Origin of the sequence: Desulforhopalus vacuolatus (assembly GCF_016918505.1) — a bacterium.
In the GTDB taxonomy this organism is placed as follows: domain Bacteria; phylum Desulfobacterota; class Desulfobulbia; order Desulfobulbales; family Desulfocapsaceae; genus Desulforhopalus; species Desulforhopalus vacuolatus.
In genome coordinates this window covers 1-57671 of the sequence record NZ_JAFFPZ010000011.1, presented here as the reverse complement: position 1 = coordinate 57671, position 57671 = coordinate 1, and the positions used below count along the sequence as shown (strand labels likewise).

General features: G+C 47.9%; 56 protein-coding genes and 3 pseudogenes (1 of these 59 running past the window's edge). 33 read left to right on the top strand and 26 right to left on the bottom strand.

The features are described 5' to 3' along the window. Nucleotides 1–112: the final stretch of a carboxy-S-adenosyl-L-methionine synthase CmoA gene (gene cmoA, locus JWG39_RS08840; protein ID WP_205219029.1), read on the top strand. Its footprint begins 626 nt before the window's first position; only the last 112 of its 738 coding nucleotides appear in the window; its start codon lies off the left edge, out of view; the stop codon is at nucleotides 110–112. A 237-nt stretch (nucleotides 113–349) separates the two neighbouring features. Continuing rightward, the gene (locus JWG39_RS08835; RefSeq protein WP_205219028.1) at nucleotides 350–685 is read left to right on the top strand and encodes a hypothetical protein; all 336 of its coding nucleotides are present in this window, start codon (nucleotides 350–352) and stop codon (nucleotides 683–685) included. 117 nt (nucleotides 686–802) lie between these two features. On the opposite strand, the gene JWG39_RS08830 is transcribed toward JWG39_RS08835, so the two are convergent. From JWG39_RS08830 to JWG39_RS08810, 5 genes are read right to left on the bottom strand one after another with little or no spacing between them, the layout of a single operon-like run. After that, the gene (locus tag JWG39_RS08830) at nucleotides 803–1318 is read right to left on the bottom strand and encodes a hydrogenase maturation protease (protein WP_205219027.1); all 516 of its coding nucleotides are present in this window, start codon (nucleotides 1316–1318) and stop codon (nucleotides 803–805) included. After that, entirely contained in the window at nucleotides 1318–3018 is a 1701-nt protein-coding gene (gene hybC, locus JWG39_RS08825; RefSeq protein ID WP_205219026.1) for a hydrogenase 2 large subunit, read from the bottom strand. Before hybC ends, JWG39_RS08830 begins: the two co-directional genes overlap by 1 nt. Continuing rightward, the gene (hybB, locus tag JWG39_RS08820; protein ID WP_369130601.1) at nucleotides 3015–4223 is read right to left on the bottom strand and encodes a Ni/Fe-hydrogenase cytochrome b subunit; all 1209 of its coding nucleotides are present in this window, start codon (nucleotides 4221–4223) and stop codon (nucleotides 3015–3017) included. Before hybB ends, hybC begins: the two co-directional genes overlap by 4 nt. Further along, complete coding sequence (gene hybA, locus JWG39_RS08815) at nucleotides 4216–5226, bottom strand: hydrogenase 2 operon protein HybA (RefSeq protein WP_205219024.1); 1011 nt, start codon at nucleotides 5224–5226, stop codon at nucleotides 4216–4218. The genes hybB and hybA overlap by 8 nt, the downstream gene beginning before the upstream one ends. Nucleotide 5227: 1 nt before the next feature. Next, entirely contained in the window at nucleotides 5228–6340 is a 1113-nt protein-coding gene (locus JWG39_RS08810; protein ID WP_275888985.1) for a hydrogenase small subunit, read from the bottom strand. A gap of 1088 nt (nucleotides 6341–7428) precedes the next feature. On the opposite strand from JWG39_RS08810, the gene cmoB reads away from it, so the two are divergent. The 5 genes from cmoB (at nucleotide 7429) to JWG39_RS08785 (ending at nucleotide 11741) form a co-directional block, all read left to right on the top strand. Beyond that, nucleotides 7429–8385 (top strand): tRNA 5-methoxyuridine(34)/uridine 5-oxyacetic acid(34) synthase CmoB, encoded by a 957-nt coding sequence (cmoB, locus tag JWG39_RS08805; protein ID WP_205219022.1) that lies wholly within the window; start codon nucleotides 7429–7431, stop codon nucleotides 8383–8385. A 118-nt stretch (nucleotides 8386–8503) separates the two neighbouring features. Further along, nucleotides 8504–9055, top strand: a complete 552-nt coding sequence (locus JWG39_RS08800; RefSeq protein WP_205219021.1) for a hypothetical protein — start codon at nucleotides 8504–8506, stop codon at nucleotides 9053–9055. Between the two features lie 47 nt (nucleotides 9056–9102). Beyond that, nucleotides 9103–9426 carry a hypothetical protein gene (locus JWG39_RS08795; RefSeq protein WP_205219020.1) on the top strand — a complete coding sequence of 108 codons (324 nt, stop codon included), beginning with the start codon at nucleotides 9103–9105 and terminating at the stop codon, nucleotides 9424–9426. Next, nucleotides 9407–10387: a lipoate--protein ligase gene (gene lplA, locus JWG39_RS08790; protein WP_205219019.1), complete on the top strand. Its 981-nt coding sequence runs from the start codon at nucleotides 9407–9409 to the stop codon at nucleotides 10385–10387. Before JWG39_RS08795 ends, lplA begins: the two co-directional genes overlap by 20 nt. 406 nt (nucleotides 10388–10793) lie before the next feature. Then, complete coding sequence (locus JWG39_RS08785; protein ID WP_205219018.1) at nucleotides 10794–11741, top strand: NAD(P)-dependent oxidoreductase; 948 nt, start codon at nucleotides 10794–10796, stop codon at nucleotides 11739–11741. A gap of 102 nt (nucleotides 11742–11843) precedes the next feature. Here JWG39_RS08785 and JWG39_RS08780 read toward each other — a convergent pair whose 3' ends face one another. Then, a complete protein-coding gene (locus JWG39_RS08780) occupies nucleotides 11844–12413 on the bottom strand; it encodes a TetR/AcrR family transcriptional regulator (RefSeq protein WP_205219017.1) in 570 nt (189 codons plus the stop codon). 134 nt (nucleotides 12414–12547) lie between these two features. On the opposite strand from JWG39_RS08780, the gene JWG39_RS16770 reads away from it, so the two are divergent. From JWG39_RS16770 to JWG39_RS08770, 3 genes are all read left to right on the top strand, one after another. Then, nucleotides 12548–12676: a hypothetical protein gene (locus JWG39_RS16770; protein WP_275888984.1), complete on the top strand. Its 129-nt coding sequence runs from the start codon at nucleotides 12548–12550 to the stop codon at nucleotides 12674–12676. Nucleotides 12677–12986: 310 nt separating this feature from the next. Next, on the top strand, nucleotides 12987–13343 hold the full coding sequence (locus tag JWG39_RS08775; RefSeq protein ID WP_205219016.1) for a helix-turn-helix domain-containing protein: 357 nt from the start codon (nucleotides 12987–12989) through the stop codon (nucleotides 13341–13343). Between the two features lie 277 nt (nucleotides 13344–13620). After that, nucleotides 13621–14487, top strand: a complete 867-nt coding sequence (locus JWG39_RS08770; RefSeq protein WP_205219015.1) for a YitT family protein — start codon at nucleotides 13621–13623, stop codon at nucleotides 14485–14487. Between the two features lie 629 nt (nucleotides 14488–15116). Here the strand turns inward: JWG39_RS08770 and JWG39_RS17045 are convergent. Further along, nucleotides 15117–15380 carry a phage integrase N-terminal SAM-like domain-containing protein gene (locus JWG39_RS17045; protein ID WP_205219014.1) on the bottom strand — a complete coding sequence of 88 codons (264 nt, stop codon included), beginning with the start codon at nucleotides 15378–15380 and terminating at the stop codon, nucleotides 15117–15119. 680 nt (nucleotides 15381–16060) lie between these two features. On the opposite strand from JWG39_RS17045, the gene JWG39_RS08760 reads away from it, so the two are divergent. Next, nucleotides 16061–16540, top strand: a complete 480-nt coding sequence (locus JWG39_RS08760) for a hypothetical protein (protein WP_205219013.1) — start codon at nucleotides 16061–16063, stop codon at nucleotides 16538–16540. Here JWG39_RS08760 and JWG39_RS08755 read toward each other — a convergent pair. Together JWG39_RS08755 and JWG39_RS16935 are read right to left on the bottom strand one after the other, a co-directional pair. Next, nucleotides 16533–17006, bottom strand: a pseudogene (locus JWG39_RS08755) (IS30 family transposase); the annotation flags it as partial. The gene JWG39_RS08760 and the pseudogene JWG39_RS08755 sit on opposite strands and share 8 nt — an antisense overlap. A gap of 72 nt (nucleotides 17007–17078) precedes the next feature. Continuing rightward, nucleotides 17079–17180, bottom strand: a pseudogene (locus tag JWG39_RS16935) (helix-turn-helix domain-containing protein); the annotation flags it as partial. A gap of 1038 nt (nucleotides 17181–18218) precedes the next feature. Between JWG39_RS16935 and JWG39_RS08750 the strand changes: the two are divergent. Together JWG39_RS08750 and JWG39_RS08745 are read left to right on the top strand one after the other, a co-directional pair. Next, nucleotides 18219–18620, top strand: a complete 402-nt coding sequence (locus JWG39_RS08750; RefSeq protein WP_205219012.1) for an OadG family protein — start codon at nucleotides 18219–18221, stop codon at nucleotides 18618–18620. Nucleotides 18621–18662: 42 nt separating this feature from the next. Next, complete coding sequence (locus tag JWG39_RS08745; protein WP_205219011.1) at nucleotides 18663–19799, top strand: sodium ion-translocating decarboxylase subunit beta; 1137 nt, start codon at nucleotides 18663–18665, stop codon at nucleotides 19797–19799. 262 nt (nucleotides 19800–20061) lie between these two features. Here JWG39_RS08745 and JWG39_RS08740 read toward each other — a convergent pair whose 3' ends face one another. The 5 genes from JWG39_RS08740 to argJ all read right to left on the bottom strand — a co-directional run bounded on the left by JWG39_RS08740 (nucleotide 20062) and on the right by argJ (nucleotide 25038). Further along, nucleotides 20062–20496, bottom strand: a complete 435-nt coding sequence (locus tag JWG39_RS08740; RefSeq protein WP_205219010.1) for a DUF4177 domain-containing protein — start codon at nucleotides 20494–20496, stop codon at nucleotides 20062–20064. 11 nt (nucleotides 20497–20507) lie between these two features. Next, nucleotides 20508–22199, bottom strand: coding sequence for an MORN repeat-containing protein (locus JWG39_RS08735; RefSeq protein ID WP_205219009.1), 1692 nt, complete (start codon nucleotides 22197–22199; stop codon nucleotides 20508–20510). Nucleotides 22200–22219: 20 nt separating this feature from the next. Continuing rightward, entirely contained in the window at nucleotides 22220–23176 is a 957-nt protein-coding gene (locus JWG39_RS08730; protein WP_205219008.1) for a nucleoside recognition domain-containing protein, read from the bottom strand. Nucleotides 23177–23345: 169 nt separating this feature from the next. Beyond that, nucleotides 23346–23843: a SixA phosphatase family protein gene (locus tag JWG39_RS08725; protein ID WP_205219007.1), complete on the bottom strand. Its 498-nt coding sequence runs from the start codon at nucleotides 23841–23843 to the stop codon at nucleotides 23346–23348. 7 nt (nucleotides 23844–23850) lie between these two features. Further along, a complete protein-coding gene (gene argJ, locus JWG39_RS08720) occupies nucleotides 23851–25038 on the bottom strand; it encodes a bifunctional glutamate N-acetyltransferase/amino-acid acetyltransferase ArgJ (RefSeq protein WP_205219006.1) in 1188 nt (395 codons plus the stop codon). Between the two features lie 250 nt (nucleotides 25039–25288). On the opposite strand from argJ, the gene cls reads away from it, so the two are divergent. The 5 genes from cls (at nucleotide 25289) to JWG39_RS08695 (ending at nucleotide 29297) form a co-directional block, all read left to right on the top strand. After that, nucleotides 25289–26797 (top strand): cardiolipin synthase, encoded by a 1509-nt coding sequence (cls, locus tag JWG39_RS08715; RefSeq protein ID WP_205219005.1) that lies wholly within the window; start codon nucleotides 25289–25291, stop codon nucleotides 26795–26797. An 18-nt stretch (nucleotides 26798–26815) separates the two neighbouring features. Beyond that, entirely contained in the window at nucleotides 26816–27541 is a 726-nt protein-coding gene (locus JWG39_RS08710) for a metallophosphoesterase family protein (RefSeq protein WP_205219004.1), read from the top strand. A gap of 358 nt (nucleotides 27542–27899) precedes the next feature. Beyond that, a complete protein-coding gene (locus JWG39_RS08705) occupies nucleotides 27900–28754 on the top strand; it encodes a peptidoglycan-binding protein (protein WP_205219003.1) in 855 nt (284 codons plus the stop codon). 11 nt (nucleotides 28755–28765) lie between these two features. Then, the gene (locus tag JWG39_RS08700) at nucleotides 28766–28999 is read left to right on the top strand and encodes a hypothetical protein (RefSeq protein ID WP_205219002.1); all 234 of its coding nucleotides are present in this window, start codon (nucleotides 28766–28768) and stop codon (nucleotides 28997–28999) included. Next, on the top strand, nucleotides 28947–29297 hold the full coding sequence (locus JWG39_RS08695) for a tetratricopeptide repeat protein (RefSeq protein ID WP_205219001.1): 351 nt from the start codon (nucleotides 28947–28949) through the stop codon (nucleotides 29295–29297). Before JWG39_RS08700 ends, JWG39_RS08695 begins: the two co-directional genes overlap by 53 nt. On the opposite strand, the gene JWG39_RS17040 is transcribed toward JWG39_RS08695, so the two are convergent. Continuing rightward, nucleotides 29194–29754, bottom strand: coding sequence for a PDDEXK nuclease domain-containing protein (locus JWG39_RS17040; RefSeq protein ID WP_369130597.1), 561 nt, complete (start codon nucleotides 29752–29754; stop codon nucleotides 29194–29196). The two genes, JWG39_RS08695 and JWG39_RS17040, sit on opposite strands and share 104 nt — an antisense overlap. 238 nt (nucleotides 29755–29992) lie before the next feature. On the opposite strand from JWG39_RS17040, the gene JWG39_RS08685 reads away from it, so the two are divergent. Then, on the top strand, nucleotides 29993–30931 hold the full coding sequence (locus JWG39_RS08685) for an Lrp/AsnC family transcriptional regulator (RefSeq protein ID WP_205218999.1): 939 nt from the start codon (nucleotides 29993–29995) through the stop codon (nucleotides 30929–30931). A 177-nt stretch (nucleotides 30932–31108) separates the two neighbouring features. Here the strand turns inward: JWG39_RS08685 and secA are convergent, their stop codons facing one another. From secA to JWG39_RS08660, 5 genes are all read right to left on the bottom strand, one after another. After that, on the bottom strand, nucleotides 31109–33664 hold the full coding sequence (gene secA / locus JWG39_RS08680; RefSeq protein WP_240192058.1) for a preprotein translocase subunit SecA: 2556 nt from the start codon (nucleotides 33662–33664) through the stop codon (nucleotides 31109–31111). Between the two features lie 195 nt (nucleotides 33665–33859). Then, on the bottom strand, nucleotides 33860–34150 hold the full coding sequence (locus tag JWG39_RS08675; RefSeq protein WP_205218998.1) for a hypothetical protein: 291 nt from the start codon (nucleotides 34148–34150) through the stop codon (nucleotides 33860–33862). Nucleotides 34151–34157: 7 nt separating this feature from the next. After that, complete coding sequence (gene argS / locus JWG39_RS08670) at nucleotides 34158–35825, bottom strand: arginine--tRNA ligase (protein ID WP_205218997.1); 1668 nt, start codon at nucleotides 35823–35825, stop codon at nucleotides 34158–34160. A 111-nt stretch (nucleotides 35826–35936) separates the two neighbouring features. Continuing rightward, on the bottom strand, nucleotides 35937–37043 hold the full coding sequence (gene alr / locus JWG39_RS08665; protein WP_205218996.1) for an alanine racemase: 1107 nt from the start codon (nucleotides 37041–37043) through the stop codon (nucleotides 35937–35939). Beyond that, complete coding sequence (locus JWG39_RS08660) at nucleotides 37040–37477, bottom strand: hypothetical protein (protein ID WP_205218995.1); 438 nt, start codon at nucleotides 37475–37477, stop codon at nucleotides 37040–37042. The genes alr and JWG39_RS08660 overlap by 4 nt, the downstream gene beginning before the upstream one ends. A gap of 581 nt (nucleotides 37478–38058) precedes the next feature. Here JWG39_RS08660 and JWG39_RS08655 point away from each other — a divergent pair. The 3 genes from JWG39_RS08655 to JWG39_RS08645 all read left to right on the top strand — a co-directional run bounded on the left by JWG39_RS08655 (nucleotide 38059) and on the right by JWG39_RS08645 (nucleotide 40712). Beyond that, a complete protein-coding gene (locus JWG39_RS08655) occupies nucleotides 38059–39342 on the top strand; it encodes a double-cubane-cluster-containing anaerobic reductase (RefSeq protein ID WP_205218994.1) in 1284 nt (427 codons plus the stop codon). After that, nucleotides 39339–40106, top strand: a complete 768-nt coding sequence (locus tag JWG39_RS08650) for an acyl-CoA dehydratase activase (RefSeq protein ID WP_205218993.1) — start codon at nucleotides 39339–39341, stop codon at nucleotides 40104–40106. Before JWG39_RS08655 ends, JWG39_RS08650 begins: the two co-directional genes overlap by 4 nt. A gap of 246 nt (nucleotides 40107–40352) precedes the next feature. Further along, nucleotides 40353–40712 (top strand): hypothetical protein, encoded by a 360-nt coding sequence (locus tag JWG39_RS08645; protein ID WP_205218992.1) that lies wholly within the window; start codon nucleotides 40353–40355, stop codon nucleotides 40710–40712. Nucleotides 40713–40784: 72 nt separating this feature from the next. Here the strand turns inward: JWG39_RS08645 and JWG39_RS08640 are convergent, their stop codons facing one another. The 5 genes from JWG39_RS08640 to JWG39_RS08620 form a co-directional block, all read right to left on the bottom strand. Continuing rightward, nucleotides 40785–42188, bottom strand: coding sequence for a cobyrinic acid a,c-diamide synthase CobB (locus JWG39_RS08640; protein ID WP_205218991.1), 1404 nt, complete (start codon nucleotides 42186–42188; stop codon nucleotides 40785–40787). Next, nucleotides 42188–42865, bottom strand: a complete 678-nt coding sequence (locus tag JWG39_RS08635; RefSeq protein WP_205218990.1) for a lysophospholipid acyltransferase family protein — start codon at nucleotides 42863–42865, stop codon at nucleotides 42188–42190. Before JWG39_RS08635 ends, JWG39_RS08640 begins: the two co-directional genes overlap by 1 nt. Next, nucleotides 42862–44904, bottom strand: coding sequence for an excinuclease ABC subunit UvrB (uvrB, locus tag JWG39_RS08630; RefSeq protein ID WP_205218989.1), 2043 nt, complete (start codon nucleotides 44902–44904; stop codon nucleotides 42862–42864). Before uvrB ends, JWG39_RS08635 begins: the two co-directional genes overlap by 4 nt. 5 nt (nucleotides 44905–44909) lie before the next feature. After that, complete coding sequence (locus JWG39_RS08625) at nucleotides 44910–45173, bottom strand: ferredoxin (RefSeq protein WP_205218988.1); 264 nt, start codon at nucleotides 45171–45173, stop codon at nucleotides 44910–44912. A gap of 499 nt (nucleotides 45174–45672) precedes the next feature. Further along, nucleotides 45673–46116: a phage integrase N-terminal SAM-like domain-containing protein gene (locus tag JWG39_RS08620; protein WP_338032195.1), complete on the bottom strand. Its 444-nt coding sequence runs from the start codon at nucleotides 46114–46116 to the stop codon at nucleotides 45673–45675. A gap of 215 nt (nucleotides 46117–46331) precedes the next feature. On the opposite strand from JWG39_RS08620, the gene JWG39_RS08615 reads away from it, so the two are divergent. Then, nucleotides 46332–46655 carry a hypothetical protein gene (locus JWG39_RS08615; RefSeq protein WP_205218987.1) on the top strand — a complete coding sequence of 108 codons (324 nt, stop codon included), beginning with the start codon at nucleotides 46332–46334 and terminating at the stop codon, nucleotides 46653–46655. Between the two features lie 321 nt (nucleotides 46656–46976). Continuing rightward, nucleotides 46977–47759 carry a hypothetical protein gene (locus tag JWG39_RS08610; protein ID WP_205218986.1) on the top strand — a complete coding sequence of 261 codons (783 nt, stop codon included), beginning with the start codon at nucleotides 46977–46979 and terminating at the stop codon, nucleotides 47757–47759. A gap of 287 nt (nucleotides 47760–48046) precedes the next feature. Here the strand turns inward: JWG39_RS08610 and JWG39_RS08605 are convergent. After that, nucleotides 48047–48775 (bottom strand): annotated as a pseudogene (locus JWG39_RS08605) (IS91 family transposase); the annotation flags it as partial. 101 nt (nucleotides 48776–48876) lie between these two features. Between JWG39_RS08605 and JWG39_RS08600 the strand changes: the two are divergent. The 9 genes from JWG39_RS08600 (at nucleotide 48877) to JWG39_RS08560 (ending at nucleotide 57410) form a co-directional block, all read left to right on the top strand. Further along, nucleotides 48877–50247, top strand: coding sequence for a transposase (locus JWG39_RS08600; RefSeq protein ID WP_205218985.1), 1371 nt, complete (start codon nucleotides 48877–48879; stop codon nucleotides 50245–50247). A gap of 307 nt (nucleotides 50248–50554) precedes the next feature. Beyond that, the gene (locus JWG39_RS08595; protein WP_205218984.1) at nucleotides 50555–50869 is read left to right on the top strand and encodes a CU044_2847 family protein; all 315 of its coding nucleotides are present in this window, start codon (nucleotides 50555–50557) and stop codon (nucleotides 50867–50869) included. 1 nt (nucleotide 50870) lies between these two features. Further along, nucleotides 50871–51776 carry a S1 family peptidase gene (locus JWG39_RS08590; protein ID WP_205218983.1) on the top strand — a complete coding sequence of 302 codons (906 nt, stop codon included), beginning with the start codon at nucleotides 50871–50873 and terminating at the stop codon, nucleotides 51774–51776. 76 nt (nucleotides 51777–51852) lie between these two features. Further along, the gene (locus JWG39_RS08585) at nucleotides 51853–53433 is read left to right on the top strand and encodes a hypothetical protein (protein WP_205218982.1); all 1581 of its coding nucleotides are present in this window, start codon (nucleotides 51853–51855) and stop codon (nucleotides 53431–53433) included. A 261-nt stretch (nucleotides 53434–53694) separates the two neighbouring features. Next, nucleotides 53695–53904, top strand: coding sequence for a hypothetical protein (locus JWG39_RS08580; RefSeq protein WP_205218981.1), 210 nt, complete (start codon nucleotides 53695–53697; stop codon nucleotides 53902–53904). Nucleotides 53905–54426: 522 nt separating this feature from the next. Then, complete coding sequence (locus JWG39_RS08575; RefSeq protein ID WP_205218980.1) at nucleotides 54427–54705, top strand: type II toxin-antitoxin system RelE/ParE family toxin; 279 nt, start codon at nucleotides 54427–54429, stop codon at nucleotides 54703–54705. After that, the gene (locus JWG39_RS08570) at nucleotides 54705–54995 is read left to right on the top strand and encodes a HigA family addiction module antitoxin (RefSeq protein ID WP_205218979.1); all 291 of its coding nucleotides are present in this window, start codon (nucleotides 54705–54707) and stop codon (nucleotides 54993–54995) included. Before JWG39_RS08575 ends, JWG39_RS08570 begins: the two co-directional genes overlap by 1 nt. 175 nt (nucleotides 54996–55170) lie before the next feature. Further along, nucleotides 55171–55488 (top strand): hypothetical protein, encoded by a 318-nt coding sequence (locus tag JWG39_RS08565; protein ID WP_205218978.1) that lies wholly within the window; start codon nucleotides 55171–55173, stop codon nucleotides 55486–55488. A 653-nt stretch (nucleotides 55489–56141) separates the two neighbouring features. Beyond that, nucleotides 56142–57410, top strand: a complete 1269-nt coding sequence (locus JWG39_RS08560) for an acyl-CoA thioester hydrolase/BAAT C-terminal domain-containing protein (protein WP_205218977.1) — start codon at nucleotides 56142–56144, stop codon at nucleotides 57408–57410. Nucleotides 57411–57671: the final 261 nt, after the last annotated feature.

The following is a 57671-nucleotide window of genomic DNA, read 5'->3' as shown; positions in this document are numbered from 1 at the left end:
TTTCAGCATGGAAGAAAATCAGAAGATGCTGCGCAGTTGCGGATTTTTCTCTGTCACCACTTTTTTTCAGTGGTTTAATTTCTGCTCGATCCTTGCAGTGAAAGCAAAATAAAGGGTATCTTGAATAATCTTGTATTTCGTTCATATTCGAGGCACAGGAGAAAATTTACCACAGGTATATGATTGATATCTCGACGTCTCGTTCCTCGCTTTGTCGGAGGATAAATTTTTTACTGTAACGAAGAAGATGGGCGAAAGACTGATTATTCAAGGTAGCCTAAAAACATTCCGTACTGTTCTCTCAACCCTTTTCTCATCAGGATACCTGATTATCCATAAGGAGAAGACAATGAAATACTTGACCTGCACCATCCTCATTTTTGCCACTGCAATGACTCTTACGAGTTGTGTCGGATGCTCTCCAGATAAACAGAATCTCACCAACAACGAAGAAAACAATCAGGTTGACCGGAGTACCGACAGTATTGGCACTGTCACCATGTTGAAGTCCGGCGCTCTCTCTTTTGACCTCAGCACGAGGGCAGACGGGGCTGCAGCAGGGGACAAACAGTTCATCATTCTGCCCGGAAATGAAAAGTACAGGATGTATCTCAATCATGTTTCGCCCATTACGGCAGGGAAAAGGAAGAACGTTATGTCGTGGACTGGAGAATCTAAAAGCTGAGACGCTTAGATTCCTCATGAAATGAGAGTACCAGGAAGAGAAACCAACAGAGGCCGCCTTCATAACGAAGGCGGCCTCTGTTGGTTTCTCTCGGCAGTCAAGACTGCAGAAAAGTCTCTATATCCCTAACTTCATCGTACAATATGTTCCTTCTTTTACCTCAAACCCCTCCTCACTGAAAAAGGCACGGAGCTGTTCCACCATCTCTTCCTTCCTTCCAGCAAGCAGATCTGTCAAACCAATCTCTGTATCAATACTCTCTGGAACCGCGCCGAGAAGTCGAAGGCGGGCGGGATATTCCCCCGTCATGATAAGCGCAGAGAGGACATCTGAGAGCCCGAGCTGATGCGGAGAGAGTTTACGGGAAAAGAACTTGGGAACCTGCTCGTCCTCAAGCCACTTCACCGTTCCCACCGGATCCTTTGATTTGATACAATCAACGATCACCACCAGCGGTCGATCGGCCAGATCGTCCAGCAACTCCATGCCTGCGGTACCGCCATCCACAATATCAAGCTCCGGAGTGTCGTATCGCCGATCAAACTCCTCGACGACACGCACCCCGATCCCCTCATCATTCAGCAGGAGATTCCCGACACCAAGAAGAAGGGCCTTTTTGCCAGCTGCAGTCATCAAAGAACCTTGACCACAGTCACATCTTCACCGTCCTCATCCACCATGTGAATGGCACAGGACATGCACGGATCGAAGCTGTGAATCGTACGGATAATTTCGAGCGGCAATTCAGCATCTGCCACCGGTGTTCCCACGAGGGAAGCTTCGTACGGACCAGGCTCATCGTTTTGATTACGGGGACCGGCATTCCATGTTGAAGGGACAACAGCCTGATAGTTGGCAATCTTACCATTATCAATGACGATCCAGTGCGAAAGCATTCCGCGGGGTGCCTCAAGGAACCCGACACCATGAACCTCGTGATCCGGTATTTCCGGTTTGATCCAGGTGGTGACATCTCCTTTCCCGATATTATCAATAAGTGCCTGCCACTGCTCGGACATGGCGTCCTTCATCATCGCACAGCGGATACCACGTGCCGCAATACGCCCAATGGTCGAGTGCAACTGTGGGAGTTCGATAACCTTGCCGGTAAGCATTTTGTATACACCAAGAATATCGCCCAGATGTTTTTTACAGCGGACATCTCCTTTGGCCAGCATGGCCAGTACCTGGGCCAGAGGTCCAACCTGAACAGTCTTATCGTAAAAAGTCACCGACTTCGACCAGCTGTATTTTCCTTCGGGGTCCCACTCCGTGTAACTGGGGTTGGTTTTCCCTTCCCAGGGAGCAAGCAGTTCCTCATCAGAGTACCAGGCGTGTTTGGAGCATTCCGCAATACCCTTGCGAAGCCATTCGTCTTTGGGAGTGGTAATTTCACGGAAAGTGGAAAGGTCTCCATTTTCTATATACCCGCCCGGCATGATGAAACTGCTGTTCTTTGTATCGGTAGGAAGCTCAGGGATACTGAGATAATTGACAACGCCTGCACCAACTTCGAGCCACTCCGGATAGAAAGCAGCAATGATTGCAACATCAGGCTTGTACACCTGCTCTACAAAATCGTTGAGCTTGTCAATATAGGTCTTCAGCAACAGCAGGCGTTCCATGTTGAGAACCCCGACGCCGTCAAGATTGATGGGGTTGGCAACACCGCCCACCGCAAGATTTTGAATATGAGGAGATTTCCCGCCGAGGACAGCTACAGCCTTGTTGGCATTACGCTGACACTCAAGGGCCTGCAGATAATGAGCAACACAGATGAGATTAACCTCAGGAGACAATTTCATATCTTTATGCCCCCAGTAGCCGTTAGCAAATATGCCAAGTTGACCGCGCTCAACCAGCGAATTCACCTTTTTCTGTACTGCAGCAAACTCCTGTACACTGTTCCCGGGCCAGCTGGAAACCTTTGCCATGAGATCGGCAGCCTTCTGCGGATCGGCCTTGAGAGCAGAGGTAACATCCACCCAGTCCAGAGCTGACAGTTGATAAAAATGGACGATATTATCGTGAATACAGTGCCCGGCAGTAATAATATTACGGATATACTGCGCATTCAGCGGGACCTCTGCATCAATGGCATCTTCAACTGCACGAACAGAAGCGATGGCATGCACTGTTGTACAGACGCCACAGATACGCTGAGTAATAATCCATGCATCTTCGGGATTGCGACCAACAAGAATTTTTTCAATACCCCGCCACATCGTTCCCGTAGACCACGCCTTTTTGATAACACCATCTTCAATCTCGCAGTCCACCCGGAGATGGCCTTCAATTCGAGTAATAGGATCAACCGTAATACGCTGCTTCATTGTGCAACCTCATTATGAGCTTCATCCGTAACCACCTTTTGCCCGTTCTCTTTTTTAGGAGCAAGAAAGGAGATTACCGGAAAATATTTAACAATTAAAATAAAACCACAGATTTCCATAGCCACGAGACCAATAGAGATAAGGATCTCCTCCGCTGTAGGGAAGTAGCTGTAGCCATCCCCGGGATTGAAGGTGAAAAGTGAAAGATTCATCCGCCAGAGGGCAGCACCGAGCATCATGCTTATGGCACATCCGAAAAGCCAGCGGGCATCTTTTATAAACTTATCTTTACTGAGGATATAGAGTGGCGCTGCAAGGAGTGCCGTTTCCAGCCAGAAAAGCCATGCCCCGCGATCTCCGACAAACAGCAGTTGCATCTTGTCTCCCAGCGCAAGTTCACCAAAGCGGAGGATAAAAAATGCAATGATCAGCCATCTGATGATTCTGTACAATTTGGCAAAAAGCGGAGTTTCGTCTGCCACATCTTTCCCGCGAAGTCCTGCGCGAGTAATGGATCCTTCAAAGATAACAATCGCAAACCCCATGATGAGAGCGGTCAGCAGAGAGAGCGGACCAAGTATTGCACCACTTCGCCAGAGCGGGTGAAGTTTAAGCCCTGCAATATTAAACAGCGATCCCATAGAAGATTGATGCATGGTTGGCAGCAACACCCCAAGAGAGATCGCGGCAAACATCACTTTATTCATTTTGCGCAGAGAGATCTTCCAGCCAAGGCGCTCACAGATAACCGGCGCGAATTCAAACATGACGACGAAGACATACACTGTCATGCAGAATGCTGTCTCAAACAGCACAGAGTTGACGTTGAAGAACCCGGGGATATAAAAATAGGGGACATTCCAGTAGCGACCAACGTCAATCAGAATGGAGAATCCACCGAGGGAATAACCAAAAAGGGACGCCAGCAGAGCCGAACGCACCATTGGATGATATTGCCCCTGGTTGAAGACATACACCGTCCAGGCGAGAGCCCAGCCGCCACAGGCAAAGCCGGTCCCGACAAGGAGGTCAAACGCAATCCACAACCCCCAGGGAAAACCTCCATTGAGATCACTGACTGCTCCAATCCCTGAGACGAAGCGATGAGTTATGGCATAAAGTCCGATGAGGATCAGAATGCCGAAAAAGATTATCGGCCAGGTAAATATTTTTCCACCAAGAGGTTTGCTGATATGCTCACTCATTGCCAGCCTCCGTTTCGTCATGTTTATTTCCCGCCTTGCCGCCGCCGATACTTAACCAGGTACGCCTGGTCAACCAGCCATAGAGAAGCGCAGGGAGCAATGCGATAGGCAGAAACATCCCTCTATAGAGCCCATGCTGCACGGTCTCAGTCGCAGCGCCAAAGCTCTCCTCTTGAAGAGAGGGAAGACCAAGGTCTTCGTAGGGCACTGAGGAGAGAACGAGACACTGGCATCCACCGCCCTCACGTTCACCATAAATTTCCTGATTGTAGTGAGGGATTGAAGTCTTGTTAAATTCCCCACTGCCTATTGCTTTGACCGGGTATTTATGCTCCGATCCAGGATCAGCAGCGACACGCTGACGGGCTTCACGCAACAAATCACTCCGTTTGCCAAAAATGACTGCCCCTGTCGGGCAGACCTCGGCGCAGGCAGGAATTCCACCTTTGTCGATACGCTCCACCCCTTTTTGATTGCAGAGCGAACACTTCTGGAGACGTCCGAAGGGGTCATCATATTCATATTTCGGGACATTAAACGGGCAGGCGATCATGCAGTAACGACACCCGGTACACAGACTCGGGTCAGTGGTAACAATTCCGGTAACAGGATCCTTCTGCATGGCAGAAACCGGACAGGCCGAGACGCAGTTGGGATCTACACAGTGCATACATTGACGCTTAATGTAGGCATAGCCGTCATCAATCTGATCTTTGTTTATACCAGCGCCGTTTTGCCACACCTGGATAACATTAAAGCTGAACGGAGAGAGATAATTATTTTTTGAGTGCAGTGAGTCAGCAGGGTTGAGATCCATCTGGTTGACTTCCTGGCATTTGGCCACACAACTCTGACACCCAATGCAAAGGGTAGAATCATAGAGCAGGCCTACGCCCTCCGGTAACGGTGGAAGATTATGTCGGGCCTCTGCATCCGTAGCGGCGCCAACCGTCGCAAGCAGAGGAGCGACAGTCGCAACTTTGAGAAAATCGCGGCGGTCCATATTAATTCTCCTTCTCTTGGGAAGAATTTTTTCCCTCTTTCTGCTGACGGCCAAGTTCTTTAACCGTCATCACACTTACACCGGCAGCCAGACCGGCGACACCGGCCAGAATCGCTGTACCAGCGACTTTATTTTCCCCGCCAGCAGGTGTATTGACCTCAGGATGAACAGCAGGGGGAGTCGGACGGACAACATGCGCCAGTTCACTAATTCCTTTCGAGAAGCCAACCCCCTTCTCATTACAGCCAATGCAGGGATGGCCAATACCAACCGGCCAGATTCCTCCGCCGACATCGCAGAATTCCAGGGAGGGGCAGTTACCATAGGTCTCAGGACCTTTACAGCCGAGTTTATAGAGGCACCATCCCTGCCGATGCCCTTCATCTCCATAGGCCTCAGCGAAACGACCGGCATCAAAATGCGGCCGCCGCTCACAATGCTCATGAATAAGACGCCCATAGGCAAATTTCGGCCGTCCTTCAGCATCAAGTTCCGGCAACTTTTTGAAGGTAAGAAGATGCACGACGGTGGCGATAAAGTTGGACGGATTGGGAGGACAGCCGGGAATATTAATAATTTTTTTATCCGGCAGAAACTCCTGCACACCGACAGCACCGGTGGGATTGGGGCCTATAGAGGGGACACCGCCCCAGGCAGCACAGGAACCAATGGCAATAATGGCTGCAGCACCTTCAGCGGCCTCTTTGATGTGCTCTCCTATGGGTTTTCCGGCAACCATGCAGTAGACACCGCCATCTTTGGTCGGGATAGATCCGTCAACAACCAGCACATATTCGCCTTTATATTCTTCCATGGCGCGGTGCTTGTTGGCTTCTACCTGATGGCCGGCAGCAGCACAGAGAACCTCATGGTATTCCAGAGAGATAACCTGAAACAGAAGAGTCTCAAGGGTAGGATGAGTTGCCCGCAGGAGTGCTTCAGTACAACCAGTGCACTCCTGTGCACCAATCCAGATTACCGGTGGTAGTTTTTTACTGGTGAGAGCTTCGGCAATAGCCTCGGTTGAAGAGAGACCTCCAAGGCCGAGTGTCGCGGCTATACCAGTACAAAACTTCATGAAATCCCGGCGAGATACGCCGAGACAATCTAACATTTGGGTGTTTTTTTCAGCGTTCATTCAGCAGATGGATGTTGAGGATTACGCAGAAATCCGAGGAAAACTGCAGTAAAGAGCTGTAAAGCAGCAGATACGAAGACCTTTTCTCAGCGTCATTAAACAGCGCACAGATCGTAGCTAAAATGTCAGCTGTCCGCAAGAAATTTCCCCGTTTTTTCTGAAGCTTTTGGCATAAGATCTAACGTTTTTCTTACCTGTTTACAAGATGATAGTGCAAATTAATAAAAAGAGATATAAATTCTTCAAAAGGTACCCTGAACTCAACGTTCCGTGTTGATGGATAAAGACTGCAAGAGGATATTTCCCCTCAAATTAAGGATAAAAAAAGAAAGAAATACTCTTTACTTTTATGCTATATTGGTTTTCAGTAAAAAAATCAATAATATCATGAATGAAGGGCTAAGAAAAACTGTACTCAACAGTATTTGAATCAACAAGAAGAAAAGCAACTCCAGTATAAAATTTTACCAGAGAAACAGTAACTAACAAGAAACTTCCACGCGGGAAAAGTGCTGTTTCTGACCTGTTGAAAAACTCTCCCTGTTAATCCAGCAAAAGGATCCTGAAACATCTTTCTTTCGTTCATATTTGATGTTCCCAAACACGTATCTTTCATCAAAAAGTTCCTCGATGTTCTCGACCAGAACATCTTTATGGTTATTTTTATAGTCCACAAAATTGATATTCAAGAGGGGACAAAGTACATTATTTCGATATAAATGATCGTGTTAATAAAGTGATAGCATAGTGGATCAATAAAAGACCATATAAGAATATCTTGAAACAGCTTGTATTTTATTCATATCTGAGGCACAGGAGGAAATTTATTACAGCCATGATTGATATCTCGACGTCTTGTTCTTCGCTTTGTCGGAGGATAAATTTTTGACTGTAACGAAGAAGATGGGCGAAAGACTGGTTATTCAAGGTACCCATAAATTTACGTGTTGAAGACAAAGCTCTCCCTCACGAAAAGTCTTGTCTGCAACATACCAGGCTTTGTATTCCAATGAAATTTTCTGTTTCTCGATAATTTTATCAAACCTTTTATCTCAAGAGTGACAATGCACTACCTTGACCGACTCCCTGAAACTGCCAACCGCACTGTTATTATCACTGAACATGAAAAAAAACAGGTATGGGTCAACCAGGAGAAGAAGGGTTTCCTCCGCTATCGTAATCCCTGTCAGGCACTTGCGCAGTGGCAGGCGCACAACTGTGATTTTTCCGGAGACACAGTTTCCATTGGTACGGAGGACGAGATTTCCAGCAGGGAGAAAGTGCTTATCCGGGAAAACCTCAAAGCCTTCATGCCCTGGCGCAAAGGGCCCTTTTCTGTCTTTGGCAATAACATCGACGCGGAATGGCGCAGTAACCTGAAATGGAATCAACTCAAGGAAGAGCTGCCCGAACTGGAAAACAAAGTTATTGCTGATATCGGCTGCAATAACGGTTACTACATGTTCCGCATGGCTGCCCGCAAACCGCGTTTTGTGCTTGGTCTTGAGCCCTCGGTGCAGCATTACTATTGTTTCAAGGCCCTCAATGCAATGGCGGGATGCAGCAATCTTGATATCGATTTGCTCGGGGTAGAACATCTCAAATATTTTGTGAAGTGTTTCGATGTTGTTTTTCTCATGGGTATCATTTACCACCGTCCTTCTCCTGTTGACACCCTGCGCGATATTCTCACATCCCTGCAGCCCGGCGGTACGATGATTCTTGAGACCCAGGCAATTCCGGGCAATACTCCTGTTGCCCTCTTTCCCGACGGCACCTATGCGAAGGTACCGGGAACCTACTTTGTTCCCACCGCTTCCTGTCTGATAAACTGGGTGCGGAAAGCAGGGTTCAAAAATATCAAACTTTTCGCCTCACACGCGATGACCCCGGATATCCAGAGACGAACGGAGTGGATGATATACGAATCCCTCAGTGACTACCTTGATCCGACCGACCCGACACGAACAGTGGAGGGTTACCCCGCCCCCCTGCGTGTTTTTCTCAAGGCGGAAAAATAAACACGCGACGTGCTGAACTAAAGCGTTTTCTTGCCTTTCCACCCTTCGGCGGGTACATTGCTGAAATATTCAAGAATCAATGCGTTGGGTAAACTGTTACTTTTACACGGAGGAAACCATGGATCTTTCAAACTACACACTCTACAGTTCCGGCCTCAAAGGTGCTGAAACCACCTTCAGCGAAGAAGCCGAGAAGAGAGGAATCAAGGACATAGTATATACCTTTGAGGGTCATAAACTTGCCCGCGACAAGAATACCGTTGTCCTTGACCAGGCACAGCTGGAACGCGGAGATATCAGTATGGAACTCGCCTCCCGCATGCTCAACCGCACCTATTATGAAACAGAAAAAATCCGTAAGGTCCTCCAGACAATCTTCCACATGATTAACAGCGGGCATCAGGTCTTTGTCATAGGTTCGATTCAAGAAGACGACTCCGTAAAAGGTGGCACCGGCTGGTCGGTGGAACTGGCCAAGATGTTCAACCGTCCGCTGCACGTTTTCGACCAGCCGGACAAAAAATGGTTTACATGGAAAGAAGGCTGCTGGCAGGAAGATACACCCAAAATCGAATATGAGACCTTTGTCGGCAGTGGTACACGCTACCTCAATGATGCCGGCCGCGAAGCCATTGTCAAACTTTTCGAGGACTCATTTCCTGAAAATTGATCTGAAATCATCATCTTCATGCAAAAAGCCCCGTCGGGGTTTTTTGCATGAAAAAGCCTCAATACTCAGAGACCTCAACGCTCCAGCCTCCTCACACCTCCTTCAGCCAGCGCCATGGCGTCTTCACACCACATTCTCAACCGGCATTTGATGAACCCCGTCAACTCCAGAAACACGAGCCACCGGCATCTCTACCCCGTTTCTGGCGGGTACTCTATGCGAGTCCTTTGAACCTGAATGAGTTGAATCAGATCACTCCCCGTTTCCTGCAATGTCTGAATCAACTTGAATCGGAAAGATATTATTTTCCCATTAATCAGTGCAACATCTCATCACACGGAGAGACCACTCATGTATTCGCTGCTTCTTGATACCACCGATCCTGCTTTCAACCTCGCACTTGAAGAACATCTCTTCTCCACCATGCCCGCCGACCACCCCGGGTGGTTTCTGCTGTGGCGCAATCACCCGTCAATTATCGTCGGCCGACACCAGAACACCCTTGAGGAGATCAATCAGCAGCTGGTGCAAAAATATCAGCTCGACGTCGTCCGGCGAATCACCGGCGGCGGTGCCGTATTCCACGACGGAGGCAATCTCAACTACTCGTTTCTGCACCACAGCAATGCTGCAGGTGTCATCGATTTCAAACGATATCTCACCCCCATCGCCAATGCCCTTGCAGAACTGGGAGTGAAGGCTGAACTTTCCAGTCGAAACGATCTCACCGTCAACGGTAAAAAAATCTCTGGTGCCGCGCAGACCCGCAGGGGAAGACGGGTACTGCACCACGGTACGATGCTTGTCAATCTGAACATGGACATGCTTGAAGCAGTTCTCACCGGCGCACCGGATAAATATCTTTCCAGGGGAATCAGTTCGGTACGCAGCCGGGTCACCAACCTCAACCAGGTGTGGCCGCAGGATACCACTATGGAAGCACTGCAGAATGTATTTATCCGAAACTGTGCGAGTACGCCGGGGGAGCTGTGCGAAGAGGATATAGCTGCGGCCGAACAGCTTGCCGATAAAAAATATCGCACCTGGGAGTGGAACTACGGCAAATCGCCACGTTACACCGAAAAGCTGCGCCACCGCTTTCCGTGGGGTGCAGTTGAAGCCCGCCTTGATATTCAGCAGGGAATCATCCGGCACTGCAGCATCTCGGGAGACTTCTTCGCCGAACTGCCGATTGCAGAGCTCACCGCCTGCCTGCAAGGAGTCGCGCATACCCCACCGGCCATCACCGCAGCACTGACCGGAATGAATCTGCCGCGTTACTTCACAGGCAGCAGCGCATCGGAATTACTCAACTTTTTTAGTCAACCATAAGCGAACCTGTTCACGTCCGAAACTCTTCCTCAGGGCTGAACAGCCTGAGGCCTTCTAAAATCGTTTTCAGCCAATCTTTCGTGAAAAATTTTCTTTTTTCTTCGCCGTGATACTCATTGCCACCAACAGCGAAATTCTGCTGTTCAGAAAAATTGCGACTGCAGGTCGCATCCAGCTCATCTCATACGTTTCAGAGAAAAAAGGTCGTCGATGGATTGTTGAAAATTGCCGGAATCCGTGCTTTAGTACAGAGCATTGTCAATGTGGAAAATGACAGCCGGTTAACGCTTCCCCAGGTACATTTTTTGCCCATTATGTACCAGAGTATTTCAAATTTCCGCCAGACAGAAAAACTGACATGGTCATCGACCATCCAGAGCATTGAATTCAAACTAAGGAGTATCCCATGAAAATTGCTGTTGTTGAACCTCTTGCCGTTGAGAAAGCTCAACTTGATAAGATTATCAGTGCATCCCTCGGCAGCTCCCTGAAGGATGTCACTATAGAGCACTTTGCGGAGAGAACTACCGACGAAGCGGAACTTATTGCCCGCAGCAAAGATGCGGAAATCGTGGTTATCGGTAATGTTCCCTTTCCACGAAGCGTACTGGAGAAATGTCCCAGGCTGAAAATGCTGGCCGTCGCTTTCACCGGTTTTGACCACGTCGACGTGGAGTACTGCCATGAGCACGACATTGTGGTGAGCAACTGCTCCGGCTACGCCACCGTGGCCACGGCGGAACTGGCTATAGGTCTCCTTCTCGCCGTCTGCCGTAATATCGTGCCATCTGACAATGCCACCCGTACAGGCGGCACGAAAGCAGGATTGGAAGGATTTGAGCTCTCCGGAAAAACTATGGGCATCATTGGTACCGGCGCCATCGGCAGCCATACCGCCAGACGGGCACAGGCCTTTGGCATGAAGGTCATCGCCTTCAGCCGTACAAAACGTGACAACGGACTGGAGTACAAAAGTTTTGATGAAGTTATGACCGAGTCTGACGTCATCTCTCTGCATGTACCGGTTACAGCTGAGACAAGAGGTATGATCGGTGCTCGTGAACTGGGATTGATGAAGAAGAGCGCGGTGCTCATCAACGTCGCCCGCGGACCAATCGTTGACAATACAGCTCTGGCCGATGCCCTGAACACCGGAAAAATTGCCGGTGCCGGTATTGACGTTTTCGACATGGAACCGCCCCTCCCCGACAGTTATTCACTGGTAAAGGCAAAAAACACGGTGATCACTCCTCACGTCGCCTACGCCACAGCTGAATCGATGCTCAAGCGGGCAAAGATTGAGTTTGACAATATAAAGGCGTTTCTCGATGGTGCTCCAACAAATGTCGTATGAAAGACAACGTAACCTCATAGACAAAAAAGGCTGACCGGGAATCCCGGTCAGCCTTTTTTGTCTCTTGCACATTTACAGCGGGGTCTATTTTTCCACATCCCTTCAATCCCACGGCAACCAGGGCAGTCCAGCCCGCAGCCCTTTCAGCATAAGCTCTGCGGAACCCTGCTGATATCCATAAATCCGCACACCAAAGATATGCAGCATGATACTCACAGCCCTCTCAGAACTCGTCTCTTCATCATACTCGTGTTCGAGATAACTGCGGAAAAGAGACTCTATCTTTTTGAGCCGGTTTGCAGCGAAATCATGGAGATTATTCTTGTTCTCATCAGCAGCCAGTTCCAGCTGAGTTTTTACCAGCAGACAGCTGCAGTAGTTCGGATTGATGGATTCTGCCACTGTGTTTTTCAGGTGAAGAAGAATCCCCTCGTCAATACTCTCTGCACCATCAATTGTCTCACGCACCTTTGCCATCGATTTCGCACTGTAACTCGTCAGAACCTCGCGAAACAATGCCTCCTTGTTGCCAAAGGAGTGGTAAATCGAACCGGGTTTAAGCCCGGTGGTCTCCACAATCTGCTGCATTGATGAAGCCTTGAAACCTTTGCGACAGAACAGCAACATTGATTTATCTATAACCTCATTTCTTTTAAAAAGCGCTTTGGCCATTTTGTGTCATCCTTCTTCGCAGAATTCAGAAAACTCAATTATTCTTAGTAAAGACAACAGTATAACATTTATTTATTGAATAGCCACTCAATAAATAAATGGCAAGATCCCTCCCCGGAACAGATTTTGACTAAATGCTCAAAATTATCTCCGATGTGATATGCCCGTGGTGTATCATCAGTTATAAAAGATTCGAAACAGCCATTGACGAAATGAGATTGCAGAAGAAAGTGCAGATTGAGTGGCACATCTTTGATGTGTAATCCGAATGAGACAAAAGAAAGTGACGACTCCTGCCTGCTCTGGCATACTCATTATGTCAAAAAGTTTTCCTCTTAAAAGATAAGCCTCGATACTGTCCAGTTCCTCCTTCCAACAGCTAACATATCGAACTCTCTAGTTTTTATTCATCCCCTCGTTGACAATGACTCCATAAGGAGTATATTCTTTTTTTCTTATACGCAAGCAGCTGGCAACAGTTAGACCTCGTCGGAAAATCCGCTGGTTTCGAGCCCTTGACCGACACACTCCTCCACCTCGGCTTTGAAAAAAGCTGCAGAAAGGAAAAATATAATGATTATTGATTATGACGTACAGATTATCAAGGAAAATGGACGACCAGCTTTTGTGGTCGTTCCCTACGCGAAATGGATTCAACTCAGTGGCGACAATAACGCCAGCGGCGTTTATATTCCCTCTGAGGTGCGGATCATGCACGCCAAAACAGGCCTCTCGCTGATCGCCTCCTGGCGCAGGCACCTGAAAATCACTCAGCGTGAACTGGCTGAAAAACTTGGTATGACTCAGCCTGCCATCGCCCAGATTGAAAAAACGGGGACCAAAAATAGACCCGAGACCCTTGAAAAAATAGCCCGCGCACTGAATATTGAGGTGGAACAGCTTACCATTACCTTTCCACACTCCTCCTGAAAAAAACAGCCCCCGTTCTGCAGACTGTTTTGTAGAAAAAACAGTCATGGCATCGTCCGCTCAGTCGGAAAGAAGAGAACGAACGGCCACCGCAACTCTCATCGCACTGAAGCGCCTGCGCAGTTTCCTCGCATTCGATTTCCCTCTGCAGGTCACTTTTCTCTCGCATTTCCAGTAAGGGTAATGTATCTTGTTTGCCCCGCTTTTATCAAACGCAAATATTAACGTAATAACAATATGTTAAGACCTTAGAAAACTTTTTCCACGTGGTGCCCCAATGGTCAAAAAATCAAAAAATTCAGAGTTCAAAGCGGTGATAAACGACATCGTGCTTATCACCCTCGGCTCTTTCATTTACGCCATTGGAGCCAATGCAATCCTTGCACATCACGAATTCATCACCGGCGGCCTCTACGGTGCGGCAATGCTCACTGCCCGAATCACCGGCATTCTCACCCCCGGGCTGTGGTATCTGATCATCAACATTCCGCTGCTCTACATCAGCTGGAAAACGTTCAGTCACCGTTTCTTTATCTATACGACCTACGGGATTCTTATACAAACATTCTTTCTGGAAATACTGAAGTTAAACTATCCCATCCAGGACCAGCTCTACGCCGCTATTGCCAGTGGGGTTATCACTGGGGTCGGGTGTGGTGTAATCCTGCGTTCACGGGGGTCGGGAGGCGGTCTGGATGTTGTGGCACTCTTCCTGCTGCGTAAATGGAATCTCGGGGTTGGGAAATTCTATATCATGTTTAACATCGCCCTGTTTACTTTCCTTGCCGCCCGCTATACACCGGATATATTGATCTCCTCCATTATTCTCTCTTTCACGTCTTCGATACTGATTGAGCAGGTGTTAACACTCTCAAACGCACGGAAAATTGTCTATATTCTCAGTGAGCATTATGAGCGAATTGTTAAAGTAATTACCCTTGAGATGAAAATGGGTGCCACCCTGATCAACGTCCGGGGTGCTTACTCCGGCCATGACAAACAGATGGTAATGACTATTACCAATAACCTGCAGATGAAGAAACTTGAGGATGTCGTCTTTTCCGAAGATCCTGATGCCCTGTTTATAGCTGAGAACAGTTTTAACGTCATTGGTTCCAGCTTTGGCAAGAGAAAAATGTACTAGTACTCTTAAATACTAACTATTCGTATCCGCAACAAATTCTGGAAACCTGAGATCTGAGATTTCTGAATTTTCACGACCAGAGACAACGCATTAAATGGAAACGTTTGTATCCGAAGATTTAAGCCGCAGGATGCACTCGTTCTTAAAAGACCTCCTGTCTTGTTGAAGAGCGGATGTCTTTTGCTTTTTCCTGCCTCCTGCCGCACTTTTTCCCCCATAAATACAACACCATTTTGTATTTATGGGGGATTGCATCCAGATCTGCACAATCAATACCCGTAAGATACATTTCCACCATCGTAGAGACGACCAATCTGGGCGTCTGTCCTGCTCATCCGCCAATACAAAATGTAAATGATGTAATCCATCGATTAGTATACGCGGCAAGAAGGTACCTCTCTCTTTCCCACCTTTTCCATCACGGACAAAGAGTTGACCTTGTCCAAAATCGATGTCTTGTATTCGAAGGTGAATGCACTCCATAAGGCATATACCTGACCCATAAATTAACCTGATCATTCTTCATAGATGGGTTCCCTTCAGTTAATACTGGGGGGATACACGCACGTACGTTTAGCGCGAACTGGGGGCAATGGACTGATGACTGATCTCAAGGGGCCTGTAGAACCTCACGATAAAGGAAAATCAATCCTGCCTCCGGGGAGATACATCGGCATTTTGAGCAAAAGCCAAAGGGGACAAAAATCTCTCAATCTCTCATTCTTCCATATCTTTAGGATGGCGTTTTTTTCATAAAAAGAGATATATCGTAAAATCCACTGGCAATATGTTTCTTCTGTTGAGGGTGCGTAATGAGAGTATCTCAGAGTCTCACGCACGTGATCCCTCAGTTTAAGCTGAGGGTTTGGCGTGAATTTTGGCTTGTTTTCCATCAGAATTGTGATAATCTCAGATTATATGGGAAAATTGGGAAATAAAGGCAATAACTGGACATTATTTTCCATTTTTCACCTTTAATACCATTTACATTTTGTATTGACCAGAGAACGCAACTGCGTGGACATCTTTTTTGGCGATTACGAATGAGTAATAATTCGTGTTTATCCGTGTCCATTCGTGGTTCCTTTTGCAATTTGTAACCACGAATAGACACGAATTTTCACCAACAGGGTTAGAGAACAATACGTTCCCACTCCAATTTTGAATGCGTAACGTTCAGTAACAGACCCCAGAATTATTAGTAGCAGATACAACCGGCATTGGGCCTCCTTAGGTGGGGCATAACTTAAGAGGAAGGGTATAATACAAGATATAGTAGAAAAAAAAATCCATATATAATATAATATTATGGACTTTTTTCATTTACCCCACTGCCAGACTGTACAGGAATAACTGTAATATGAAATATTTTGTTTTTCTATTTCCAATAATTTTATTTTTGATTTTTCTATATATTAAGCTTGCATTACCGAGTGCATATATACACCTAATTCAAGAAGATTCGCTCATTGAATATGTGCAATCATTTTTTTACTTTCTGGCGTCAATACTCTCCTTTTTTATTTCGGTTACGTTCCTAAGAAACAAAATAACCTTACATGGAATACTATATGTGGTATTAGCAATCGGACTTTTGTTTTCTTCCCTGGAGGAAATAAGTTGGGGACAAAGGCTGTTTGATATAGAGAATCCTGTTTACTTTGAAAAACACAATGTCCAGTGTGAAATATCAATTCATAATTTAGATATTGTCCAGCCCAAACTACATAAAATATATATATTAACGGGGGCATATGGGGCATTTGCATGGATATTTGTACTGCTATTTGTATCGAGAGTAAAAACGAAATGCCTTCATATTGTTAACTTTGTTGTTCCAGATTGGTTTATAAGCTCATATTTCTTCTTTGTTTTTTTTATTTACACCTTATTTGAGTATATTACCAGTCCGTATTCTGAAGAGTTTCTTGTATGGAGAGATCAGGAACCCATGGAATTATTGTTATCACTGGGTTTCTTCTCTTTTTTAGTAATCAATTACATAAAATTACGAGCATGCCTGACAAATACGGTGAGAGCTGAATTCAAGTAATAAGTGCAACACGTTTGCCAGTGATGACTTCCAGCGGGGTTAGCCCTTTTAAGACCTTTCTCGGTGTCAAATTCAACAACAGGACTCCGTTGTCTATTTCTTCTTGAGAAAGTGTTGCTACATCAAATTTTTTTGGCCAGAGTCTTCTGAGTCTGCCATTGGTATTTTCATTTGTTCCTCTCTGCCAGCTTGCGTATGGTTTTGCAAAAAAGATATCGATGGAATGGCGTTTATTGATTTTGGCGTGAGCTGCAAATTCTCTGCCATTGTCCAGAGTCAATGTTTCCTTACGACCCGTAATTGTGTCGAAAAGGCCATTTATAACTGAGGCAACCTCATCCTTGCACTTCGTCTGTGTTCGGGTACAAAGCGTGAAACGACTGGTACGCTCCACAAGGGTAACAAGGAATACATTCTGCCCATAAACGATCTCTCCTTCCCCGTCTCCAATCCGCGTCCTCTCATTTTTCCGCCTGGCCGTCACTGTGACCTGAGCATCGCAGGGCTCATATTTACCTTCAAAAAAGTTACGACGAATTTTACGTGAAATTGTATTCTTAGAACGATTCAGTGTACCAGCAATCCCAGTCTGAGATCTTCCTGTTTGAAGAAAGGCCATGATCTGGTATCTTTCTGAGAGTGTGAGTGCTGGCCACCGATACCTGTTGTGCGCAGCAACCTCCGGTCAGGTTGTGGTGACATAACCATATCGGCAACTCACTTTTTTTTCATATCATGGTGTTGCACGTATTGTACTCATCCAGCAGTCATCAAACAGGAAGATTTTTCCATCTGCTCAGGCCGCAGTGAAGATCGTATTTCCTGCCATTTTCAGGGCCTTTGAATAATTATTTTCTTCCAGCTCTTCTTTTTAATAAAAAAAATACGAAACCTTAGCATGATGTGATAGATTAAGATTGAACTCAAGTCAAAAGAACCTTCTTGCAGGAACACGTCATGAAACAACTCGCTTTCCTCGACTTCGATATACGTCTCCGCCGCATTGATAAAGCAGCCAATCATCTCTTCCCGGTTTGGCAATAATTCCTTGTTTTTGCGAATATTTTTTAACATCTTTCGCGATCATTTTTGCCGATATACAGGGGGATGCATTCATTACAGGTGAGGTATTCCGTGTAAAACTGATAATTTATTGTAATTACGCTAAAAGCTATTACGAAAACGTTCCTGCAAAATTATCGCTGTTTCAATGTGTTAGGAGCAAACAGGGAAGTGATGGCAGCCGATCCACTGGTCAAACTGAAGAATGCCGGGTACTTTGAAACAGCCTGCATTCCTTCATATTCGAGGAGCAGGAGGAATGTATTCAAGGTTCCCTACAGCCATGATTGATATCGGAGTCTGGCGCTTACCTCCAGGGATAATTTTTTGACTGTAACGAAGAAGATGGGCGAAAGACTGGTTATGCAGGGGACTCTGATATTGATCGCGATGGAGCCCCGTGCCTTGAGCGCAGATAATTATATATCTGCCGATTTAATATCAGAAAAACCTTGTGAAAGAGGAATTTTTCATACTTAAAAAATCATATTTTTCTCTTTTCAAAGGAACTTATCTGTTGGTTTTTATGTAAATAATTACATAACATTCCATTCCTAATAACATTTTTCCTTCTCTGGAGAAATGCTAACAATCCGTTCACAAAAGGAGGTCTCGTTTGACTGGTATTGAAGCTATTACACTCCATAATGGATGGGCTATGGCAGTAGTAGGTGCGACGATTGTGATATCCGGGCTTGCTATCCTCGCACTTATTATTTCTCAACTACACAACATTATTGACTTACTGGAAAAGAAAAAAAAAGTTCCCGGCGTAGAAGTTTCTACAGAAATTTTAAAAGAATCGAATTCTGTTGACAAAGGCATTACTAATATCGAATTCACGCTGGAATTATATCAACCTTTATTTGAGGAACTTGATGAACAATTTCAACTCGCCGACCTTTATGAACTTGCCAAAAGAGATAACCTCCCCCATCCCCACATTTCAATTCGGTGTATGTGCGAATCCGGAAATCTCTGTTTTTTAGGTAATGGAACCTTCAGCTTTTTAAAGTGATTTTTTCTTTTTTTGAATATTTTTTGAAGGGGGAACGAATATATGGATCTTCTGGATCTGTTTTCACAGTTTTCTAAAAACACAGGGTTTTTCCTGGTTGATTATCGTAATATAATCATGCTGCTCGTCGGTATTTTATTTGTTTATCTATCCATTGCCAAGAAATATGAACCACTGCTGCTGCTCCCCATCGGCTTTGGTGTTATTGTCGGTAACATCCCTTTTTTCAAAGGTTTTGGCATCGGTATTTATGAGGCAAACAGTGTTCTCCATTATCTCTACTTCGGTGTTACTTCAGGTGTCTACCCCTCGATAGTTTTTCTTGGCCTTGGTGCCATGACCGACTTTTCATTTTTGCTGAGCAATCCTAAACTGATGCTTTTAGGAGCGGCTGCACAGATGGGTATTTTCTTTACTCTGTTAAGCGCCATGGCACTTGGATTCGCCCCTAATGAAGCCTCTTCCATTGCTATGATTGGTGGTGCAGACGGTCCAACCTCCATCTTTCTCACAGCTAAGCTCGCTCCAGAACTCATAGGTCCCATAGCTATTGCTGCCTATTCTTATATGGCATTAATACCCATTATCCAGCCGCCGATCATGAAACTGCTCACCACTAAAAAGGAGCGGGTTATTCACATGGCCGACCTGCGAGAAGTTTCTCAAAAGGAACGATTGATCTTTCCTGTGGTGGGCGTCATCCTCTGCTGTTTCCTGGCACCGGCATCCATTGCATTGCTTGGACCATTCTTCTTTGGTAACCTGATGAAGGAAAGTGCTGTTGTAGAACGCCTTGCCCAGACTGCCCGCACAGCAGTTATTGATACAGCAACGATATTCTTAGGTTTTACGGTTGGTGCAAGTACTCAGGGTGATGTTTTCCTCAACCCTAAATCCATTGGTATTTTTATCCTGGGCGCAGTCGCGTTCAGCATCGCCACCGGATCCGGGATTATCTTTGCCAAAATAATGAACCTGTTTCTCAAACAAAAAATCAACCCGTTACTTGGTGCAGCAGGTGTTTCCGCCGTTCCCGGATCAGCTCGTGAAGTACACATGATGGGATTAAAATCCGACCCGAACAACTACCTTTTAATGCATGCCATGGCCTGCAACTCCTCTGGTGTAATCGGCTCTGCCATCTGTGCAGGTATTTTATGGAGCTTTAATATGAAATAATACCATTCCTATTAAGTTATACTCCGTTTTGTCTCCTGTTTATCCATTCATGGTTACAAACGACAAAAGGAACCACGAATGGACACGGATAAACACGAATTATTACTCATTCGTCATCGCCAAAAAAGATGTCTACGTAGTCGCGTTTTCTGGTTAAGACAAAATGTAAATGGTATAAGTCCATTCTTCACAGGTCTTTACAAAAAAATGTACAAAAAAGTGGCTTTCCATGGTGTGGAAAGCCACTTTTTTGATGTAGACTTCAGCAAATACGAATGGAACCTACAGCTGTCGAGTACACGGCGGCCTTATTTTTTTTATTTCTGAGACCAGGTCTCTCAATACTGAGAGTTACCGGCCTTGACGCTGAAACCTCCTCTGTATCATCTTCGGTAACCATAACTGCTTCAGCTATCTTTGAAAATTTCTTCTCTTCGAGGTTTTCCTTCAGCTTCCAGCACCTCTCCTCCGACACCTTTTTTTCTCCTGCATCGGGCACAAAATCATCTCTTTCATCGAGGGGCTGTTTGAAAATAGCATTCAACCCCTCAAGGGTCTCTACCACCGAGACAAGTTCCCACCCCGCCCTGCCATATTCGTTCAACGAGGTTTCAATTTCATCTTCATCGAGAAAGGTACTGCCAGACAGCCTCTCTTTTTTCATCATGTAGTGAACTGTTTTGTAGCTCCAGCGCATAACTTTTCTCCTTATTCCCCGCTATATTGATCATTGCGAAAAGTTCCTTCCACAACTTTACCGTCGGCCTGTACCAGATGGCCATGCCCGTTGCGGCGACCAAAGCGGAAATCTCCATCGTAGATTGCCCCGCTCGCAGAGCGCAATTCACCCTCCCCATGCGGCAGATCATCAACGAACTCCCCCTTATAAAAGGAACCATCGGCGTAATGCAGTTCGCCCCTCCCCTCGAAGACACCATTTTCAAGCTGACCCGAATAACGACTGCCGTCAGCAAAGCTATAGGTACCGTTACCGGAGAAAAGATCATTATGAAAGTTGCCATCGTAACGTGAACCATCGGGATATGTAAAAATACCCTGTCCCTCTTTGTGGTTGTCGGCGAAATGTCCCTTATAGGTGCGGCCGTCGGCGTGGCGATAGACACCTTGACCCTGCAGATGGCCCTCTTCCAGATCACCGGTATAGACATCGCCACCAGGAAAACGCAGAGTTCCCTGGCCGTCCATCAACCCTTTTTTCACCATTCCCTGATAGCTGCGGCCATCGTTGAATTTCACGCTGACCATGCCGTCCGCCATGGTTCCAGCGATACGATTGCAGATCCGTCCCCAGCGCACCACATAAGGTGCTGTGACGTTCTCATCTTCCACGTCGTCAACCAGCCTGCCATTGAAAACCACATGCTGTTTGCTCTCCGGTTCCCCTGAAGCGGAGGCAGCAGGATTCCCGAAATCACTGCCCTGCATGCCATCTGCGGCAAAATCCTCTTCGACGATACCGCCGTCGTTTTCCACATCACCGGGAGTGACTGACACCCATCCATCACCCTCACGGGAGACATTCTCCACGGCAAACTCATCGCTGTTTTCCGATACGTTCTCCCCGGCAGTCTGCGGCAGGCCCCCTTCCACCTCACCATCATAGACGGTACCGTCGGGCCAGGTGATCTTTCCTCTGCCGCTGGCCAGCCCCTGGATAAACACCCCGGAATATTTGTGTCCGTCGGCGTAGAGAAGAGTCCCTTCACCTTCGTAGATATTATTGACAAACATCCCCTCGTAATGTTCGCCGTTGGCACTGTCGTAGATCCCGTACCCGTGGCGTACCTTGCCTTTGAAATCCCCCTTGTAGTGTGAGCCATCGGGATACTGCCGCTCTCCACTGCCAGCAGGTTTACCATTGCGGAAATTGCCCTGGTACCAGCTTTTATCGGCGTACACGAGTTTGCCTTTCCCGTCGAGCAGGTTGTTGCGAAATTCGCCCTTATACTGACGGCCGTCTGGAGTATTAAGGACCCCGAAACCGTGAAAGCGACCGAAACTGAAATCGCCGTTATACTCCGTTCCGTCTTTGAGGATCATCATTCCGCGCCCATGAATCACCCCCTCCCAAAAATGGCCATTATATTTACGGCCGTCTGGATGGGTGAGTGTTCCTTCGCCGTAAAATCGTCCTGCCTTCAACTCACCGGTATAGAGGGAACCGTTGGGGTATGTGAGAAGCCCCTTGCCATCCATCAAACCGTTGCTGAAATGCCCCTCATATCGGCGACCGTCCCGGGCGACAAACACACCATTACCATTCAGACAGTTCCCCTCGACACAAGCCGCCACAGCCAGACTGACAGAAGCGATATCCAGTGTAAATAATATCCCGCAACCCGCCAGCAGAGCGGCCTTTCCATATTTTAATATTCTCAATGTAATCCTCTCTTTCAGTTCTATTTCGCAGACACTCTTTGCCTGAAGTAAACCCAAAGATATAGAAATATAAGGGAAAAAGCCATTCGTACCCATAAAATTCCAATAAATTTCCCACCAATGGCTGCCATCAGCAGGGTATCTTCAAAAAGGCTGTGACATAAACCAAGCAACAGCATGGAATTAAAGACCTCCTCCCGAGTGAGTCGCCCCGATTGTGCCTCCCGAATAATCAGCGCCCCGCCATAACCAATCCCCATCAACATGCCAACCACAGTGAGCGGCGCAGCGCCGGAGGTCATGCCAAAATGGGGAAGCACGGGAGCAAGCAGGCGCTCAAGAAGGTCAAGCACGCCGAAACGGCGAAGCATCTTCATAACCACGAGGATGCAAAAGATTATGACAATAATAAACAGAATATTCTGTACCTGATCCACCGTCCACGACAGCAGACCACCGTCAGCAACCGGCGCTTTAAAGAGCAGCTGAGGCTGATTCTGCAGCACGTTGAAACGGAGACAGGAAAAAGAGAAGAAAGCTCCATAGGCAAGTGCGGCGAAAAAACGCGTCAGCCCGACAATAAGAGCACTCGCTCCCGCCCGCTTCGCCACCATAAGTTCAACTGGCAGTGAGTGGCAGTAAAGCAGTGCTGAGGCGAGAACAGTAATTTGCGCCGAAGTAAGGTGAAGATCAGGAGCCAGGGACATAAAAACAGCAATGCCACCGTAGAGACTGGTCATCATCGCCGTCCCCCACACCAGCCCCAGCTCACCGGGAAGTCCCATCAATTCCATCAGCGGAGCAAAGAGTGAAGCCAGAGTATGAATCAGTCCCAGCTCTTCAAAAATTTTGGTAATAATTACGACTGGAATGATGATTTTGATCAGTTCGCGGCTGGTCTGCCAGGTCTCTACAGCAAGAGCAGCAAGACGATCACGCAGGGAAGGAATGGCTCCAACAGGGGATATTTCTGACATGGTCACATCGGGAGTGAGTTACGACCTGGCCGGGTTCCAGGTAAAACATCATAATGGTTATAGTATACACAGACGGAAGGCTTCATCAGGGTACCCATTATTCCATTACCCTTCTTCGGAATGCTCCCGCCTGAGGAGAAAGAAACTGCTTTCTCAGGCGAAAACCCGGTCAGTGTTTTCGGTTCTGGGGAAAATCATAAAAGGCAATATGCGCACAGCTTTTTTTTAACGCCGTCGCATCCTTATTTTTTACCTCAAGTGCAGCGACTGCAGAGGTGGGCATCTCGTGCAGAGATTTTCCGCCGAGTTCTTCGGCAAAGTCGCTGAGTCCTGGATTGTGGCCTACAAGCAGAACATTATCGTTCTTTTTCAATTGATCTTTGAGGACCTCGCGCAGCTCCCCGGCCTCTCCGGGGTAGAGCTTTTTTTTCACGATAATATTTTTTTTGTCAATTCCCAGCGCCACAGCCATCCATTTCGCCGTCTTGCGTGCACGCCGGGCAGGACCAGTGATAATGCAGTCCACCTGCACTTTTCTTGCAGCCAGACGTCCGGACATTTCCCGGGCGTCAAGCGTGCCCCGTTTACTGAGGGGACGTTCAATATCTTTCAGTTCCGGGAAGCTCCCGCTTGATTTCGCGTGGCGAACAAGAAATATTTTCTTCATGGTTCTCCTATGAGCGATAATCGGCGTTAATCTTTACATAATCAAGAGAGAAGTCACAGGTGTAAATCTCTGCAAAATCCACCCCCCTCTTCATATTGATGGTCAGGAGAATCTCCTTTTCCTTCAGGACTTCAGCAGCCCCCGCCTCTGACTGACCGCCGACTGCACGACCGTTGCGGGCCAGCTGCACATCGTTGAAGAAGATATCCACCATATTCGGGTCAAAGAGAACACCAGCACGGCCAAGAGCGGCAAGAATACGCCCCCAATTGGCATCTTCCCCGAAAAAGGCTGTCTTCACCAGTGCCGAATTTGCGACCGTACGGGCGAGCACTTCCGCCTCGATCTCACTGCCAGCACTCTCAACCCGTACCGTGATCATCTTGCTGGCCCCTTCACCATCCCTGACAACCTGCAGAGAAAGGTCCTTGAGAATATCCTCAAGGGCTTCGACAAAGGCGGCACCGGCAGGGTTGTCGAGGGTCATTACAGGGGTGTTGCCCGCACAGCCATTGGCCATTATCAGCACCATGTCATTGGTGGAGGTGTCTCCGTCCACAGTGATCCGGTTAAAGGTGCGGCTGTTGGCAAACCGCAATGCCTCCTGCAGCGGAGCAAAATCGATGACCACATCCGTGCAGATGTAGGCCAGCATGGTCGCCATGTTTGGCATGATCATACCCGACCCTTTGGCCACTCCGATCAGAGAGACCTGCTTCCCGTCGAGAATCAGCGTACGCTCTGCAGTCTTCGGCACGGTATCGGTAGTCATAATGGCACGGGCGACATCGTCAAATTTCGTGGGGGAGAGTCCTCCCACCAGCTCATCCATATTCTTTTCGAAGGCCTCCACGTTGAGCGCTTCACCAATAACGCCAGTAGAAGAAAGCAACACCAGACCTTCGTCAATCCCCAGTCGCTCCGCAGCAAGCCGACCGGTGGTCTTCGCCGCTTCCATTCCTTCTTCACCGGTACAGGCGTTGGCACAACCACTGTTGGCGAGGATAGTCTGAGCCTGACCAAGATGCTGCAGTCGCTCCATATCAAGAACCACTGGTGCAGCTTTCACCATGGAGGTGGTAAAAACTCCTGCTGTCACACAGGGAGTCTCAGAATGAATCATAGCCACGTCGAGCCGATCTTTATAACGAACTCCAGCAGCCACTGCTGAAAAGGAAAAACCTTGAATTTTCATTACACACTCCTGAAAGATTCCTGAAATATATGGGAGACTCTGCTCTCTCTTTATTAAATTTCTTAAGATAGCAGGAACATCTTTTTTCAGCCAGCAGAAAGAAGCTGGAACGGGCGAAGCAGCTGGAAATTGCGCAGGGGAGACTGGAGCAAAAATCAGCACAAAAAATTTCTGGTAGCCGAGGTCCCTTGCTGTGTGGTAGTTTTCGAAATTACGTTTCTTTCTTTTGACCCACAAGGATACTATTATAATGGACTCTTTCCTTCCTTTTGAAGGCCCTTTCTATTCGCTGCTGATTCTCGCTGTCGACCTTCTCATCCGCATCGGAATCTCCCTGCGGGTCATCATGCGCAAACGGGCGTGGTCAGTAACGGTCGCCTGGCTGGTGGTTATCCTTTTTATTCCCTTTGCCGGCGGTATCTGCTACCTTCTCTTCGGTGAAAATCGGCTCCCGGGCAAGCGCATTGAACGTGCCAAACTTTCCTACGACACCTACATGTTCTGGTTGCAGGGACTGAAAAACCGTGCGCCGGTCAATATCACCGACATCTCCACGCGTTTCCAGCCCATGCAGCGCCAGGCCGAAGCTCTCGTCGGCATCCCCGCGCTGGGAGGCAACTGCATCGAACTGCTTCCCTCCCCCGAGCTGATTATCAACTCCATCCTCTCCGGGATTGAGTCCGCCACTTCAACCTGTCATCTCGAGTTTTATATCTGGGAAGAAGGCGGCCGCATAGGCGCAGTTAACGACGCCATTATCGCCGCCGCCGACCGCGGAACAGTCTGCCGCATGCTGCTTGATTCCGTAGGCAGCCGTGACTTCCTCAACAGTCGCAAGGCTCGGGAAATGGAAGCGGCGGGGGTACACATTCAGGCATCACTGCCCACTGGAATTCTCTCCGCCTTTTTTTCCAGAGCAGACATTCGAAATCACCGTAAGATCGTGGTCATAGACGGCCACACTGCATGGACCGGAAGTCAGAATATGGTCGATCCCGACTGCTTCAAGAAAGATGCCGGTGTTGGCAATTGGATCGACGTCATGGCCCGGATCACCGGCCCGGTGGTGGAGACTCTCGCCGGGACCTTTTTCTCCGACTGGTTTCTCGAACGCGAACGTCATAACCTGCACTCCTCAGCCATCATGCACGATATCACCAAAGCACAAAAGGCTGGTGATATCCGGGTTCTGGAGGAGACCGGCACGGTGCCAATCCAGTTTGTGCCCTCGGGCCCGGGCCCGGACCCGAACGCCGACACCATCCGTAATCTTCTACTCACCGCCATCTATTCGGCACGAGAATCCATCACCCTTACCACGCCCTATTTCATCCCCGGAGAACCGCTGCTGGTCTCGCTGAAATCAGTGGCAGAGCAGGGCGTGAAGGTTCGTATTATTCTGCCACGGACCAATGACTCCACCATGGTACACTACGCCAGTCGGGCCCGCTGGTCGGAACTGCTCCGCGCGGGGGTAGAGCTGTATCTCTTCTCCGGTGGCCTGCTCCACTCCAAAACCATTACCGTAGACGGGGAGCTGTCGCTCTTCGGCTCGGTCAATCTTGATATGCGCAGTTTCTGGCTCAACTTTGAGGCCACCCTCTTTATCTACAACCGAACCTTCACCGAGCGCCTGCTCGAACTGCAGCAGGGATATCTTGAACAATCGGAACTGCTCACGTGGGAGACATTTCAGAAGCGTGGCACCTTCGAGCGCTTCAAAGAGAATGTCTATCTGCTGGTTTCCCCACTGCTGTAGAAACGACAGGAAATCGTCATGAAAATTTTGCTCCTCGCCGATATCCACAGCAATTTTCCAGCCCTCTCCGCTGTGGGACGGGCATTTGCGCCCGCAACCTTCGAGGCAGTCCTTAACTGCGGGGACAGCCTTGTCTATGCCCCTTTCTATAATGAGACTGTCGAATGGCTGCGTGATCACCACGCCATCTCCATTCTCGGGAATACCGACCGCAAGGTGATAAAACTGCTGAAGGGCAAAGATTTCAAAAAACCATCCAACAAAGAAAAGCGCATGATGTATCTGCGTGCCGCTGAAGAGTTGAACACAAAGAATACAACCTGGCTCCTGGGGTTGAAAAAGGAGAAAAAACTCAAGATCAGCGGCAGAGAGATCGCTCTCTATCACGGCAGCCCGGACGACCCGGATGAATTCCTTTTTAATACCACCCCGGACGCACGTTTCCTGCAGCTCGCGGAGAAAATGCGTCGCAAGGGCATAAGCATAGTGGTCACCGGTCACTCACACACACCCTACGTGAAAAAACTCGGTGGAGTCTGGTTTATCAACCCCGGATCGACAGGGCGCATGTTTGATGGAGATCCAAGATTATCCTGTGCCGTACTGCAACTGACAGGGGCAGAGGTGAGAGTCACCCCGCACCGGCTTGAATATGATGTAGAAGCGGTGGTGAAGAGATTACAGCAGGAAGGATATCCACCTGTCTACAAGGATATGTACCGACTCGGGCGCAAACTGAACTGACTTTTCCCCTGCAGGAATTCTGTTTTTCGTTCCCCACTGGAAAAGAAATAATGGGTTCCCTAATACCATTTACATTTTGTATTGGCGGATTCAAAAGCAGGAGAACGGGAAAAGCAAAAGGTCTTTGTAGAGACGCCCAATTTGGGCGTCTCTACCACTGCTGCTCTTTTTACGAACCAGGGAAAGAGCACAGCAGAATATTTTGCCCGGCCACGTCTTTCGCTTTCCTGCAGTGTAAAAAAAAGTGCAAAACCAGAGAAAATTTTATTATCATTATTATCTGAGATTTCTTTCTGTTCAGTCACAGAGAAATGATTTTATCATTTTTCTCTCTTTTTCAACCCCTCCGGGAGATATTATGAAACAACGTCACATCAGCTACAGAAAAAACAAATCTCTGCACACCCTGCTTATCGCCGGAATTGCCTCCTGCATGCTGTTCGGTTGCAGTACCATTACTCCCGGTGCCGGTGGAACAGCCATCTCCGGAGGGACAGGAGGCTCCACCAGTGTCGGTGCCAACGCCAGCCTTGAACACTGTTCACAGTCTCTCGGGACCATTGCCATCGACGATGGCCGTGACAAGAGCTGGTATGCAGGCTTCTACCGCGCCACAAACGTCACCACCATTGAACCGCTGATCCGTCTTGCCGTACAGCAGTCCAACTGTTTTGTGATAACTTCTGCCGGGAATATCCGCACCGACGACCGCCTGTCAAGAATTACCTCGAAACAGCGCAACTCCGGAGAATATCGAGCAGGCTCCAAACAGCAAAAGGGACAACGGGTCGCCGCAGATTATTACCTTGAACCTTCCATTGTCATTAACAACTCCTCAATCGGCGGGGTTTCTGGAACCGTAGGCGGCGTACTTGACGGAGTCCTTGGCACTCACGGTGTCTTCGGCTCCGTGGGCGGCGGTCTCGATGTTAAATCCTCCGTGGTTACCCTCTCACTGATGGATATTCGCTCTGCAGTACAGATTGCAGCCGCTGAGGGCAGCGCCACCTCCAACAATTATGGTGCAGCCCTCGGCATCTTTGGTCGCAAAGGCGGCGGAGCTTTGTCAGGCTACCAGAGTACCCCTGCGGGAAAAGCTACTGTTGCCGCCTTTCTCGATGCCTACAATACGATGGTACGATCCCTCCGCAACTACAAAGCTCAGAGCGTGAAAGGCGGCCTGGGTACCGGCGGCCTGCTTAACGTAAATTGAGAGGATATCTCGTGAGAAAAATTTTGTTTATTCTGCTGGCGGCGTTATTTCTGCTTACCATCGGCTGTGCTCCGAAGATGGAAACCACCGGTGTGATAACCCACGGAGAAGCAGAATCAGACGGCACAGATTCCATTGCCGCACTGCGTCAACTTGCCGCCACTGACCCGGCTGCAGCCTGCGACCTCGGTCTTGCACTATCTGCGCGGAGACGGCGTTCCCCTGAACTCCTGGAAGGGGATTGAAAGTTTGCGGGCAGCGGCAGAACACGGCGACCTGCAGGCCCAGTCTGCTCTCGGTAAAATCTATCTCTCTGGACTGGAAGAAATGGGTTCCGATCCAATGGAGGCCACCAAATGGCTGCGCCTCGCAGCCGGCCAGGGAGACAAACAGTCCGAAGCGCTGTTGAACAAAGCGGAAGAAGCCCGAAAGAAAGGACTCAATGGCTATGTTGACCCCTCCTTTTATGGCTACAGTTCCCGCTGGTACTGGCACACCCCCTACCGCTACGGTTGGAACAACGGCGTGTGGACAACGCCCTGATTTTCTTCTGCCCCTCTTTCTCGCGTTCTTTGCGGTTACATAGTTTTTTTACCGCGAAAAACGCGAAGAAAGGCAAAAGGAGATCAAGGTAGAAGTCTTCTCCGTCGATAATCATGCGCTTTTGGCGTTCCACAAACGCAAATCCTTTCCCCAGTTCCAAGATGAACAGCTCAAGCTCTCTGAGCAAAGCGTTTTCCAACTCATTTTCCAAATAGCCTTCTTTCAGCCCCAGAAAATCGAAGAAATAGGGATCTTTAAAGTTGCCGCCGAGATGATCAACCTCAGCCAAAGCCAGCCTGGTGTCGGCTATTTCCGAACGCTCAAAAGCCTTGCGTTCTATTTGATTCCTCAACTCCCGTTTGCTCCAGCGTGACTCTCCAGCAGCTGTTCGGGCATAAAAGAGTCGGGCGTCCTCTGACTTCAGGGGGATCAGTATGAGAAAATGAGACCAACTCAATTGTCGTGCCAGCGGAACGACAATCTCAAAATCAGTATGATGTGATAAAATCAAGGTCTCATTTCAACCAAATCCACCTTCTTGCCAGAGGTACATCACGAAACAACTCGGTTTCCTCAATTTCGATAAAAGGGTATCTTTAAGAACCTTGTATCTCGTTCATATTCGAGGTGCAGAAAGAACTTTACCGCAGAACACTTCCTCCATAAATCACCGACGGCGGTCAAATGCAGGCAGCATGAGAAAAAAAACACATCCAATGATCACATCCACTGATAAAAAAATAATCAAAATTCTGCAAAAGGATGGGCGGGCGAGCTATTCCGATATCGCGCAGAATCTTGGTATTACGCCCTCCACAGCAGCGAAACGGGCCAAATATATGCTGGAGCACCGCACGATTACCGTACGGGCCATGCTCAACCCATATAAACTCGGTTTGATTGCCGGGGCTTTTATCGCCATTCGCACTTCCCCGGAGCACAGAGAGAGTCTGCAGGCCTTTCTGAATAAAGAACTCTTCGTCTCCACGATACTCAGCACGCCTGGCCGATTTGATATTTTTTGTCTGATACGCACCCCGAGCTGGGAGGGCCTGCACGACTTTATTTCCAGCAGGCTGGCAACCTGTCCCGGGGTTCTTGATTATGATGTGAACTTTATCAGCAAGACCTTCACACGTTTTCAAATATTCGGCAGGAAGAAGAAATTCGAGAAAACTCCGGATCTCAAAGAGGTGGACTGGCAGATTCTTCACCAGCTTTGCCTGAATGGCAGGCAGAGCAATTCGGATATCGCCGAGAAACTGGACCTTCACGTCTCTACAGTCTCACGGCGGATACAGGAATTCCTCTCGCAGGAATATATCCGCATCCTTCCCCACCCGAATCCAACCAAATTTGACTATGCCTCAAGTGTCGTCGTTCAGGCATGGGTGGACATATCACAGATACAACCGATATGCGAAATGATTGGCAGTTTTGAAGAGGTCTTTATGGTTTTCAGTATCATCAATCGACCGGCGATCATTTTTGGAGTTCATACCGGCAGCAACGATATCACAACTGATCTCATTAACTATTTCCTCAGTGTAGAGGGGTTGAAAGATCCGATTGTCGCACTCTGTTCCCGAGTCATCAAAAGCAACTGCTGGTGGAACATGGGCAGCCTTAACTAATACCTTCCTATTAAATTGTGACCTTACTCAATGCCATTTTCACTTTCTATTGGCGAATTTAAAGGCAGGAAAACGGGAAACAGGCCCTGAGCTTATGCTCAGAGCCTGTTCCCACTCATGGGTTCTTTAACCATTCAAAATTCTAATCGAATTCAAGTAATCGAATTCAAGATTCCATCATACAGCCCTGCCGTGACAATGTTTATACTTCTTCCCGGAACCACAGGGACACGGGGAGTTCCGTCCAATCTTTTCACCATTTCGGCGCACCGTCATCCCGGCGGGGTCTTCTTCGTCAACAGGGCCGGTCTGCTGCAGTCTTTTCGCCTTTTCTTCCTGCTGAAGACGCCGCTCCTCTTCAAGCCGCTCAACCTCATCCTCCGACATTACCTGTACCCGCATGAGTGTAGAGACGATTTGCACCTTCATCTCATCAATCATGACGTCGAACAGTTCATGTCCCTCACGCTTGTATTCGTTGAGGGGATTTTTCTGACCGTAGCCGCGCAGGCCAATCCCCTCTTTCAAGTGGTCCATGGAGAGGAGATGATCTTTCCAGTGGGAATCAACCATCTGCAGCAGGATAAGTTTTTCAAGCTGGCGCTGAGTCTCCTCGCCGTTATGCTCTTCCTGTGCCTTATATTTAGCAGCCACGGCATCCACGATTTTTTCCCGGAACTCCTCAACCTTGAGATCGCTGCGCTCCTCTTCGCTCCACTCGGGAGTGAAGCTGAAATATTCCAGCATCCGCTGACTGAATCCCGGCCAGTCCCAATCCTGCGACTCAATCCTCTCCTGCCCAAACTCGGCTACTGTAAGATTGATCATATATTCCATCATGTCCTGCACAGTAACTTGCACATTGTCACCGTCGAGCACCTCACAGCGCTGTTCATAGATGATCTCACGCTGTTTGTTCATTACATCGTCATACTCCAGCAAATGTTTCCGAATATCGAAGTTGTGCCCTTCCACCTTGCGCTGGGCATTCTCGATAGCGCGGGAGATCATGCTGTGTTCAATCGGCTCGTCCTCCTCCATGCCCAGCTTGTTCATCAGCCCTGAGATACGTCCGGAACCAAAGATACGCAGCAGATCATCTTCAAGAGAGAGGAAAAAACGGGAGGAACCGCGGTCACCCTGACGTCCAGCCCGGCCGCGAAGCTGGTTGTCGATCCGCCGCGACTCATGACGTGAGGTGCCGAGGATATGCAGGCCACCCACTTCACGCACACCTTCGCCAAGTTTGATATCGGTCCCACGCCCCGCCATATTGGTAGCAATGGTCACCTTGCCGAGTTCCCCGGCACCGGCGATGATCTCAGCCTCACGTTCATGGTGTTTGGCATTGAGTACTTCATGGACAATTTTCTCTTTCTGCAGCATCTTCGAGATAAGCTCGGAAATATCAATGGAGATAGTCCCCACCAGAACCGGGCGTCCCAGGGCATGCAGCTCCTTAATCTCACGAACGATGGCCCGATACTTCGCCTGTTGATTCTTGTAGATGACATCGGCATAATCCTCACGGATCATGGGCTGGTTGGTCGGCATGACGGTAACATCAAGCTCATAAATCTTCTTGAACTCCGCCGCCTCAGTATCGGCTGTACCTGTCATCCCGGCCAGCTTGTCATACAGGCGGAAGTAGTTCTGAAAGGTGATGGAGGCAAGCGTCTGATTCTCCTGCTCGATCTTCACATGTTCCTTGGCCTCAAGAGACTGATGCAGCCCGTCGCTGAAACGGCGTCCCTCCATGGTCCGGCCGGTGAATTCATCGACGATCACCACCTGACCATCCTTGACAATATAGTCAACGTCCTTCTGAAAAAGCATGTGCGCCTTAAGCGACTGGTTGAGATGGTGCAATTTCTCGATATTGACGGGATCGTAGAGATTATCCACCTTGAGCAGCTCCTCTCCAAGGGCAATTCCTTCCTCAGTGAGAGAGACAGTGCGTGACTTCTCATCTACTGTATAGTGCTCTTCCTTCTTGAAATTACCCATGACAGCGTTTACCGCCTGATAGGTCTCGGTAGAGATATCCGCCGGACCGGAGATAATCAGTGGCGTACGCGCCTCATCAATGAGAATGGAGTCCACCTCATCGACAATGGCGTAGTTAAACCCGCGCTGGCAGAACTCGGCACGGTCAAACTTCATATTATCACGCAGATAGTCGAAACCGAATTCGTTATTTGTACCGTAGGTGATATCGAAGCCATAGGCCTCCCGGCGGGCGGCATCGTCCATGTCATGAACAATCTTGCCACACCTCATGCCGAGGAAAGTATAGACCTGACTCATCCACTCGGAGTCACGTGCAGCAAGGTAGTCGTTCACCGTCACCACATGCACTCCCCTGCCGGAAAGCCCATTGAGATAAACAGGCAGGGTCGAGGTGAGGGTTTTTCCCTCACCGGTTTTCATTTCAGCGATCTTCCCCTGATGGAGAACGATACCGCCGATAAGCTGCACATCGTAATGACGTTCGCCAATAGCCCGTCGCGCGGCCTCGCGGACGACCGCAAAGGCCTCGGGAAGAAGAGCATCAAGGCTCTCACCTTTTGCCACCCGTTCGCGAAACTCCACAGTTTTCGCGGCAATCGCCGCGTCGTCCAGTGGCAGCAGACTCTCCTCAAGAGAGTTGATCTTTGCAATAATCGGTCTGAGACTTTTGAGATATCGATCATTGCTGCTGCCGAAAATTTTGGTTAATGCACTGGATATCATCTTTTTCCCGTTTTATAGATTAAAAATAAAATATTCCTTGAAAAATGGCGGATTTCATTTGATTTCAGTGTGCGCGAAGAGTCTGCCTCTCAAGGCAGTGAACACATCGAATTGAGAGAGAAAAAAGAGTAGAAATCCTTCAAGGACCTTGCAGAGTTAATCCAAATAACAGCGTTACTATAAGACGTTCTCTGGTTATTTGCCCTTTTTTATTGCTTTATTTTCCACTCGGATATAAGGCGGCGTCTCTTTTTCATTCGCCGTTGAAACCTCGTCGATGATTTGCATTTTCGACAAGTTCATGGTCGAGTGACGCCCGTCTGCTTCACCGGTGAAAACCCGGCCGGAAAGCCAGGACTGCCCTGCCCACACCCCGAAGATAAAAGTCCAGAGGAAGAGACAGAAGAGCACAACAGCAATACCGCTGACGGCTCCCCGACTCACCTCAAATTTCAGCTTAACCTTTTTTTTCCTCCGCGTCGCCATAGGGGCGTTACATCCGTTCCGGCGCTGTCATTCCACAGATATCAAGTCCATTCTTCAAGACCACCTGTACGGCAACAATAAGACCGAGCCGGGCTCTGCTCAGCTCAACATCATCGGTGAGAACCTTGTGTTTGTTGTAGTAACTGTGCAGCAGACCGGCAAAATCCATAAGAAAGAAAATAATCTTGTGCGGTGCCAGTTCCAGCGCGGAGGCTTCAAGTTCTCCGGGAAAAGAAGACATTGCCTTGAGCAGTTTAATTTCTTCAGGCTCAGTGAGGCGGCTCAGATCAAGCCCTGCAGAATTGTCGGCCCCGACAGCACAAACTTCCTTTTCTTCGGCCTGGCGCAGGATGGAGCACAGGCGCGCATGGGCGTACTGAACATAATAGACAGGATTTTCCTGGCTCTCTTTTGTGGCGAGGGCAAGGTCAAACTCCATCTGTGAATCAGCCTTGCGCTGCATAAAGAAGAAGCGCACGGGATCAACCCCCACCTCGTCGAGCAGTTCATCCACAGTGACAAAGTTCGCCTTGCGGGTTGACATCTTCACCTGTTTTCCGTCACGAGTGAGAGTGACAAACTGGTGCAGGACCACGGTCACCTTTTTGGGATCATAGCCCAGTGCCTCTACACCGGACAGGACATCAGGGACGGTTGCGATATGGTCAGAACCGAAGATATCAATCAACCAGTCGAAATTCCGACGAAATTTTTCCCGGTGATAGGCTATGTCCGGCAGGCGATAGGTCGGTTCACCGGTGCTCTTGATAATAACCCGATCCTGTGGCTGGCCCAGCTCCGTCGTTTTGAACCAGGTGGCATCATCCTTTTCGTAGACAAGTCCTTTTTCCCGCAGTTTACTGACCACATCATCAATATGGCCGTTTTCGTAGAGAGAGCGCTCGTTAAAGTAGTTATCAAAGGTAATGCCCATGCGCCCGAGAGTAGCGGAGATATCTTTGAAGATATAGTTTTCCGCCTGTTCTTTGAAAGGATCAACCTCTTTGCAGTCTGCAAGCGAGTCGCCCTTTTCATCCACCAGCGACTGCGCAATTTCTATAATGTATTCTCCCTGATACCCGTCTTCGGGAAAGGTAAACTCGCGATTGATCAACTCAAGGTATCGAGCCCGGGTCGATTCACCAAGCACCCGCATCTGCCGGCCGGCATTGTTGTAATAGTATTCGCGATACACGTTGTGGCCGGTAGCCTCAAGCAGACGGGCGATGGAATCTCCGAGAATCGCCTGCCGGCCATGGCCGATAGAAAGTGGTCCGGTGGGGTTGGCAGAGACAAATTCCACCATAACCCGGCGATCTTTGCCGACCATGCTGTGGCCAAAGCCCTCACCCGCAGCAAGAATCTGCGGAATCATCGCCTGCCAGACCTTCGGCTGAACAGTGATATTCACAAAACCTGGCCCGGCCACGTCCACTTTCGCTATCAGTGTCGTTTCAACCTCCAGTTTCGTGATGAGCTGTGCAGCAATCGCCCGGGGATTCTTCTTCTCAATACCGGCGAGCACCAGCGCAAAGTTGGTGGAGAAATCTCCCTGTCCCTCGTGCTTTGGCTGTTCAACGGTAAATTTTCCGGACCCACTGTCAGACCAGAGTCCTTCCTGCACACCCGCTGTAAAACACTTCTGCAACACATCTTTAAGCTGCTGACGAATCATCGATACTCTTCCTGGATAGTTTGTTAATCAGCTTTACCGGAGGTCCCTGGCAGGGGCCATGAAAAAATGCCTGCTCCCCGGAGGGGCAGACACTGAATTTTCAGATGCCGGTTATTCAGCTGAACTGAAATGTTTGTTCGCGTGGCCGTAAATACAGAGGACTTCATAGCTGATGGTGTCGAGAACCTTCGCCACTTCGTCAGCGCTGATGCACTCTTCACCCTGGCGGCCGAGAAGGACGACCTCATCTCCCACCTTCACCTCCATGTCACTGACATCAAGCATGGAGATATTCATGCAGATACGGCCACATATCTGCACCCGCCGCCCACCAGTCAGCACCTCTCCGCCATTGGAAAGATGACGGTTCAATCCATCTTCATAGCCCACCGGAATAACGGCAATCCTGGTCGGTTTTTCGGTGATGAAAGTTCGCCCGTAGCTGATGGCACTGCCTGCAGGGAAATCCTTCACCTGGATAATCCGGCTGGAGAAACGCATGGCCGGAACAAGCCCGTCGTGGGCTAATCCTGCAGGGTGGCAGCCGTAGAGGGCAATCCCCACCCGAATCATATCACAGTATGCTTCAGGGTGGTTAAACAACGCCCCCGAGTTGGCAATATGCCGGATGACACCGTAACGCTCTTTGAGCCCCGCCGCGACCTTCTTGAATTTCATCAACGCCTCGGCAGTACTGGGGGAACCGGGAATATCGGCCTCGGGAAAATGGCTCATCACTCCGGCAATCTTCAGATGGGGGAATTCTGCCAGTCCCGCAGCAAAGGATTCCACCTCTTCAGGCCACAGTCCGAGACGCCCCATACCGGTATTCACCTTGAGATGAACCTCAAGTTCATCCTTCCGCGCAGCCCCCTCGGCCTCAAGCAGAGCCGCCTGGGCAGAGGTGGAAATAACTGGAGTAAGATCAAAGTCATAGAAGAAAGAGGCGTCTTCATTGCCAAAACAGGTGGTAATGAGAATCATCCCCTCGATTCCAGCCCGGCGCAGTTCTACCCCTTCACAAAGCTCGGCCACACCAAAGCGATGGCAGCCGGCACCGGCGAATGCCCGGGCAGCATAGACCATGCCATGGCCATAGCCATCACCTTTCACCATCGCCATCAACGGGATGTCACCGGCACGCTCTGTAAGAGCGTAATAATTCGCTGCAAGAGCGGCGGCATCAACGGTAATTCGATTAAAACTCTCACCTTTCATTCTCTGTCCCTGTAATGGAAAAATTCGCCCCACGCGCACCGACTGGAGAAGAGCAGCGCCCAGCCAACGGTAAAGTAGATAAAACAGAGGATTATAGTGGGAAGTGGTGAATATTTCAACAGGACACCGGTGACGATCATCCCCACCACCATCAACCAGGTCTTCATGGAATAAACCGCACCAAGCCAGGTGCCCTCTTCGAGGGTATGGATGCGGGCAATAGTACGCCCCGCCGCACGGTCAAGGACATAGCGGGATTTCAACGCCCCCGCAACAAGACCAGCGGTGACCAGGAGCACAACAAAAGTTGTTTCCCCTGAAGCACGGTAGAGTCCCTTGCCAAGGAGCATAAGCCCCACAGAACTCCAGATGACAGCCGAAAGGAGAAGATGGGTGCGGCGACTGGCGCCGGGTTTCCAGGTATATGTGTTCACTGTATTCACGATATCAATAAACGAAAACAGCCCGTGCCCCTGCAAGGGGCAACAGGCCAAAAGAACCGCCCCCTGAAATACAGGGAACCAGTAACGGTGAGAGTTTCTACGGGGCACACTTCACACAGGTTGCACTCTGTTATACTCCCCTTCAGAAACGGAACCAGAACAAAATTTTTTACTTTTTTGGGTTGGTCATGCCTGGCGACTTCGTCAAACATCATTTTTCTTCACGGCAAATCTACACTCTGCCCCCGCCATTTTTTGGAGAAACTTTTCCGATACACGTCAAATTTCTTCTTCTGAAATAATGTACGGCCGAGATTTTGTCAAGAAAATTGGCGAGAAAAAGGATGCAAAAAGGCATACGAACTCTTTGTATTTACGAATAATTTGTATTCCACATGCCTCTACTGACGCTGTCGGCTGCCGTTACCTTTGCCAATAACTCGACAGCTGTTCTATCAGAATTTCCTGTTTGACATATCAGCCCCTGAGATGAAACATAGGGGCTCTTCATTTTAACCTTTCGTTTACCTTACAGATATCGAAGTCTTGTATCCCAATTTCAAGGAGCACAAATGAACTCACCTCACGAAGAGATGTGGAAAAAGCTTGGTCTTAATATTGATTCTCACAATGCCCTGCTGCAGGTCCTTGGCGGGGCCTACGGCGACATTTATCTCAACCAGAAGAATCGCCCGAAGGGGATGGAATATTTCGATTTTGTTCTCAGCGAGATTCACGGCCAGCGAATCCAGGAACTTCTTGATGAACAGGCAGCCGGACGGAAAATAATCGGCTCTTACTGTGTCTTCGTCCCGGAAGAGATCTGCCTGGCGGGCAACGCCAGCCTTGTCGGTCTCTGCTCCGGAGCAGATTTTGCCATGGAAGAGGTGGAAAAGCTGCTGCCCCGCAACACCTGTGCGCTGATTAAATCAACCTTCGGTTTCCGCCTTGGCGAAGTCTGCCCCTATCTTGAAAGCGCAGACATGATCGTGGGTGAAAACACCTGTGACGGAAAGAAAAAGGCCTATGAAACCCTGGGCACTATTCTGCCAAAAAACAATCTTTATGTCATGGACATTCCGCAGATGAAGAGCGTTGAGGGACGCGCTCTGCTGCGCGGGGAGTATGTCCGTTTCATAAAGGCAGTTGAAGAACTGACCGGCGTCACCATTACAGTGGAATCCCTGCGGGAGGGAATCCGCACCGTCAACACCAAACGGGCAGCCATGCACCGCCTGTTGAAACTGCGTGCAGCCGATCCGGCACCGATCTCCGGTCTTGACGCCCTGCTCGCCAATCAGGTCTTTCCTTCTGATAATCCGGCACGTTTCACCGATTCGGTAAACAACCTCTGTGATGAACTGGAAAAACGCATTGAGGCAAAAGAAGGCGCCTTCCCCGCGAAGACCCCGCGTATCCTTATTTCCGGCTGCCCGATGGCGGTTCCGAACTGGAAACTGCCTGCAGTAGTAGAAAGTTCAGGAGCAGTGATTGTCGGGGAAGAGAGCTGCGTCGGCGAACGCAATACCCGCAACCAGATTGATGATTCCGGTACAACCATCGACGAACTTATAGATGCCCTCACCGACCGTTATTTCAAGGTGGACTGCGCCGTCTTCACCCCCAACAATGACCGTCTGCAACATATCAAAGAGATGGTAAAAGCCTATAACGCGGATGGTGTCATCCACTACGGACTGCAGTTCTGTCAGCCCTACCTGATGGAATCCATTCCGGTGGAGAAGGCGCTTGAGGATGCTGAAATCCCCTGTCTGCGGGTAGAGACCGATTACAGTATGGAAGACATGGGCCAGCTCAAGACCCGGGTTGAAGCGTTTATCGAGCAACTGCAATGAGCGGCGGAAAATTCGCGGGAATCGACATCGGTTCCCGCAGCATAGAGTTTGTCATCGTGGACGACAACGGTGTTGTTCTCTGCAGCCAGCAGCGCGACACCGGCTTTGATCCGGTATGTGAAGCCCGGGAGCTGGTTGCACAGTATCCCCATGATCTGCTGATGGCGACCGGCTATGGCCGCAGCCTCTGCGAGGTGGAATTTGACTGCCCCACCGTCACCGAGATCAAGGCCCACGCAAAAGGTGCCCACGCCAGTATCTCAGGTGCCTCTGCCATCCTCGATATCGGCGGCCAGGACAGCAAGGCCATCGCCCTCTATGCCAGTGGCAAGGTGAAGAAATTTGAGATGAATGACCGCTGTGCAGCGGGAACCGGCAAGTTTTTGGAGATCATGGCCACCAACCTCGGTTTTCCGCTGGATACATTCGGCGACGCGGCACTTGAGGCACAGGAAGAAATCAATATTTCCAGCATGTGTACAGTCTTCGCTGAATCAGAGGTAACCTCCCTCATTGCCCGTGGCGCCGACCGCAAAGCGATTGCCCGCGGGCTGCATTATTCTGTGATCCGCCGTGCGGCAGGAATGATCAACCGCATCTCCGACAGTGGGGATATCATTTTTACCGGAGGTGTAGCAAAGAACCGCTGCATGACTACCCTGCTCGCCAAACACCTGCAGCGCAGAGTGCTGATTCCAGAGGACCCGCAGGCGATCGGAGCGCTGGGTGCAGCCCTGCTGGCAATGGAGTCAACGTCGGGATAAATCAAAAAAGTCCTGTAAACATATTGACCTGTTGCCCATCTCAGCGGTAAGTTCCCTGTTGAGACATCTGGGCACCTTGAATAACCAGTCTTTCAGCCATCTTCTTCGTTACAATCAAAAATTTATCCTCGGAATATTTAATATATACCTCCGGTAAATTTTCTTCTGTGCCTTGAATATGAATGAAATACAAGCTGTTTCAAGGTACCCATATTGAGAAGTCAATCCGCAACAGAGAGGAATTTGATGGGTAAGAAATCAAACAGAGCCGGAAAGAAGACAGCAAAGAAGGTTCCCGCAGAAAAAAACGAACTGGCAATGATCGGAGGAATCCTTGAGGGAAGCCCTGATGCTATAGGCGTTGTTGTTATCCGCCTTGACTGTGGCTGCCGAAAAATGGCTGCAGTAGATGAAAAAGGTGATCCCGCCTCGAAAATCATCATGTATCGCGACAATGCCGAATCCATTTGTGACCAGTGTAAGAAAGACACCGGTGACTACATGCGGGTGACGGAATCTTTCATCCACTGGGAGGAACCAGCCCCCAGTGCGGAGAAACAGGCCGCCATCCGTCTCAAGGTACTGGGCGACGAGATAAATAACTGAAGGGTGCCTTGAATATCTGTCCCCTGACAGGGGACAGGCGGTAAAAGGTCCAGCCAATCGCGTGGCGGGGTGTTACTTCACAGCCCCGTCATCGTGCCAGGTGCGACACAGATCAACAAAACGCGGTGCCCACTCCAGCGTTCCGGTAGCATGAATGTGCGTATAGAGGGCAAAAACATTCTTTTTCACCAGGCCGTCCCGGCCATCCCGGAAACCCTTGCCGCGTTCCATCTTCACCGACAGCATCTCATCATCCCCCCACCACGCCTCAACCCGTGAATAGCGAAATTCATGCCCTTTTACCCTGCTTCCCAGAGCATAAAAAGAATTCTCTCGATCGGCGACAAAGCTGGAGTAGCCATGGGCCTGTGGCTTCTTCGACATGGAAAAACGCACCGGGAACACCCCCACCAGCGGGAACCTCTTTTCTTCCAGTTCAATCGACTCTCCGAGATAAATCAAGCCGCCGCATTCCGCGTAGATGGGAAGCCCCCGTTCCGCAGCGGAAAGCACTGATTCGCGAAAGCTCCGATTGGCCGCGAGTTCAGCCGCCCCGGTCTCCGGAAAGCCCCCGCCGATGTAGAGGCCGTCGAGATCATCCGGAAGCTGCGCATCCGACATGGCAGAGAGCGTTACCAGATCCGCCCCGGCAGACTCCAGGGCCTCAAGGTTGGCAGAATAGTAGAACTGGAAAGCAGCATCCTGCAGGATACCGATCTTCACCCTGCGCCCTTCGGAAACGGGAGAGAGAAGTGGAGCCTCTCCGGCCCGCGGAACAGGAGCCATGAGCTGCTCAAGGCGGTCGAGGTCCAGATTCTCCTCCACGAGGGCAGCAAGCCGCTCCACGGCTCCGTGACTGTCGCGATACTCCTGATGGGGCAGCATGCCAAGGTGACGCATGGGAAAAATATCGGTTTTCATGCGCGGAATAACACCAATCACCGGGATTCCGGTATAGAGTTCCACCGCCTCGGTAATCAATTTTCTCTGCCGTTTCGTGGCAATTTCATTCAGAACCACGCCGACAATATTCACCCGCTCATCAAACTTCTGGCAGCCCAGCACCTGTGCCGCCACTGTACGGGTGACCTTGGAGCAGTTGACCACCAGCAGAACGGGAAGATCCAGAGTAAGTGACAGATCTGCCGTTGAAAACCCACCCCTCACATTTACGCCATCGTACAGGCCGCGATTTCCTTCAATTACCGCAAATTCCGCATCACGAAAGCAGCTGAAGAAGCAGTTCTGCAACCGTTCCTCTTCTACAAGAAAGGGATCAAGGTTGTAGCAGCGCCGTCCGGCCGCGAGCTGCAACCAGCCGGCATCAATATAATCCGGCCCCTTTTTGTACGGCACGACGCCCCAGCCCCGTTTGATGAGGGCCGCCGTCAAACCAACGGCAACCACACTCTTTCCCGAACCACCGGCAAGACCGGCAACCACAATTCCGCGTTTCGTTGATTTTGCTTCAGTCATTATTCGTAATGTTTTGATTTATCGAAAATATTCCATGCTTCTGCATAGATTGAAAGGAGTCGGGACTCAAGCTCAAGCCGCCACATCTCCAACTCATCCCCCTTAACATCTGGAGGAATCACCAGTGGTTCACCAAAGAAAAACTCCACCCTCGAAAAGGGCAGAGGAAAAGCCATCCTGTCCCAGGAATGAACAGTGAAATATCGCGATGCCGACCATACAAGGGGAACAATCGGGTCGCCGGAGCGTGCCGACAGCAGCAGAACTCCTGGCTGCGCCACCAGAGCCGGGCCCTGGGAACCGTCTGCCACGAGGGCACAGCTTCTCCCTTTTTTCACCGCCTTCAGCAGTCCTTTCAATGCGGCCACGCCTTTTTTGTGACTGGAACCGCGGGCAATATCATAGCCAAGTTCGCTCGCCAGCCGGGCGAGATATTCTCCATCGCCACTGGCACTGACCATGGCCGTCGCCCGGTAGTGCCGCATCTGATACAAGACAAAGATTATAGAATAATGCCAGAAAGAGGCAAGTTGCGGTCTGCTCTTTTCTTCGCCCGGCGCGATAAAGTTTTCCGGTCTGTGCAGACGTACCCGGCAGGTGGCAAACCATACCCTCATCAGAAGAGCCGCCATTTTGGGCAGCAGCCACAACAGCATCTTTTCCCTTCGCTCACTCACCCCAGTTCTATCTCCAGCATACGCATTTTTTTAATGATGTCCCGCAGTTCAGCAGCCCGCTCGAAGGCAAGCTCTTTTGCCGCCGTCTGCATTTCCTTTTCGAGTTTGGAAATCTCCCGATTCAACTCTTTCACTGAAGAGAACTCCGGCATCTCTTCCGCCACCGCAAGCAACTCGCCGTCGTGGTCTGTCTGCTGGTAAAAGGTTGCACCCTTTTTTTCGGCTCCCGAACTCTCCAGCAGTTCACGCACGGTATTCTTCACAGAAGAGATCACTGTCTTTGGTACAATACCATGCTCTCTGTTAAAGTCCATCTGCAGGACACGCCGCCGATCCGTCTCCTCAATGGTATATTTCATGGAACCGGTAACCACATCGGCATACATGATGACAAGACCATCGACATTCCGTGAAGCACGACCACAGGTTTGAATCAGGGAACGCTCCGAGCGAAGGAAGCCCTCCTTATCGGCGTCAAGGATGGCAACGAGAGATACTTCGGGGATATCAAGACCCTCGCGCAACAAATTTATCCCAACCAGGACATCGAATTCACCGTTACGCAGATCTCGGATCAACTCAATACGCGCCAGCGTCTTCACATCGGAGTGAAGATAACGAACCCGCACCCCGAGATTCTCATAATAGTCTGTCAAATCCTCCGCCATGCGCTTGGTGAGGGTGGTGACCAGCACTGCCTCGCCGCGCCCGGCACGCTGCCGCACCTCTTCGAGAAGGTCATCCACCTGATTTTTGGCAGGACGAACTTCAATCTGCGGGTCGAGGAGCCCTGTGGGGCGGATGAGCTGTTCAACCACCCGCCCCTCAGCCTGCTCCATCTCATATTTTCCCGGAGTAGCTGAGACGTAGACAATCTGGTTAATGCGGTCAACAAATTCATCGAAACGCAGCGGTCGGTTATCAAGCGCCGATGGCAGGCGGAATCCGTAGTCCACGAGGGTCTGTTTACGGGAGCGGTCACCGTTATACATACCGTTGAGCTGACCGATACCAATATGGCTCTCATCGATGAACAGCAGATAGTCCTCGGGAAAATAATCAAGCAGGTTTGGCGGTGGCGCCCCTTCCGGTTTACCGGTGAGATGGCGGCTGTAATTTTCAATACCGTTACAATAGCCCAACTCCTGAATCATCTCCAGATCAAACATGGTGCGCTGCTCAAGCCGCTGCTCCTCCACGAGACGGTTCTGCTCATGAAAGAAGGTCAGCCGCGAGACCAGCTCCTCTTTGATCGTTCCGCTGGCCCGCTGCAGTGATTCCTTCGAGGTGACAAAGTGACTGCCGGGGAAAAACGTATATTCGGAGAGATGCTCCAGAACCCTGCCCCGCAAAGGATCAATGACAGAGATCTTCTCCACCGTATCGCCAAAGAACTCCAGGCGGATGGCACGATCCTCTTCATGAACCGGGAAGATGTCCACCACATCGCCGCGGACCCGGAAGGTCCCGCGATGGAAGGAGAAGTCATTGCGTTCATACTGCAGCCGGACAAGCTGCCGCACCACATCTTCAAGCGGATACTCCCCGCCACTGCGCAGCAGGAGGTGCATGTTTTTGTACTCGTCCGGGGAACCGAGACCGTAGATACAGGAAACCGAGGCGACAATCAGCACATCGCGCCGGGTAAGCAGTGAACGGGTGGCGGAGTGACGCATCTTGTCGATGGCATCGTTGATGGCCGAATCCTTTTCGATATAACTGTCCGAAGCGGGCACATACGCCTCGGGCTGAAAATAGTCGTAGTAGGAGACAAAATACTCCACTGCATTGTGTGGGAAAAGCTCCCGAAACTCGCTGTACAGCTGAGCTGCGAGTGTCTTGTTGGGAGCAATCACCAGAGTCGGCCGCTGTACTTCCTGCACCACACTGGCCATGGTAAACGTTTTGCCCGACCCCGTCACCCCAAGCAAAACCTGACTGCGGATATTGCTTTTAATACCGTCGGAGAGCAATTTTATGGCCTGAGGCTGATCTCCGGCAGGGGTGAATGCCGACACAAGTTCAAATGGGATATCCATACGTCTCAACCTATTCCAAGAATTTCCTCTTCTGTGAAATTCCTGCTCAGAGGCATTTTTTCCAGAATATCCCATGAGATACAGTCCCGCGGGCAGTTTTTGATTGCCTCATCCACCTGTGCCACCGGATATTCCGCCAGCTCTTGAACCACTATTCGGCCACTGTTCTCGTCATAATAAAAGACGTCCGGCTCTACGTCCACACATCCCTGGCAGAGATTGCAGTCAGCACTGTCAATCACTGGAAATCGTTTCGTTGTCTTTTCCATTATTTTCTCCCGGTTCTCCAGCATATTTGCAGGGACCTTGAATAATTTTGTATTTCGTTCATATTCGAGCCACAGGATGAAATTTACCGCAGACAATGAAATTTACCGCAGACATATAAGGAGTGATATCTCGACGTCTCGTTCCTCGCTTTGTCGGAGGATAAATTTTTGCCTGTAACGAAGAAGATGGGCGAAAGACTGGTTCTTCAATGTGCTCACACTTCTCACAACAGTCAGAAAAGGGTAACCACTTCCGCCGGAATTCACAGTATTTTTCTCGTCAGCGCAGCCCTCGCCGTTGCCGTACTTTCTCAGTATGGTTATGGGTCCCTTGAAACAGCCTGCATTCGTTCATATTCGAGGCACAGGAGAAAATTTACCCACCTATAATTGATACGGAGTCTGGCGCTTACCTGCGAGGATAATTTTTTGACTGTAACGAAGAAGATGGGCGAAAGACTGATTATTCAAGGTAGCCTGTAATAAAGAAGATGGGCGATTATTTAAGGTTCCCTTCAGTTAATACAGTAGGAGGATAACGCTTACGTTTAGCGCGAACTGGGGCAATGGACTGATCTAAAGGGGTCTGTAGAACGTCACGATAGAGAAAAACCAATGCATTTAAGTTTTGTCTCTGGGGAGATGCAGCGACATTTTGAGCAGAAGCCAAATGGGACAAAAATCTCTCAATCTCTCGTTCCCCCATATCTTTAGGGTGGCGTTTTTTCCCATAAAAATAGATATACCGTAAAATCCACTGGTAATATGTTTTTTCTGTTAAACGTGCGTAATGATTGTATTTTAGGGTCTCATGCACTTGATCCATCAGTTTGAGCTGAGGGTTTGGAATGAATTTTGGCTTGTTTTCCATCAGAGCTGTGATAATATTAGATTGTGTGAAAAAAAAGGAAAATAAAAGTAATAACTGGACATGGTTTTCCACTTTTCGCCCTTAATACAAGATGTAGTGGAAAAACAGTCCAGATATAGGGTGATATTATGGACTTTTTCCAGTTAACCCCCTGTTAGGTTTTAAAACTAAGAAAACTTATCCCAGGTACAACCAAATATTTTCTTCTCAAAGAGAGGGATAAGTATCCACCAAAAAATGATGCCACCGAGAATAACCCCAATTAAAGGAGCCAAAAGAGAAAAGATATGTGCGATTCCTCCACGATTATCACATCCGCAACAGGGTTGGCCGGGGCAATAATTGGTGCCGCAATTGGTTACCGTGGTGCAATTGCCTCTGCCCGTGAGCATTTCAAGCTTGACCGGCAAAGGCTTTTCGCCGCTGTTTTCGCTGACGAGTTGGCCGTCCTCGAAGATTCTGACGATGAAACCCCTGGCTTCACCTTCGACATTATCCGGGGTGCTTTCCCAAAACATTTCACCTCGTACATCGCTTACCGCTCTACCATCATGGGCACCGAACGCCAAGCTTTGACAAAAAAAATGGGATCATTACTGCGAAACACATGACGACCCTGGCGTAATGCTTCTGTCTGAAAAAAAGTTCTACCGCTTCGCAAAGTACCTGGCCACCACGAAAGATGAAGAAAAAACAAAAAGGCATGAAGCCATTAAAGATATTAATTCGATCATTGATTCTCATAAAAATAACCTAACACGGGCATGAAATCGGACGGTTGAAACGGCGGTGCTAGGCCGGAAAAGGCCCGTGGTGCTCGTCTGGCCGAGCGCCGCCGCTTATGCCTAAAACGTTAGGCGAATTAAATCATGTACCGGATTCGTCTAACTCACAATCAATAACGGTGCACAAACAAACGTAAGGAGAAAATCATGGGTCACTCACCAACGATCGCTGAAATGGCACAAAAAGAAGATGAATATCGCAGCTATCTTAACAAGATAGAGTCAGAGCTGGAGGGTAAGTCAAAAACGTATAATGATGCGATGCAAAAGAAGTTAAACGACTACTATAAGGATAATAATTACGACAAGTTGGATTTCATATCTGGAAATAATGCAGATTTTATGCAGCAATCTGACTGGTCTATGAAAAATGTTAAAGCAATCATTGATGCTATCTCTAAAGCTGTATTTGGCGATAGTAGCGCACCCGATGGGGTCACGATTGAAAAAGCCGAAGAAGTTGGAGCGGCAATCGCCGAGATGGAGAACATGGAACTTTATATAGCGGGGAAATGCTTTGAAGTTCTGAGTGGTATAGTTGAGAGCTTTGGAAGTTCAACTTCAGTATCTTTCAATTCCAGCTATAAAGACGAACCTCTTGGTAATGGGATGCATTTATTTGCAACCGTTGTTTGTGATTCTTACAAATCGGAAAGTTTCTTTGAAAACAAAGAAATTTATGAATACTTATACTTATACGAAGTTAAGTATTCCGTAGAAGAGGCTAAAACTCAAGCAAAAATGGAGCTGTCTAAACTCTACGAAGACCAGATCACCACATTCACGAAGAAAGTGGAGGATTTGCTTGATCAGCTAACTAACGACAAAATCACTCCGGAGCAATATCAATCAAGTTCTGAGATCTACAATACCTTGATTGATGGAGCTAAGAAAAAGTTAGACGACCTTAAATCCGCCGGTATTATCTAATGTAAGGGCGCCTAACGAATAAGGTTAGATCCTGAGAGCGGAGCGAACCAGGATCTGAACCGTTTGTTGGACAAGCCCGGCTATATATATAGAAAATAGCTTTTTGGGTTTGAGGACTCTGGATTAAACAGAAGGGAAGTACAGGCTGTTCCGTTGCCAATCTCTCAAATTTTGGGGAAAAATGTTCTGATACATAAGGGTTCTCGAAGTAAATGGAGTGTTTTTTGACAAAAGTATCCCTTGCCGGGAAACCCGGTTTTTCAAAAACTGGTGATATCGAATAAGATTTACACAGGCATACCCTCCTGTAGCATCAGATGTGGCAGAGGTGTACGCCTGGCTGGCGGACGTTGTATCCTGGTTTTTATGATTTTCATTGCCGCTCCACATACCGGACAAACGATTGTCGGCCTCTTTTCTCGTTTACCGGCCAGCATCCTAAACGGATTGATTCGAAGTACCAGCTGCAGAAAACGGATAAGCTTCTTGCTGCATGGGTGGAGAAAACCGTAACATCTGACTTTGCGAAAGCCTTTCGGCAATACATGCAGCATGAGCAGGTAGAGAAAATATTCTCCAGTGACAGTCCTGGTCCTGTATTGGTTGGTTTTGGCATGAAGATACCTGAAAGTAACGTTGCCATTTTCGCACAGCAGAATATCTTTCTCGCGGATTACGCCCCGATAAAGGTATCTCCCAAGATGCACAATAGCGTTGTCTCCGTTGCCGACATCTTTGCAGTCAACAACCCACGTTGAAGGGCAATCTTCTGGCACCTGCATTCCATGGCCGACCACAGCCTGCAAAAACTTTGCTCTGAATACCATGGCCAGGGCCTTATGACTGAAGAGATAACCAGAAGTTTTAGCTCTCCAGAGTCCGGTTTTCACATTGATACTCGCTGCCGGAATGACCACATGGATATGCGGATGGAAGTCAAGGTTTCTTGAATGGGTATCAGCGGTTCCCGGGCACCCCTGAAACCCAGCAATAGCGTAGTTTTTAAAAAAAGTCTTCGTAAACATTTCAGGAATCAAGGTAAAATTTCCCTTGACATATCGATGCGATTGTAATCGTCTTTTTGTAAGCAATATTAAAACCTTACAAGGAGGCTGTAATGTCCCGTCACATAAAAGAAACTATAAAAAGCCACAGACGAAAAATGGCCCGAACTGAAGAGATCAGACTTCGTCAACATCTGAATGCCGACGCACTTATTAAAACCATGCATACCGGTTTTGCAGGGATTCGTGAGCATCGTACAGGTACTGTTACCCACACTCTTGCCGATTCACTTATGGCCGGTTTTGCCATGTTTTCGCTAAAAGACCCCTCGTTACTCGTTTTTGATCAACGGAGATTTCGTAGTTGTCAGAATCTTATGTCCATCTATGGGATGGGCAGTATTCCCTGCGACAGCTCAATGCGGGAGATCCTCGACGGGGTCGATCCTAATGATCTCCGGCCACTGTTTAAGGATGCCTTCCGGCAATTGCAGCGCGGTAAGATCTTGGAAAAATTTGTCTTTATGGAAGGCTGCTATCTCCTCAATCTTAACGTCACAGGTTATTTTTCTTCGGATTCCCGACATTCTGATGCCTGCCTCGAAAAAAAGCATCGGAAGAGCGGCAAGGTCACCTATTATCTTCAAACGGTCGGTGCAGCTGTTGTTCACCCTGATCATAAAGAGGTCATTGTCCTGCCACCGGAAACCATCAGGAAACAGGACGGCGATAAAAAAATGGACTGTGAACGTAATGCGGTACGGCGTTTTCTCGGCAAATTGCGGCAGGACCATCCACACCTTCAATTCATTGTCAACGAGGATGCCTTAAGTTCCAACGTACCGCATATAGAAGATCTTGAGGCTAATAATCTCCATTATATTCTGGGTGCAAAGCCGGGAGATCACCAGTTTCTTTTTCAGTACGTGGACGATGCCGTGGCCAGGGGAGAGGGCATGGAACTTACGGTAACCCAACAGAATACGCCCCACTTAACCCATTGCTTTCGTGTCGTTTATAACGCTCCTCTCAATAAATCACACCAAGATACAAGGGTTACTTTTGTCGAATACTGGGAAGAAAACAGTAAGACCAGCAAAACACAACACTTCACCTGGATTACCGATTTGACCATCACTGAAGAAAATATCTTTCATTTTATGCGTGGTGCCCGCGCCAGGTGGAAGATTGAAAATGAAACATTCAACACCTTGAAAAACCAGGGGGATCACTTCGATCACAATTTTGGCCTCGGCAAGAAACATCTGACCGAAGTCTTTGTTCTCCTCATGATGTTGGCTTTTCTCATTGATCAGATCCTGCAGTTATGTTGCCCTCTGTTTCAGGCTGCCTGCAAGAGCTTTAAGACGAGAAGATTATTCTGGGAAAATGTACGCAGTAAATTTCGGAATTTTTACATCGAGGATATGGAGGATTTATATCGTTCCCTGTTGGTGTACAATCCGGTTCCACTGCAATACTGACAGTATAATCGGACTGATATAAAAAATGAGATCCCTGCTCGAAAAATATCGACAGGGGCAAATGGATTAGTGTGTCAAAAAGACGTTATAAATACGGCTGGTTCCTACCCGATTTGCATATTGTTGCTCAAAAACCACATTATACTGTTTGGTTTTGTGCTGAATTCACAGCCGATGGTACGAAAATCAATTTTAGGCCGTTTTTTAGCTCGGACCGGGAATAGCTGAAAAACTCCGTTGGAAACTCATGATGTGTGATAAAAAATAAACAAAACCTCTAAACTAATAGCTTATAGGAAATGTAAAGATGCCATACGGACAAATAATTATTGATGATAACAAGCCACCAGTATTATTTGAGATCGGTGGGCCTTATGTTGGTGAAGTATCTGACGAAGGAATAATTCAAGAGCTACAGGAAAAGTTTGCCTCGGTTCTCGATTTGGTGAAAAGTACAGCGGAGAATACCTACAATGGGCTTCGTAATATTGAACAAAAAGCAACCCCTGATGAGATTGAGGTTTGTTTTGGAGTTAAGCTTACCGGTGAAGCTGGTGTGGTTTTTGCTAAGGCTGGCAGCGAAGGTGCATTCCAAATTAAGTTGAAATGGAAAACTAAGTGATATGTGTGGGAGAAAGCTTTTAAGTTCTATCGTGGTTGAGGTTTCTTGGGATGGCAATACGGGAAATGGTACTGGATTCTATATTTTCAAGGATCTAATCGTTACTTGTTATCATGTTCTTTGCTCTAAAAAGCATCCTTTGAAGAGAGATTATTGGATTCGACATGATAGATGGGATAAATGGATACGGGCAGAACTTTTGGAAGATTGCTGCTTTTCGCGTCCTCGAGATTTTGCGACTCTACGAGCCTATCGTGATGTTGAGGGAGCCAGTGATATTCGAGTGACAGCATGGGACAATCGACCATCAGATTTCATAGCGAGAGGCTACGATAGCGCCAAGAAACAGGTTTATATTGGCGCCAATACCATTGAAGGAAAAGTAATCGATAGAACGACATTTAAAAAGTATCCCCGATTACAACTTAGGGCGAAGCAAGGAACTATCCGTCCAGGAAGAAGCGGTTCTCCCATGTGGATCCCTAAACAAGAAGCTATAGTAGGAATGATAGTTTGGGTAGGAGGAGGGCTGGACGCAGAATCTTATGAGATGGCTTTAGCCGTTCCTATTGAAGAAGTAATCCAAGAATCAATGTACTTACTTGAAAAGAAAATTGAATTATTAGTTCCTGAATCTCCTCCTGCTAAAACTCGAGATATTGCAGGAAAAATTATTACTACTTATAGTGGTTCAACACTTTCAAATTGCATAGGCTCACTTAAAAATTCCTTCAAGAGAATGGCATCCGATCCGGCAACCCAATCATTGATAGTCAATGCCATAGGAAAGACCGGTGATAGCAGAGCAATTAATGCTATACAGCAAATTGAATTGCCTAAGCAAAAAAGACACCCTTTAGTTGATTATGCGATCAAGAAAGCGATAGAGCAACGGATGGATCTGTGAAAAAAGGTTCCTATTGTCATTACATAAAATTTCAACCAATGAGTTTATAAGGAGAAAGGGAGTTATGTTAAACAAAATGAATTGTCTCATTATCATGATCATTTTATTGCTGGTTGTATCGTGTGACTCTACTCCACCGGAAAAACCGAGAGAAATTGAGAGTACTCCTACTTCAACTCCAGTGGAAAAACAAGGGGACATTGAGAGTGTTGCAAAAGAAATTGCAGAGGGCGTGGGTAATGTCGGAAATATCTATTCCGACGGGGAAAAAGGACAAGTTTTCGTATTTGGAGAATATCATACATCGCAGATCGGACGCTTGCAAACGGCAGTCATGCTTGATCGCCTCTATCGGAAACACAATGTAAAGATTATCGGCTTAGAAGGAGCCATGCAGACAGCACAGCCAATATCGGGTGATTGGTTTCATAATGCTGGAGGGGATGCTGCAAAAACAAGACGGGAAGAAGTTGCTGTCATGATGCTATCAGATGGCGAAATAAATTCGGCAGAATTAATGGAACTGGTTTACTCCAATGTAGAAGTTTATGGCATAGAGTTACCGGATGAATATGGAGTGACTTTAGATGTTGAAAGAAGTCCGCGAATTATGTACCTCATAGCAATTGCAGAAAAATATTCATTCAGTCAAGCTCAGATAAAAGAGATAAATGATCTAATTGGACAAGAAAAGATAACAGAAACTTTTGAGCTTATGTTAAATGCAGATCCTTGGACCAAAAAGTATTATGCAGCAATAAATGATGGTTCTTATACTTCAACAAGAGAGCTTGTAGAACAGATTGATGAAATTAAAGAGCGAGCTCACGAATTAAATGTTCAAATCGATACCAAAGTAGCCGAGGAGATGGAGGAAACACGCAAATTCTTTGATGTCGCCTCACAGCGTAGTCGCACAATGGTAGACTATGTTGCGGAGAATTTAATTGCGAAAGCATCAGGCAATCCTGTTGCTATGATAATAGGAGCTGCCCACACAAAAGAAGTCCTGGAAGAGCTAAAGACTAATAACCTATCATATGCTCAAATAACCCCGATAGATCTGAACCCTGAATATGGAAGCTTGACAATGGAACAGTTTGAGCTAAAAAATCAGGGCAAATGGGCACAAACTGATTTAGGTAGTTTAGGCGTGCTTTTGAATAGTGACCGCAATCCACCTCCAATGATTGAGACTGCTAGTGGCAAAAGCTACGCAAGTGCATGCCTAGCCTCTATGCTGCTTGCTGATCTTGTCTATTCTGGCGGTTCAATCAATCCTCTGCCGGATGAGCTTAGAGAACAACTTCTGTCCCTTCCTGAATTGAGAGTTGACGTAGATTCTATCACGACAGATGGTTATGATGTAATCTTTCGTATGTGGGTGAAGAATACGAAAAATAAAGAGGTTGAGATCTGGGGACGTGTGGGGACAACCGAAAATGAAGCCAATGAAACTGAAGGAAAGACTCTCGAAAACAAATTATTAGGAAAAATTTCAAAGAAGCAGCAAGAGGTTACTAATCAAACTGAAAACTCTAACTCTGATGGCACTAATGGACAGTCTTTGAAATTAATAACTCTTAGCCAAGATAAGAAGGCTGTCTTTTCTAAAAATGAGGATGTTGTTGTGACGCATAGTACGATTAGTGGATAATTCTGTAATAACCACAAGAGGAATTCTATATATTTAGCGTCTTTTCTAATTGTTGAAGGCGTCTATCGTATGCTTATAGATTTTCTTTTGTGGTTTGAAGTTAAGGGGAACGAGGGTCGGGCCAAGGTAAGTGTTTGTATTCGTGTGACTCTTATACCTGTCAATAATGCGTTTTTTAGGCTCAAAAACGTTAATATAGATCTGCATTAGAAAATAATTTCTTATGGCGAGAGCAAAACGGCATTATATTCCTGGTCAAGTATGGCATCTTACCCACAGATGCCTAAAAGGAAGTCAGTGCTCATTGATTATCAAAAGTTAGCGAAACTTACAGGATTTGCATCCTATAGTACCTTCCGAGAGACTCACAAAGAATTGGTAAATGAATCCGTTACCAACAGGACCTGCGGCAGGCAACCGGGTTGGAGTGAAAGTGTAGCTGTAGGAAGCCGAAGTTTTGTAGATTTGTAGAAACAATTCATTCGAAATTGGAGTTTCGTGGTAAAGGTCGGAAGGTTTTAGAACATGACATCGGATTTCAACTTCGTGAAAAACACAGAACCTATAATGTCGAATATGATGGTAGAAATGAAGATACAGGCTCAATAAACACCTCTGAATGGGACGTTAATTTCGAGTAATCAGAGAGTTAACGTGGCCCGACCCCGTTTGACATCCGTTTGACACTCCCCGTTTGACACTTCATAACGCTACACCGTTACCGTTCCCTTCGGTCTCTCTCCACTTCGTGTCGTGGTCTCCGCTTCGCTCCGGCTCGCCTCCATCAGGCTGGGTCTGGAACTTGCTCATTATAGTCCGAATTACTATGATGACTCACCCTTAAGAACGTGTGCCGTGCCCGGCACACAACCAATCCATAAACACGGACGCATTTTCATTCGCTCTGCTTACGAAAAATCCGCCGGTTATGACTGACGTTCTGTTTCTAAAACTAAGCGTTGCGTATTGCGCAATATGCTATATTATAAATGTATGATAAAATCTTTTAAGCACAAAGGACTACGGAAATTTTTTGAAACAGGCAACCTTTCTGGAATCCAGGCCGGCCATAAGCAAAAGTTAAGGATGCGCTTAATTGCACTTGATACAGCAACATGTATTGAAGATATGAATACACCGGGTTGGCGGTTGCACAGCTTAAAAGGTGATCATAAAGGATTATGGGCGATTGATGTAAACCGCAATTGGCGTGTCGTTTTTGAATTCAAAGATGGCAATGCCTATGTCGTAGATTATGAGGATTATCACTAATGACTATGTATAACCCGCCCCATCCAGGGGAATTTATTCAAGAAGTTTACTTGGAACCATTGGGGGTTTCACCACGTAGTGTTGCCCTGCGACTTAAAGTGTCTCCTTCAACATTCTTAAGGATTTTAAAGAGGCAAAGCTCTATAAGTCCTGTAATGGCTCTTCGTTTATCCAAATGCTTAGGACGTACCCCCGAAAGTTGGCTTCATATGCAGGACAGCTATAATTTATGGCATGCGAAGCAGAGTGTTGATCTTTCAGAAATTGAACCTATTGAGGTTCCGGCGTAAACAGAAAAAATTTACCGGAGCTATATGTTTGATATCGGAGTCTGACGCTTACCTGCGAGGATAAATTTTTAACTGTAACGAAGAAGATGGGCGAAAGACTGATTATTCAAGGTTCCCAGATGTCATACCTCGATCTCTGCAGTTGATTGCTGGAAGAACCGGGCAAGAATACAATATGAGAAAAAAGAGGAAAGGAGCTTTTTGGGAGGATCGATACCATTCAACTGCAGTGGAGACCGAACAGCACCTGCTGAGATGCCCTGTCTATATTGATTGTAACATGGTTCGTGCTGGTGTCGTTGCACATCCCTCTGAGTTGCCTTTTTGTGGATATAATGAAATCCAGATGCCTAAAAAGAAGTCAGTGCTCATTGATTATCAAAAGTTAGCGAAACTTACAGGGTTTGCATCCTATAGTACCTTCCGAGAGACTCATAATGAATTGGTAAATGAATCCGTTACCAACAGGACCTGCGGCAGGCAACCGGGTTAGAGTGAAAGTGTAGCTGTAGGAAGCCGAAGTTTTGTAGAAACAATTCATTCGAAATTGGGGTTTCGTGGTAAAGGTCGGAAGGTTTTAGAACATGACATCGGATTTCAACTTCGTGAAAAACACAGAACCTATAATGTCGAATATGATGGTAGAAATGAGGATATAGGCTCAATAAACACCTCTGAATGGGACGTTAATTTCGAGTAATCAGAGAGTTAACGTGGCCCGACCCCGTTTGCCTCCCCCGCTTACCCCGTTCTTACCCCCGTTCGTCATTTAGACGAACAGTCATTAAGAGAACCTAACGTTACAATTTTTGAAAAATTAGCTCAAATAGAGATCTTTTCAAATAAAGGAACTTATTACAAAGACCCAGCCTTTGATTTGAGTAACGATAGAGTAATAAATTATGCCACCAATGTTACTGCATTAATGGGATGGAGAAATTACAACAATTTCTATTCTGATATGGTGTCAATGATTAATAATAGATGAATTTAACCAGGCGTTCAAGAGGAACACCAAAAGGTTACGGCATTTTCAACATTCAATCTTTAATGGTATTTCTCTATTTCAAGTAACGATATACTAGAAACTTTTGGTGCCACTTAACTTCACGTTAGATTACTATGCTTATCGAAAAGGAATAAAGAATGAGCGATAAATGTAAAATCGTTATCCAGCCAAGTGAATCTTTAGCAGACCAACCTTTGATGACTTTTAAGATATGCGGTCTGACACCTAATCATGAAGTTGCTATACGAGCCAGAACGCAGGATGAAGCAGGAACAACCTGGATGTCTTGGGGGACCTTTCAAAGCGATGAGGCAGGCTCTATTGATATTTCAAAACAGGCACCCCTTGCCGGTACTTTTGCTATCGCGGATCCTTCCGCAATCTTATGGTCAATGCGTCCTGACGGGGATACAACAAATCCCGTCTCCATGTTCGAAAAAAAAACCGTTACGCCACTATCAGTTAAAGTTTCTGTCGAAATAAATGAAGAGACGGTTGCTCAAACAACCATTGTGCGGATATTCAGTTCGAAGGGAACTGAAGTAATCCGTGAACCGGTTGACCAGGAGGGGGTAACAGGCACCTTATTCTACCCGGCAAGCAAAGGCCCACATCCCGCGGTAATTTGTCTTAGTGGATCAGGTGGAGGTTTTAATGAACCGCGTGCCTCCCTTCTGGCGGCACATGGTTATGCTGCTTTTGCATTGGCATATTTCGGTGCTGGTTCACTTCCCAGGGAATTGCATGAGATTCCGGTTGAGTTCATTGAAAGAGGGCTTTCCTGGTTGGGGCAACACAACTCTGTGGATTGTGACCGCATTGCTGTATACGGATACTCAAAAGGAGGCGAATTGGCGCTTCTTCTCGGATCTCTTTATTCGCAAATAAAAGCAGTTGCAGCTTTCTCTGGCAGTTCATTTGTCTGGCAAGGGCTACGCTTTGGCCGCCCCGGCAGTTCCTGGACTCAAGGAGGAAAAACAGTGCCCTATTTGCCGATGAAAGTGCCATTGTATACCATTTTCAAGCTGTTCCTTGGCAAAACCGTCGCGTTCCGAGAAAGTTATACAAGAGGGCTCAGGGCTTCAAAGAACCTGGACACTGCTGCAATCCGTGTAGAACAAATCAACGGGCCGGTCTTTCTGGTTGCTGGAACGGATGATCAAGTCTGGCCAGCTGCAGATTTCGCAGACACAATCGCTGAACGGCTTAAACAGCATGAGCATCAGTATCCATGCAAATACTTTAGAGAAAAAGGTGCAGGACACCTTGTTTGCATGCCTTATTTGCCCAGTGCGGAAGTCTGCAGGAATCTGATTTTTACTTCCTCTAATATTGAGATAACCTCAATTGTAATGATCAAAACATGGGATGCCATGATCGATTTTTTTGAAGAATTTTTAAAATAATCTAACGAATAAGGTTAGATCGTGAGAGCAGAGCGAACCAGGATCTGAACCGTTTGCGAAACCGTTTGCGAAGGAACGAGGGTCGGGCCAAGGTAAGTGTTTGTATTCGTGTGTAAGATGTGTTCTTTTAACTCTTATACCTGTCAATAATGCGTTTTTTAGGCTCAAAAACGTTAATATAGATCTGCATTAGAAAATAATTTCTTATGGCGAGAGCAAAACGGCATTATATTCCTGGTCAAGTATGGCATCTTACCCACA

Bases quoted from the DNA above. Each gene is read 5' to 3' on its own strand.
- secA (WP_240192058.1), bottom strand. From the start codon at position 33,664: ATGATATCCAGTGCATTAACCAAAATTTTCGGCAGCAGCAATGATCGA.
- lplA (WP_205219019.1), top strand. From the start codon at position 9,407: ATGTATTCGCTGCTTCTTGATACCACCGATCCTGCTTTCAACCTCGCA.
- JWG39_RS08780 (WP_205219017.1), bottom strand. From the start codon at position 12,413: ATGGCCAAAGCGCTTTTTAAAAGAAATGAGGTTATAGATAAATCAATG.
- cls (WP_205219005.1), top strand. From the start codon at position 25,289: ATGGACTCTTTCCTTCCTTTTGAAGGCCCTTTCTATTCGCTGCTGATT.
- JWG39_RS08575 (WP_205218980.1), top strand. From the start codon at position 54,427: ATGATAAAATCTTTTAAGCACAAAGGACTACGGAAATTTTTTGAAACA.
- hybC (WP_205219026.1), bottom strand. From the start codon at position 3,018: ATGAAGCAGCGTATTACGGTTGATCCTATTACTCGAATTGAAGGCCAT.
- JWG39_RS08835 (WP_205219028.1), top strand. From the start codon at position 350: ATGAAATACTTGACCTGCACCATCCTCATTTTTGCCACTGCAATGACT.
- JWG39_RS08560 (WP_205218977.1), top strand. From the start codon at position 56,142: ATGAGCGATAAATGTAAAATCGTTATCCAGCCAAGTGAATCTTTAGCA.
- JWG39_RS08705 (WP_205219003.1), top strand. From the start codon at position 27,900: ATGAAACAACGTCACATCAGCTACAGAAAAAACAAATCTCTGCACACC.
- JWG39_RS08830 (WP_205219027.1), bottom strand. From the start codon at position 1,318: ATGACTGCAGCTGGCAAAAAGGCCCTTCTTCTTGGTGTCGGGAATCTC.
- uvrB (WP_205218989.1), bottom strand. From the start codon at position 44,904: ATGGATATCCCATTTGAACTTGTGTCGGCATTCACCCCTGCCGGAGAT.
- JWG39_RS08675 (WP_205218998.1), bottom strand. From the start codon at position 34,150: ATGGCGACGCGGAGGAAAAAAAAGGTTAAGCTGAAATTTGAGGTGAGT.
- JWG39_RS08590 (WP_205218983.1), top strand. From the start codon at position 50,871: ATGTGTGGGAGAAAGCTTTTAAGTTCTATCGTGGTTGAGGTTTCTTGG.
- JWG39_RS08570 (WP_205218979.1), top strand. From the start codon at position 54,705: ATGACTATGTATAACCCGCCCCATCCAGGGGAATTTATTCAAGAAGTT.
- JWG39_RS08615 (WP_205218987.1), top strand. From the start codon at position 46,332: ATGTGCGATTCCTCCACGATTATCACATCCGCAACAGGGTTGGCCGGG.
- JWG39_RS08730 (WP_205219008.1), bottom strand. From the start codon at position 23,176: ATGTCAGAAATATCCCCTGTTGGAGCCATTCCTTCCCTGCGTGATCGT.
- JWG39_RS08745 (WP_205219011.1), top strand. From the start codon at position 18,663: ATGGATCTTCTGGATCTGTTTTCACAGTTTTCTAAAAACACAGGGTTT.
- JWG39_RS08640 (WP_205218991.1), bottom strand. From the start codon at position 42,188: ATGACTGAAGCAAAATCAACGAAACGCGGAATTGTGGTTGCCGGTCTT.
- JWG39_RS08775 (WP_205219016.1), top strand. From the start codon at position 12,987: ATGATTATTGATTATGACGTACAGATTATCAAGGAAAATGGACGACCA.
- JWG39_RS08595 (WP_205218984.1), top strand. From the start codon at position 50,555: ATGCCATACGGACAAATAATTATTGATGATAACAAGCCACCAGTATTA.
- JWG39_RS08795 (WP_205219020.1), top strand. From the start codon at position 9,103: ATGAAAAAGCCTCAATACTCAGAGACCTCAACGCTCCAGCCTCCTCAC.
- JWG39_RS08785 (WP_205219018.1), top strand. From the start codon at position 10,794: ATGAAAATTGCTGTTGTTGAACCTCTTGCCGTTGAGAAAGCTCAACTT.
- JWG39_RS08645 (WP_205218992.1), top strand. From the start codon at position 40,353: ATGGGTAAGAAATCAAACAGAGCCGGAAAGAAGACAGCAAAGAAGGTT.
- JWG39_RS08625 (WP_205218988.1), bottom strand. From the start codon at position 45,173: ATGGAAAAGACAACGAAACGATTTCCAGTGATTGACAGTGCTGACTGC.
- JWG39_RS08650 (WP_205218993.1), top strand. From the start codon at position 39,339: ATGAGCGGCGGAAAATTCGCGGGAATCGACATCGGTTCCCGCAGCATA.
- JWG39_RS08610 (WP_205218986.1), top strand. From the start codon at position 46,977: ATGGGTCACTCACCAACGATCGCTGAAATGGCACAAAAAGAAGATGAA.
- JWG39_RS08770 (WP_205219015.1), top strand. From the start codon at position 13,621: ATGGTCAAAAAATCAAAAAATTCAGAGTTCAAAGCGGTGATAAACGAC.
- cmoB (WP_205219022.1), top strand. From the start codon at position 7,429: ATGCACTACCTTGACCGACTCCCTGAAACTGCCAACCGCACTGTTATT.
- JWG39_RS08800 (WP_205219021.1), top strand. From the start codon at position 8,504: ATGGATCTTTCAAACTACACACTCTACAGTTCCGGCCTCAAAGGTGCT.
- JWG39_RS08710 (WP_205219004.1), top strand. From the start codon at position 26,816: ATGAAAATTTTGCTCCTCGCCGATATCCACAGCAATTTTCCAGCCCTC.
- JWG39_RS08725 (WP_205219007.1), bottom strand. From the start codon at position 23,843: ATGAAGAAAATATTTCTTGTTCGCCACGCGAAATCAAGCGGGAGCTTC.
- alr (WP_205218996.1), bottom strand. From the start codon at position 37,043: ATGAAAGGTGAGAGTTTTAATCGAATTACCGTTGATGCCGCCGCTCTT.
- JWG39_RS16770 (WP_275888984.1), top strand. From the start codon at position 12,548: ATGCTCAAAATTATCTCCGATGTGATATGCCCGTGGTGTATCATCAGT.
- JWG39_RS08740 (WP_205219010.1), bottom strand. From the start codon at position 20,496: ATGCGCTGGAGCTACAAAACAGTTCACTACATGATGAAAAAAGAGAGG.
- JWG39_RS08685 (WP_205218999.1), top strand. From the start codon at position 29,993: ATGAGAAAAAAAACACATCCAATGATCACATCCACTGATAAAAAAATA.
- JWG39_RS08810 (WP_275888985.1), bottom strand. From the start codon at position 6,340: ATGTTAGATTGTCTCGGCGTATCTCGCCGGGATTTCATGAAGTTTTGT.
- JWG39_RS08580 (WP_205218981.1), top strand. From the start codon at position 53,695: ATGGCATCTTACCCACAGATGCCTAAAAGGAAGTCAGTGCTCATTGAT.
- JWG39_RS08565 (WP_205218978.1), top strand. From the start codon at position 55,171: ATGAGAAAAAAGAGGAAAGGAGCTTTTTGGGAGGATCGATACCATTCA.
- JWG39_RS08585 (WP_205218982.1), top strand. From the start codon at position 51,853: ATGAATTGTCTCATTATCATGATCATTTTATTGCTGGTTGTATCGTGT.
- JWG39_RS08600 (WP_205218985.1), top strand. From the start codon at position 48,877: ATGTCCCGTCACATAAAAGAAACTATAAAAAGCCACAGACGAAAAATG.
- JWG39_RS17045 (WP_205219014.1), bottom strand. From the start codon at position 15,380: ATGGAAAACAAGCCAAAATTCACGCCAAACCCTCAGCTTAAACTGAGG.
- hybA (WP_205219024.1), bottom strand. From the start codon at position 5,226: ATGGACCGCCGCGATTTTCTCAAAGTTGCGACTGTCGCTCCTCTGCTT.
- hybB (WP_369130601.1), bottom strand. From the start codon at position 4,223: ATGAGTGAGCATATCAGCAAACCTCTTGGTGGAAAAATATTTACCTGG.
- JWG39_RS08655 (WP_205218994.1), top strand. From the start codon at position 38,059: ATGAACTCACCTCACGAAGAGATGTGGAAAAAGCTTGGTCTTAATATT.
- argJ (WP_205219006.1), bottom strand. From the start codon at position 25,038: ATGAAAATTCAAGGTTTTTCCTTTTCAGCAGTGGCTGCTGGAGTTCGT.
- argS (WP_205218997.1), bottom strand. From the start codon at position 35,825: ATGATTCGTCAGCAGCTTAAAGATGTGTTGCAGAAGTGTTTTACAGCG.